The sequence below is a fragment of the Streptosporangium nondiastaticum genome, from assembly GCF_003011965.1.
In the GTDB taxonomy this organism is placed as follows: domain Bacteria; phylum Actinomycetota; class Actinomycetes; order Streptomycetales; family Streptomycetaceae; genus Streptomyces; species Streptomyces nondiastaticus.
Genome location: NZ_PXWG01000034.1, coordinates 1 through 57,129, shown reverse-complemented (window position 1 = coordinate 57,129; position 57,129 = coordinate 1). Strand labels below are relative to the sequence as shown.

At 71.5% G+C, this 57,129-nt stretch carries 51 protein-coding genes and 1 riboswitch (1 of these 52 only partly in view); of the genes, 38 read left to right on the top strand and 13 right to left on the bottom strand.

Features of this window, described 5'->3' with window-relative positions:
- From rpsB to B7P34_RS15565, 9 genes are all read left to right on the top strand, one after another.
- Positions 1-378: the end of a 30S ribosomal protein S2 gene (gene rpsB / locus B7P34_RS15605; RefSeq protein WP_106676927.1), read on the top strand. 474 nt of this gene lie to the left of the window's left edge; the window shows 378 of its 852 coding nt (coding positions 475-852); its start codon lies off the left edge, out of view; its stop codon occupies positions 376-378.
- A 100-nt stretch (positions 379-478) separates the two neighbouring features.
- Complete coding sequence (tsf, locus tag B7P34_RS15600) at positions 479-1,315, top strand: translation elongation factor Ts (protein ID WP_106676925.1); 837 nt, start codon at positions 479-481, stop codon at positions 1,313-1,315.
- A 162-nt stretch (positions 1,316-1,477) separates the two neighbouring features.
- The gene (gene pyrH, locus B7P34_RS15595; protein ID WP_106676923.1) at positions 1,478-2,257 is read left to right on the top strand and encodes a UMP kinase; all 780 of its coding nucleotides are present in this window, start codon (positions 1,478-1,480) and stop codon (positions 2,255-2,257) included.
- Between the two features lie 167 nt (positions 2,258-2,424).
- The gene (frr, locus tag B7P34_RS15590; protein ID WP_030369660.1) at positions 2,425-2,982 is read left to right on the top strand and encodes a ribosome recycling factor; all 558 of its coding nucleotides are present in this window, start codon (positions 2,425-2,427) and stop codon (positions 2,980-2,982) included.
- A 128-nt stretch (positions 2,983-3,110) separates the two neighbouring features.
- Positions 3,111-4,085, top strand: coding sequence for a phosphatidate cytidylyltransferase (locus B7P34_RS15585; RefSeq protein ID WP_223267886.1), 975 nt, complete (start codon positions 3,111-3,113; stop codon positions 4,083-4,085).
- A gap of 166 nt (positions 4,086-4,251) precedes the next feature.
- Positions 4,252-5,361, top strand: a complete 1,110-nt coding sequence (gene rlmN, locus B7P34_RS15580) for a 23S rRNA (adenine(2503)-C(2))-methyltransferase RlmN (protein WP_030369662.1) — start codon at positions 4,252-4,254, stop codon at positions 5,359-5,361.
- A gap of 66 nt (positions 5,362-5,427) precedes the next feature.
- A riboswitch (TPP riboswitch) is annotated at positions 5,428-5,535 on the top strand.
- Positions 5,531-6,631, top strand: coding sequence for a thiamine ABC transporter substrate-binding protein (locus B7P34_RS15575; RefSeq protein WP_106676919.1), 1,101 nt, complete (start codon positions 5,531-5,533; stop codon positions 6,629-6,631). Its footprint overlaps the riboswitch before it by 5 nt.
- Positions 6,632-6,708: 77 nt before the next feature.
- Complete coding sequence (locus B7P34_RS15570) at positions 6,709-8,322, top strand: ABC transporter permease (RefSeq protein WP_223267885.1); 1,614 nt, start codon at positions 6,709-6,711, stop codon at positions 8,320-8,322.
- Entirely contained in the window at positions 8,322-9,365 is a 1,044-nt protein-coding gene (locus tag B7P34_RS15565) for an ABC transporter ATP-binding protein (RefSeq protein WP_106676915.1), read from the top strand. Before B7P34_RS15570 ends, B7P34_RS15565 begins: the two co-directional genes overlap by 1 nt.
- A gap of 67 nt (positions 9,366-9,432) precedes the next feature.
- Here B7P34_RS15565 and B7P34_RS15560 read toward each other — a convergent pair whose 3' ends face one another.
- The 5 genes from B7P34_RS15560 to B7P34_RS15540 all read right to left on the bottom strand — a co-directional run bounded on the left by B7P34_RS15560 (position 9,433) and on the right by B7P34_RS15540 (position 14,835).
- The gene (locus B7P34_RS15560; RefSeq protein ID WP_223267884.1) at positions 9,433-10,284 is read right to left on the bottom strand and encodes a hypothetical protein; all 852 of its coding nucleotides are present in this window, start codon (positions 10,282-10,284) and stop codon (positions 9,433-9,435) included.
- A 215-nt stretch (positions 10,285-10,499) separates the two neighbouring features.
- Complete coding sequence (locus B7P34_RS15555; RefSeq protein ID WP_106676910.1) at positions 10,500-11,777, bottom strand: hypothetical protein; 1,278 nt, start codon at positions 11,775-11,777, stop codon at positions 10,500-10,502.
- Positions 11,759-12,496, bottom strand: coding sequence for an ABC transporter ATP-binding protein (locus tag B7P34_RS15550; protein WP_106676908.1), 738 nt, complete (start codon positions 12,494-12,496; stop codon positions 11,759-11,761). The genes B7P34_RS15555 and B7P34_RS15550 overlap by 19 nt, the downstream gene beginning before the upstream one ends.
- 486 nt (positions 12,497-12,982) lie before the next feature.
- Entirely contained in the window at positions 12,983-14,362 is a 1,380-nt protein-coding gene (locus B7P34_RS15545; protein WP_106676906.1) for an aspartate aminotransferase family protein, read from the bottom strand.
- Positions 14,347-14,835: an Lrp/AsnC family transcriptional regulator gene (locus tag B7P34_RS15540; RefSeq protein ID WP_030369670.1), complete on the bottom strand. Its 489-nt coding sequence runs from the start codon at positions 14,833-14,835 to the stop codon at positions 14,347-14,349. Before B7P34_RS15540 ends, B7P34_RS15545 begins: the two co-directional genes overlap by 16 nt.
- 179 nt (positions 14,836-15,014) lie before the next feature.
- Here B7P34_RS15540 and B7P34_RS15535 point away from each other — a divergent pair, with 179 nt between their 5' ends.
- Together B7P34_RS15535 and B7P34_RS15530 are read left to right on the top strand one after the other, a co-directional pair.
- On the top strand, positions 15,015-16,466 hold the full coding sequence (locus tag B7P34_RS15535; RefSeq protein ID WP_106676903.1) for a gamma-aminobutyraldehyde dehydrogenase: 1,452 nt from the start codon (positions 15,015-15,017) through the stop codon (positions 16,464-16,466).
- Positions 16,467-16,824: 358 nt separating this feature from the next.
- Complete coding sequence (locus B7P34_RS15530; protein ID WP_189382806.1) at positions 16,825-18,012, top strand: polyamine ABC transporter substrate-binding protein; 1,188 nt, start codon at positions 16,825-16,827, stop codon at positions 18,010-18,012.
- A gap of 58 nt (positions 18,013-18,070) precedes the next feature.
- Here B7P34_RS15530 and B7P34_RS15525 read toward each other — a convergent pair whose 3' ends face one another.
- Both B7P34_RS15525 and B7P34_RS15520 read right to left on the bottom strand, forming a co-directional pair.
- Positions 18,071-18,784, bottom strand: a complete 714-nt coding sequence (locus B7P34_RS15525; protein WP_106676901.1) for a glycerophosphodiester phosphodiesterase — start codon at positions 18,782-18,784, stop codon at positions 18,071-18,073.
- A 36-nt stretch (positions 18,785-18,820) separates the two neighbouring features.
- The gene (locus tag B7P34_RS15520) at positions 18,821-19,843 is read right to left on the bottom strand and encodes an adenosine deaminase (RefSeq protein ID WP_106676935.1); all 1,023 of its coding nucleotides are present in this window, start codon (positions 19,841-19,843) and stop codon (positions 18,821-18,823) included.
- A 395-nt stretch (positions 19,844-20,238) separates the two neighbouring features.
- Here B7P34_RS15520 and B7P34_RS15515 point away from each other — a divergent pair, with 395 nt between their 5' ends.
- The gene (locus B7P34_RS15515) at positions 20,239-20,802 is read left to right on the top strand and encodes a DUF4190 domain-containing protein (protein ID WP_106676899.1); all 564 of its coding nucleotides are present in this window, start codon (positions 20,239-20,241) and stop codon (positions 20,800-20,802) included.
- Here the strand turns inward: B7P34_RS15515 and B7P34_RS15510 are convergent.
- A complete protein-coding gene (locus tag B7P34_RS15510) occupies positions 20,754-21,362 on the bottom strand; it encodes an NADAR family protein (protein ID WP_106676933.1) in 609 nt (202 codons plus the stop codon). The two genes, B7P34_RS15515 and B7P34_RS15510, sit on opposite strands and share 49 nt — an antisense overlap.
- A gap of 139 nt (positions 21,363-21,501) precedes the next feature.
- Between B7P34_RS15510 and B7P34_RS15505 the strand changes: the two genes are divergently transcribed.
- From B7P34_RS15505 to B7P34_RS15470, 9 genes are all read left to right on the top strand, one after another.
- Complete coding sequence (locus tag B7P34_RS15505) at positions 21,502-21,993, top strand: DUF4190 domain-containing protein (RefSeq protein WP_106676897.1); 492 nt, start codon at positions 21,502-21,504, stop codon at positions 21,991-21,993.
- Positions 21,994-22,141: 148 nt separating this feature from the next.
- A complete protein-coding gene (locus B7P34_RS15500) occupies positions 22,142-23,665 on the top strand; it encodes a gamma-aminobutyraldehyde dehydrogenase (protein WP_106676895.1) in 1,524 nt (507 codons plus the stop codon).
- 487 nt (positions 23,666-24,152) lie between these two features.
- Positions 24,153-24,458, top strand: coding sequence for a hypothetical protein (locus tag B7P34_RS15495; protein WP_106676893.1), 306 nt, complete (start codon positions 24,153-24,155; stop codon positions 24,456-24,458).
- Positions 24,459-24,478: 20 nt separating this feature from the next.
- Complete coding sequence (locus tag B7P34_RS37485; protein WP_189382804.1) at positions 24,479-24,622, top strand: hypothetical protein; 144 nt, start codon at positions 24,479-24,481, stop codon at positions 24,620-24,622.
- 109 nt (positions 24,623-24,731) lie between these two features.
- Positions 24,732-25,895: an ABC transporter ATP-binding protein gene (locus B7P34_RS15490; RefSeq protein ID WP_106676891.1), complete on the top strand. Its 1,164-nt coding sequence runs from the start codon at positions 24,732-24,734 to the stop codon at positions 25,893-25,895.
- Complete coding sequence (locus B7P34_RS15485; protein WP_106676889.1) at positions 25,895-26,815, top strand: ABC transporter permease; 921 nt, start codon at positions 25,895-25,897, stop codon at positions 26,813-26,815. Before B7P34_RS15490 ends, B7P34_RS15485 begins: the two co-directional genes overlap by 1 nt.
- Positions 26,815-27,645 (top strand): ABC transporter permease, encoded by an 831-nt coding sequence (locus B7P34_RS15480; protein WP_106676887.1) that lies wholly within the window; start codon positions 26,815-26,817, stop codon positions 27,643-27,645. The genes B7P34_RS15485 and B7P34_RS15480 overlap by 1 nt, the downstream gene beginning before the upstream one ends.
- Positions 27,646-27,649: 4 nt before the next feature.
- Entirely contained in the window at positions 27,650-29,062 is a 1,413-nt protein-coding gene (locus tag B7P34_RS15475) for an NAD(P)/FAD-dependent oxidoreductase (protein WP_223267882.1), read from the top strand.
- A gap of 288 nt (positions 29,063-29,350) precedes the next feature.
- Positions 29,351-29,812, top strand: coding sequence for a hypothetical protein (locus tag B7P34_RS15470; protein ID WP_106676883.1), 462 nt, complete (start codon positions 29,351-29,353; stop codon positions 29,810-29,812).
- Here the strand turns inward: B7P34_RS15470 and B7P34_RS15465 are convergent.
- Together B7P34_RS15465 and gabT are read right to left on the bottom strand one after the other, a co-directional pair.
- On the bottom strand, positions 29,739-30,554 hold the full coding sequence (locus B7P34_RS15465; RefSeq protein ID WP_189382802.1) for a phosphatase PAP2 family protein: 816 nt from the start codon (positions 30,552-30,554) through the stop codon (positions 29,739-29,741). The genes B7P34_RS15470 and B7P34_RS15465 overlap by 74 nt on opposite strands.
- A 333-nt stretch (positions 30,555-30,887) precedes the next feature.
- Positions 30,888-32,237 (bottom strand): 4-aminobutyrate--2-oxoglutarate transaminase, encoded by a 1,350-nt coding sequence (gene gabT, locus B7P34_RS15460; RefSeq protein ID WP_106676879.1) that lies wholly within the window; start codon positions 32,235-32,237, stop codon positions 30,888-30,890.
- A gap of 459 nt (positions 32,238-32,696) precedes the next feature.
- Here gabT and B7P34_RS15455 point away from each other — a divergent pair, with 459 nt between their 5' ends.
- The 13 genes from B7P34_RS15455 to B7P34_RS15395 all read left to right on the top strand — a co-directional run bounded on the left by B7P34_RS15455 (position 32,697) and on the right by B7P34_RS15395 (position 51,902).
- A complete protein-coding gene (locus B7P34_RS15455; protein ID WP_223267881.1) occupies positions 32,697-34,775 on the top strand; it encodes a hypothetical protein in 2,079 nt (692 codons plus the stop codon).
- Between the two features lie 99 nt (positions 34,776-34,874).
- Complete coding sequence (locus tag B7P34_RS15450) at positions 34,875-36,530, top strand: PucR family transcriptional regulator (RefSeq protein ID WP_106676875.1); 1,656 nt, start codon at positions 34,875-34,877, stop codon at positions 36,528-36,530.
- Positions 36,531-36,931: 401 nt separating this feature from the next.
- Entirely contained in the window at positions 36,932-38,377 is a 1,446-nt protein-coding gene (locus tag B7P34_RS15445; RefSeq protein ID WP_030369689.1) for an aldehyde dehydrogenase family protein, read from the top strand.
- A 207-nt stretch (positions 38,378-38,584) separates the two neighbouring features.
- The gene (locus B7P34_RS15440) at positions 38,585-39,544 is read left to right on the top strand and encodes an NADP-dependent oxidoreductase (protein WP_223267880.1); all 960 of its coding nucleotides are present in this window, start codon (positions 38,585-38,587) and stop codon (positions 39,542-39,544) included.
- Positions 39,545-40,029: 485 nt separating this feature from the next.
- Positions 40,030-41,292: a sensor histidine kinase gene (locus B7P34_RS15435; RefSeq protein WP_106676873.1), complete on the top strand. Its 1,263-nt coding sequence runs from the start codon at positions 40,030-40,032 to the stop codon at positions 41,290-41,292.
- Positions 41,258-41,983: a response regulator gene (locus B7P34_RS15430; protein ID WP_106676871.1), complete on the top strand. Its 726-nt coding sequence runs from the start codon at positions 41,258-41,260 to the stop codon at positions 41,981-41,983. The genes B7P34_RS15435 and B7P34_RS15430 overlap by 35 nt, the downstream gene beginning before the upstream one ends.
- A gap of 277 nt (positions 41,984-42,260) precedes the next feature.
- Positions 42,261-44,195 carry an acyl-CoA dehydrogenase family protein gene (locus tag B7P34_RS15425; protein WP_106676869.1) on the top strand — a complete coding sequence of 645 codons (1,935 nt, stop codon included), beginning with the start codon at positions 42,261-42,263 and terminating at the stop codon, positions 44,193-44,195.
- Between the two features lie 305 nt (positions 44,196-44,500).
- Positions 44,501-45,706: a 1-deoxy-D-xylulose-5-phosphate reductoisomerase gene (gene dxr, locus B7P34_RS15420; RefSeq protein WP_223267888.1), complete on the top strand. Its 1,206-nt coding sequence runs from the start codon at positions 44,501-44,503 to the stop codon at positions 45,704-45,706.
- Positions 45,703-47,004, top strand: a complete 1,302-nt coding sequence (locus tag B7P34_RS15415; RefSeq protein WP_106676867.1) for a M50 family metallopeptidase — start codon at positions 45,703-45,705, stop codon at positions 47,002-47,004. The genes dxr and B7P34_RS15415 overlap by 4 nt, the downstream gene beginning before the upstream one ends.
- Positions 47,005-47,178: 174 nt before the next feature.
- On the top strand, positions 47,179-48,336 hold the full coding sequence (gene ispG, locus B7P34_RS15410) for a flavodoxin-dependent (E)-4-hydroxy-3-methylbut-2-enyl-diphosphate synthase (protein WP_106676865.1): 1,158 nt from the start codon (positions 47,179-47,181) through the stop codon (positions 48,334-48,336).
- Between the two features lie 237 nt (positions 48,337-48,573).
- The gene (locus B7P34_RS15405) at positions 48,574-49,419 is read left to right on the top strand and encodes a GNAT family N-acetyltransferase (RefSeq protein ID WP_106676863.1); all 846 of its coding nucleotides are present in this window, start codon (positions 48,574-48,576) and stop codon (positions 49,417-49,419) included.
- Positions 49,420-49,464: 45 nt separating this feature from the next.
- Positions 49,465-49,998: a GNAT family N-acetyltransferase gene (locus B7P34_RS15400; RefSeq protein WP_106676861.1), complete on the top strand. Its 534-nt coding sequence runs from the start codon at positions 49,465-49,467 to the stop codon at positions 49,996-49,998.
- A 206-nt stretch (positions 49,999-50,204) separates the two neighbouring features.
- Positions 50,205-51,902: a proline--tRNA ligase gene (locus tag B7P34_RS15395; protein WP_106676859.1), complete on the top strand. Its 1,698-nt coding sequence runs from the start codon at positions 50,205-50,207 to the stop codon at positions 51,900-51,902.
- 328 nt (positions 51,903-52,230) lie between these two features.
- Here the strand turns inward: B7P34_RS15395 and B7P34_RS15390 are convergent, their stop codons facing one another.
- Genes B7P34_RS15390 through B7P34_RS15380 form a run of 3 tightly spaced genes read right to left on the bottom strand, consistent with a single transcriptional unit; the run spans position 52,231 to position 54,388 of the window.
- Positions 52,231-53,160, bottom strand: coding sequence for an aminoglycoside phosphotransferase family protein (locus B7P34_RS15390; RefSeq protein ID WP_106676857.1), 930 nt, complete (start codon positions 53,158-53,160; stop codon positions 52,231-52,233).
- 29 nt (positions 53,161-53,189) lie between these two features.
- Positions 53,190-53,687, bottom strand: a complete 498-nt coding sequence (locus tag B7P34_RS15385) for a ferritin-like domain-containing protein (RefSeq protein WP_106676854.1) — start codon at positions 53,685-53,687, stop codon at positions 53,190-53,192.
- Positions 53,684-54,388, bottom strand: coding sequence for a hypothetical protein (locus tag B7P34_RS15380; RefSeq protein WP_106676852.1), 705 nt, complete (start codon positions 54,386-54,388; stop codon positions 53,684-53,686). The genes B7P34_RS15385 and B7P34_RS15380 overlap by 4 nt, the downstream gene beginning before the upstream one ends.
- 169 nt (positions 54,389-54,557) lie before the next feature.
- Between B7P34_RS15380 and rimP the strand changes: the two genes are divergently transcribed.
- The 4 genes from rimP to B7P34_RS15360 all read left to right on the top strand — a co-directional run.
- On the top strand, positions 54,558-55,103 hold the full coding sequence (gene rimP / locus B7P34_RS15375) for a ribosome maturation factor RimP (RefSeq protein WP_106676850.1): 546 nt from the start codon (positions 54,558-54,560) through the stop codon (positions 55,101-55,103).
- Between the two features lie 14 nt (positions 55,104-55,117).
- Complete coding sequence (nusA, locus tag B7P34_RS15370; RefSeq protein ID WP_223267887.1) at positions 55,118-56,107, top strand: transcription termination factor NusA; 990 nt, start codon at positions 55,118-55,120, stop codon at positions 56,105-56,107.
- A gap of 163 nt (positions 56,108-56,270) precedes the next feature.
- Positions 56,271-56,507 carry a YlxR family protein gene (locus tag B7P34_RS15365; protein ID WP_286157479.1) on the top strand — a complete coding sequence of 79 codons (237 nt, stop codon included), beginning with the start codon at positions 56,271-56,273 and terminating at the stop codon, positions 56,505-56,507.
- A gap of 183 nt (positions 56,508-56,690) precedes the next feature.
- The coding region (locus B7P34_RS15360; protein WP_189382800.1) for a translation initiation factor IF-2 N-terminal domain-containing protein at positions 56,691-57,129 on the top strand (439 nt) is incomplete at its 3' end.

Sequence of the window (57,129 nt, the reverse complement as noted above, 5' to 3'; positions counted from 1 at the left end):
CCGAGCGCCGTCTGGATCGTCGACACCAAGAAGGAGCACATCGCCGTCGGTGAGGCGCGCAAGCTCCGCATCCCGGTCGTCGCGATCCTCGACACCAACTGCGACCCCGACGAGGTCGACTACAAGATCCCGGGCAACGACGACGCGATCCGCTCCGTCACGCTGCTCACCCGTGTGATCGCCGACGCCGTCGCCGAGGGCCTCATCGCCCGCTCCGGTGCCGCCACCGGTGACGCGAAGGCCGACAAGGCCGCCGGCGAGCCCCTCGCCGAGTGGGAGCGCGACCTGCTCGAGGGCGAGAAGAAGGCCGACGCCGAGGCCGAGAAGCCGGCCGAGGCCGCTGCCGAGGCTCCGGCCGCGGACGCCGAGCAGGCCTGACAACTCAGTCGGTAGATCATGACGGGGGACGGCGCGCAGAGCGCCGCCCCCGTCGTGCACCCGTAGTCACCCAACGACTTTCGAGAGAGATTCACAGACCATGGCGAACTTCACCGCCGCTGACGTCAAGAAGCTCCGTGAGCTCACCGGCGCCGGCATGATGGACTGCAAGAAGGCGCTGGACGAGGCCGAGGGCAACCTCGAGAAGGCCGTCGAGATCGTGCGCGTCAAGGGCCTGAAGGGCGTGGCCAAGCGCGAGAGCCGCACCACCGAGAACGGTGCCGTCGTCTCCGTCGTCGCCGACGACAACACCTCCGGTGTCATCGTCGAGCTGAAGTGCGAGACCGACTTCGTCGCCAAGGGCGAGAAGTTCGTGGCCGTCGCCGAGGCCCTCGCCGCCCACGTCGCCAAGAGCGCCCCGGCCGACGTCGAGGCCCTCATGGCTTCCGAGATCGAGGCCGGCAAGACCGTCCAGGCCTTCGTGGACGAGGCCAACGCCACCCTCGGCGAGAAGATCGTCGTCGACCGCTTCGCGCGCTTCGACAACGGCTTCGTTTCCGTGTACATGCACCGCACCGCCGCGGACCTGCCCCCGCAGGTCGGCGTCCTGGTCGAGCTGGACAAGGAGAACGCCGAGGTCGCCAAGGACGTCGCGCAGCACATCGCCGCCTTCGCGCCGAAGTTCCTCAGCCGCGAGGACATCCCGGCCGAGATGGTCGAGAACGAGCGCCGCGTCGCCGAGGCCACCGCTCGCGAGGAGGGCAAGCCCGAGGCCGCCCTGCCGAAGATCGTCGAGGGTCGCGTCACCGGCTTCTACAAGGAGAACGTCCTGCTGGACCAGGCGTTCGCCAAGGACAACAAGAAGTCCGTCCAGAAGATCCTGGACGAGGCCGGTGTCACGCTGAAGCGCTTCGCGCGCATCCGCGTCGGCGCCTGAGCCGTCAGCAGGGCAGCGATTGACCTGCGACCCGCTAGGGTCGTACGCAGCCGATCCCTCACCGGTCGGCCGCTGATGTGACGAGGAGGCCATTGCCGCACAGGGAACCGAAAGGACCCATCCGGCAATGGCCTTCTTCGTATGTGCACGAGGAGAGCTCCAATGAATCAGGGTGCGGACGCCCGGCAGGCCGCCGATGACACCAGTGCTGACCACGGCCCACGCCGCCGGTTCCTGCTCAAACTGTCCGGCGAGGCGTTCGCCGGCGGGGGCGGCCTCGGCGTCGACCCCGATGTCGTGCACGCCATCGCCCGTGAGATCGCGGCCGTGGTCCGCGAGGGCTACGAGATCGCCGTCGTCATCGGCGGCGGCAACTTCTTCCGTGGCGCCGAGCTGCAGCAGCGCGGCATGGACCGGGCCCGCTCGGACTACATGGGCATGCTCGGCACTGTGATGAACTCGCTGGCCCTCCAGGACTTCCTGGTCAAGGAGGGCATCGAGACCCGCGTTCAGACCGGCATCACCATGGGGCAGGTCGCGGAGCCGTTCATCCCGCTGCGCGCCGTGCGCCACCTGGAGAAGGGGCGCGTCGTGATCTTCGGCGCGGGCATGGGCATGCCCTACTTCTCCACCGACACCACTGCCGCCCAGCGCGCCCTGGAGATCCACGCCGAGGCGATCCTGATGGGCAAGAACGGCGTCGACGGCGTCTACGACTCCGACCCGAAGAAGAACCCCGACGCGGTCAAGTTCGACGCCCTCGAGTACAGCGAGGTGCTCGCACGGGGCCTGAAGGTCGCCGACGCCACCGCCATCAGCCTGTGCATGGACAACAAGCTGCCGATCCTGGTCTTCGAGCTGCTCGCCGAGGGCAACATCGGGCGTGCGGTCAAGGGTGAGAAGATCGGCACGCTCGTGAGCGACCAGAGCACGCGGGACTGACCACCCGCACGGCCGTCCGTAGTGGCCAGACCCGATACGGACGGCAACTCCGTGCCGAGGGAAGACCTCGGCACGGGGATGGACAACTGCCTGCCGGTCGGACACCGTGCAGGAGAAGACGCGCGCAGGGGCGAGGCTCTGCTTACTGATAACACCAGGAGCAAGTGGTGATCGAAGAGATCCTCCTCGAGGCCGAGGAGAAGATGGAGAAGGCCGTTGTGGTCGCCAAGGAGGACTTCGCGGCGATCCGCACCGGGCGTGCGCACCCGGCGATGTTCAACAAGATCGTGGCGGACTACTACGGTGCGCTGACGCCGATCAACCAGCTGGCGTCCTTCTCGGTGCCGGAGCCGCGCATGGCGGTGGTGACGCCCTTCGACAAGAGCGCGCTCCGCAACATCGAGCAGGCGATCCGCGACTCCGACCTCGGCGTCAACCCGAGCAACGACGGCAACATCATCCGGGTGACCTTCCCGGAGCTCACGGAGCAGCGCCGCCGCGAGTTCGTCAAGGTCGCGAAGACCAAGGCCGAGGACGCCAAGGTCTCGATCCGCTCCGTCCGCCGCAAGGCCAAGGACGCCCTCGACAAGCTCGTCAAGGACAAGGAGTCCGGCGAGGACGAGGTGCGCCGCGCGGAGAAGGAGCTCGACGACACCACCGCGAAGTACGTGGCGCAGGTGGACGAGCTGCTCAAGCACAAGGAAGCCGAGCTCCTCGAGGTCTGATGAACGAGACATCCTGGGGGACCCCGCCGAGCGCCGGATACCGGGGGTCCACCGACCGGGGGCCGTCCTCTGCGGCCCCCTCGGCGGGTCCTGTGCACGAGGCGGGCGTGGCGGCGCAGACTCGGCCCATGCCCATCGTGCCCTCCTCAGGCGGAGACCAGGACGACCGTGACCAGGGGGCCGCCCATCTCCGCGGCCCCCTGTTCCGCGACGAACAGGAGCCCGACATCCGGCCCCAGGACCCTGCCCCGGTGCCTGCCTCGCCCGAGTCGCCGAAGGCAGGAAAGAAGAGCGCCGGCCGTGATCTGCGGGCGGCGATAGGGGTCGGCGTCGGCCTCGGCGCGGTGATTCTCGCCTCCCTGTTCATCTACAAGCCCGTCTTCCTCGGCGTGATCGTGATCGCCGTGGTGGTCGGGCTGTGGGAGCTGACCTCACGCCTCGCGGAGCGCAAGTCGATCCGCGCCCCGCTGGTGCCCCTCGCGGTCGGCGGGGCCGCAATGGTCATCGCCGGCTATGCCAGCGGTGCCGAGGGCGCGTGGGTGGCCGTGGCCTTCACCGCCCTGGCGGTCCTCGTGTGGCGCATGACGGAGTCGCCCGACGACTACCTGAAGGACGTCACGGCGGGCATCTTCGCGGCCTTCTACGTGCCGTTCCTGGCCACGTTCGTAGCCCTCATGCTGGCGGCCGGAGACGGCGCGTGGCGGGTGCTCACGTTCCTGATCCTGACCGTGGTCAGCGACACGGGGGCGTACGCGGTGGGCTGGAAGTTCGGCAAGCGCAAGCTGGCCCCGCGCATCAGCCCCGGCAAGACGCGCGAGGGGCTGCTCGGGGCGATCGCCTTCGCGATGGTCGCCGGCGCGCTGTGCATGCAGTTCCTGATCGACGACGGAGTGTGGTGGGAGGGGCTGCTCCTCGGCCTCGCCGTCGCGGTCAGCGCCACGCTGGGCGACCTCGGCGAGTCCATGATCAAGAGGGATCTCGGCATCAAGGACATGGGCTCCCTGCTGCCGGGGCACGGCGGCATCATGGACCGGCTGGACTCGCTCCTGCCGACCGCGCCGGTCGTCTGGCTCCTCCTGGTCGTCTTCGTCGGCTCGGCCTGAGGCGGGCCAGGTACCCTGGAAGGGCTCGTCGCTGTGCGGCGGGCCCTTTTCCGGCCCCGCACACTGCGGGGGTGCCCCTGTGAGATCTCCGGGTTCCGGCATCGTCCTGCCGCTGGCTCCGCGATTGCGGAGGTCATCCGCCGTCGTCAATGAGGAGTCTTTGCTCATGGCCCCCGCGCCTGGAGAACTGACGTTCGTCGCCCCCCGCGGGGCCAAGCTGCCGCCGCGCCACCTCGCGGACCTCTCGCCCGCCGAGCGGCGCGAGGCCGTCTCCGCGATCGGCGAGAAGCCGTTCCGCGCCAAGCAGCTCTCGCAGCACTACTTCGCCCGGTACGCGCACGACCCCGCGACGTGGACGGACATCCCGGCGGCGGCGCGCGAGAAGCTCGCCACCGAGCTGCTGCCGGAGCTCATGAGCGTCGTGCGCCACATCTCCTGCGACGACGACACCACCCGCAAGACCCTCTGGCGCCTGCACGACGGCAAGCTGGTCGAGTCCGTGCTGATGCGCTACCCCGACCGGGTCACCATGTGCATCAGCTCCCAGGCCGGCTGCGGCATGAACTGCCCGTTCTGCGCCACGGGCCAGGCCGGGCTGGACCGGAACCTGTCGACGGCCGAGATCGTCCACCAGATCGTGGACGGCATGCGGGCCCTGCGCGACGGCGAGGTCCCCGGCGGCCCCGCGCGGCTGTCCAACATCGTCTTCATGGGCATGGGCGAGCCGCTGGCCAACTACAAGCGGGTCGTCGGCGCCATCCGCCGCCTCACGGACCCCGAGCCGGACGGCCTGGGGCTCTCTCAGCGCGGCATCACCGTCTCCACCGTCGGCTTGGTCCCCGCGATGCTGCGCTTCGCCGACGAGGGCTTCAAGTGCCGTCTGGCCGTCTCCCTGCACGCGCCGGACGACGAGCTGCGCGACACCCTGGTCCCGGTCAACACCCGCTGGAAGGTCCGCGAGGTCCTTGACGCGGCGTGGGAGTACGCGGAGAAGTCCGGCCGCCGGATCTCCATCGAGTACGCCCTGATCCGCGACATCAACGACCAGGCATGGCGCGGCGACCTCCTCGGGCGGCTCCTCAAGGGCAAGCGTGTCCACGTCAACCTCATCCCGCTCAACCCCACCCCGGGGTCCAAGTGGACGGCCTCCCGGCCCGAGGACGAGCGCGCCTTCGTCGCGGCGATCGCCGCGCACGGCGTGCCCGTGACCGTCCGGGACACCCGCGGCCAGGAGATCGACGGCGCCTGCGGACAGCTGGCCGCTACCGAGCGCTGATCCGGCGTCGTAGGTCGGACGCCGATCCGTGGCGAGGGCACTGATACGGTGCCCTCGCACAAATGAACAATCCGACAGGGGAGCGCCCACGGGGCGCTGAGAGTGCGGCACGGCCCGCAGACCCTCGGACCTGATCCGGGTCATACCGGCGTAGGGAGTCAGCTCAACCATGAACACCAACCTGCGGCGTGCCATCGGCACGGCGGCCATCGCCGCGCTCGCCTTCCCGGCCCTGGCCGCGTGCGGCGGCTCGGACGACTCCGCCGGCTCGGGCGCGTCCGACGGCAAGGACAAGACCGTCACCCTGGTCTCGCACAACTCCTTCGCCGCGTCCGACGAGGTGCTCAAGCAGTTCACCCGGCAGACCGGCTACAAGATCAACGTCCTCAAGGGCGGCGACGCCGGCCAGGCCGTGAACCAGGCCATCCTGTCCAAGAGCCACCCCCAGGGCGACGTCTTCTTCGGCGTCGACAACACCCTCCTCTCCCGGGCGCTCGACAACGGCATCTTCGCCCCGTACGAGGCCAAGGGCCTGGAGCGGGTCCCGCGAAAGCTCCAGGCCGACGCCGGCGAGCACCGGGTCACCCCCGTCGACACCGGCGACATCTGCGTCAACTACGACCGCGCCTACTTCGCCGACCACAAGCTGGCCCCGCCGCAGACCCTCGACGACCTCGTCAAGCCCGAGTACAAGAACCTGCTCGTCACCGAGAACGTCGCCACCTCGTCCCCCGGCCTCGCCTTCCAGCTGGCCACGGCCGCCAAGTACGGCGACGACGGCTGGCAGGACTACTGGAAGAAGCTCAAGTCCAACGGCGTGGAAGTCGTGGACGGCTGGGAGCAGGCCTACAACGAGCGCTTCTCCGGCTCCGCGGGCGGGAAGAAGGCCAAGGGCGACAAGCCCCTCGTCGTCTCCTACGCCTCCAGCCCGCCGGCCGAGGTGATGGGCGTGAAGCCGCAGCCCGCCGAGGCGCCGACCGGCGTGGCCACAGGCACCTGCTTCCAGCAGACCGAGTTCGCCGGGCTGCTGAAGGGCGCGAAGAACCCCGAGGGCGGCAAGGCCCTGATCGACTTCCTCCTGAGCCGTACGTTCCAGGAGGACATGCCGCTGCAGATGTTCGTCAAGCCCGCCAACCAGGACGCCAAGCTGCCCGAGCTGTTCACCAAGTACGGCGCGCAGGTGAACGAGCCCGGCACGCTCGCCCCCGAGAAGATCGCCAAGAACCGCGACCAGTGGGTCAAGGCATGGTCCTCGCTCGTCCTGAAGTAGAACCGGGGGCCGCCGCACGAGGCCCCGCACGAGGCGCGGGCGGGGCCGGCCGGCGGACGGCGGTGCGGCTCGGCCTCATGGCCCTGCCGCTCGCCTTCTTCGGCGTCTTCTTCGCCTACCCCGTCGCCGCGATCGTCTCCCGGGGCCTGAAGGACGGCGGGCAGTGGCAGTTCGCCCGCGTCGGCGAGGTCCTGACCGACCCGGCCATCGGCCACGTGCTGTGGTTCACCACCTGGCAGGCGGCCGCCTCCACCGCGCTGACCCTCGCCCTGGCCCTGCCCGGGGCGTACGCCTTCGCGCGCTTCGACTTCCCCGGCAAGCGCATGCTGCGCGCCGTGGTCACCGTGCCGTTCGTCCTGCCGACCGTCGTTGTCGGCTCGGCCTTCCTGGCGCTGCTCGGGCGCGGGGGACTGCTGGACGAATGGTGGGGGGTGCGCCTGGACACCACGGTCTGGGCGATCCTGATCGCCCACGTGTTCTTCAACTACGCCGTGGTCGTCCGCACCGTAGGCGGCCTTTGGGCCCAGCTCGACCCCCGGCAGGAGGAAGCGGCGCGGGTCCTGGGCGCGGGGCGCTTCACGGCCTGGCGGCGGGTCACGCTGCCCGCCCTGGCGCCCGCGGTGGCCGCCGCCGCCCTCATGGTCTTCCTCTTCACCTTCACCTCCTTCGGCGTCGTGCAGATCCTCGGCGGACCGCGCTACGCCACCCTGGAAGTGGAGATCTACCAGCAGACCGCGCAGATGCTCGACCTGCCGACGGCGGCAGTCCTCACCCTCGTGCAGTTCGTGGCCGTGGCCGCCCTGCTGGCCGTGCACTCCTGGACGGTGCGCCGGCGTGAGGCGACCCTGCGGCTGGTCGACCCGGCGCGCACCGCGCGGCGCCCACGGGGCGCCGGGCAGTGGGCGTTCCTGGCGTCCGTCCTGGCGGTCGTCGCCGTGCTCATCCTCGCGCCGCTCGTGGTCCTCGTGCTGCGCTCCTTCGAAGGCCCGGACGGATACGGGCTGGCCTTCTACCGCGCACTGGCCTCTGCGGACGGCAACGCCGGCACGTTCGTCGTCGCCCCGCTGGAGGCGATCGGCAATTCCCTCGCGTACGGGCTCGCCGCGACGGTCATCGCGGTCGTCGTCGGGGGGCTGGCGGCCGCGGCGCTGACGCGGCGCGAGGGGCGCCTCGTGCGGGGCTTCGACGCCCTGCTCATGCTGCCGCTCGGCACGTCCGCCGTGACCGTCGGCTTCGGCTTCCTCATCAGCCTCGACGAGCCGCCGCTGGACCTGCGGGCGTCCTGGGTCCTGGTGCCGCTCGCGCAGGCCCTCGTGGGCGTCCCGTTCGTCGTCCGCACCGTACTGCCGGTCCTGCGCGCCGTGGACGCACGGCTGCGTGAGGCCGCCGCCGTGCTGGGAGCCTCACCGCTGCGGGCGTGGCGGGAGGTGGATCTGCCGCTGGTGGGCAAGGCCCTCGGGGTCGCGGCCGGCTTCGCGTTCGCCGTGTCCCTGGGCGAGTTCGGGGCGACCGTCTTTATCGCCCGCCCCGACAGCCCCACGCTGCCGGTCGCGGTCGCCAGGCTGCTGGGCCGCCCCGGGGAGCTCACCTACGGGCAGGCGATGGCCCTGAGCACGATCCTGATGCTGGTGTGCGCCGCAGCGCTGCTGGTGCTGGAACGCGTCCGCACCGACCGTACGGGGGAGTTCTGATGGCCCTGCTGCACTTGGAGAAGATAGGCGTCCGCTTCGGTGAGCGCGCGGCGCTCGACGCGGTGGACCTGGAGGTCGCCGAGCAGGAGATCGTCTGCGTGCTGGGCCCCAGCGGCAGCGGCAAGTCCACGCTGCTGCGGGTGGTGGCCGGCCTTCAGCACACGGACTCCGGCCGGGTGCTCCTCGCGGGCCGGGACCAGAGCGGCGTCCCCACGCACCGGCGGGGAGTGGGCCTCATGTTCCAGGACCACCAGCTCTTCCCGCAGCGGGACGTGGCGGGCAACGTCGCGTTCGGGCTGCGCATGCGCGGTACGGGGCGCGCCGAGACGGCGCGGAAGGTCGCCGACCTGCTGGACCTGGTGGGCCTGCCCGGTGCACAGCGGCGCTCGGTCGCGGCGCTGTCCGGCGGCGAGCAGCAGAGGGTCGCCCTCGCACGGGCCCTCGCGCCCCAGCCCCGGCTGCTGATGCTCGACGAACCCCTCGGCCAGCTGGACCGCAGCCTGCGCGAGCGCCTGGTGGTGGAGCTGCGCGATCTTTTCGGTCGGCTGGGCACCACGGTGCTGGCCGTCACCCACGACCAAGGGGAGGCGTTCGCGCTCGCCGACCGGGTGGTCGTCATGCGCGACGGCCGCATCGCCCAGGCCGGCACGCCGCTGGAGGTGTGGCAGCGGCCGGCGTCCGAATTCGTGGCCCGTTTCCTGGGCTTCGACAACGTGGTCGAGGCGACGGTCAGCGGCGATCGAGCGGACACCGCATGGGGCGGGATTCCCGTCCCCTCAGGCTCGCGGCCAGGCGCCTGCAGGCTGCTCGTACGGCCCGCAGGCGTACGGCTGGTGCCTGAGGCGGAGGGCCTGCCGTGCACGGTCACCGGACGGACGTTCCGGGGCGATCACGTGGTGGTGATGCTGCGCCCCGCGGACGGCCCCGCGCTGGAGGCGGCATGCGGGCTGCACGGGGCCCCCGAGGCCGGCGACCGCGTAGGCGTCGCATTCGACGTGGCGGACGTCGTCGTGCTGGACGGCGCGGCCGCGGGGCATGGCTGAGCGACGGCACGAGGCCGGATACGTCAGGGCCCCGGCTGCCGGGCGGCGGCCGGGGCCCTGACGGCGGTCAGCGGACCGCCGAAGGCTGGAGCTCTTGTGGTTCGGGCTCGGCCACGGGTGTATCCGGTTCGCCGAACCAGGCGACTGCGACAGCGCCCGCGACCGCCAGGACGAAGCCGAGGACGGCGACCCAGGCGAAGCCGGGGCGGGAATTGTCGCCGAGCAGGAGGACGCCGATGATGCCCGGAAGGATGGTCTCGCCGACCACCAGTGCCGCCGTGGCGCCGTTGACCGAGCCGATCTGCAGGGCCACGGTGTGCAGGTACATGCCGACTGCACCGGATATCAGGATCGCGTAGAGCGCCGGGTCGGCGATCAGCGTCGGAAGGTCGAACGGGTCGATCCCGTCCAGGATCCGGACGCCCACGCCGATCGCACCGAAGCCGAGACCGGACAGCAGACCGGCCAGGATCGCGGCGCGTGCACCCAGCAGTCGGACGGCCACGGTGCCGCCGCCCATCAGCACGACCGAAATGATCAGCAGCCACCAGTGCGTGGACATCGGGGTGTCGCCGCCCCCCTCGTGGCCCGCGGCCGTCGCCAGCAGTACGAGCGCCGAGCAGACGACACCGATGGACGCCCACTCGGGCCTGGTCAGCCGGATGCCCAGGAGCTTGATGCTCAGCAGCGCGGTCACGACGAGGTTGGCGCTGATGACCGTCTGGGAGAGGAAGAGCGGCAGCATGCGGGCGGCGAGCGCGCCGAGCCCGAAGCCGAGGAAGTCGAGGACGGTGCCGACCATGAACTCCCACGTCACCGCGGCCTTCGCGGTGGAGGACAGGCTCGGTCCACCGTGCTGGGTGGTACCCGTCGAAGAGGCCTTCGCGGCCTCCCGGCGGGCCGATTTCCGCGAGCCCACGGCTTGCAGGACCGAACCTGTGCCATAACAGGCCGAGGCCGCGACAGCCGTCACAAGGCCGATGATCACCAATAGCTCCGTTCGCCGGATATCCGTCGTGCTCCTCAGCAGACGCGCAATCAGGCGACGAAGTTGCCTTGAGTCAAGAACTGGTCAAGAACTGTTGTGTTGCAGACGCTTGGCGGGCCCGGAGCGCGGGCCCGCCCCGGGCGCCTTCAGCGTGACATCGGCAGTGCCACGAGCTCCGCGATCGCCCACGTGAGCGGCGTCAGGACGGCCAGCAGCACGCAGGTGCGCAGGACGGCCGCCCCACGGAGCATCGACGCGGGGATGCCGAGGCGCTGCAGGGCCGCCGTGGTGCCGGTCCGGTTCTGCCGGCTGTCCAGGGCCGCAGTGATGGCCGTAGCCGTGACACAGGCCATCACGAGCGCCGCACCGAGGCCGGTGAGAGGGCCGAAGGGACGGGGCCCGGAGGAGTCCCACGCGGCGCCGTAGAGCTCGGCGGCGGCCAGGGCGCCCGAGGCGACGGCACAGAGCACGCCGAGCGGCCGGCCGATCCGGGTGGCGGCGTCCTGCAGTATCCGCCCGGCCAGCAGCCGTACCGCCCCGGGGCGCCCGGCCGCCAGGAGCACCCCGCACCAGTGCGTCAGCCCGGGGCCGGCCAGCACGAGCCCCAGGGAGGCCAGGAGCCAGCCCCCCAGCACGCCGGGAGAGGTGCCGTCAGCGCCTCCGGGCAGCGAGATCAGCTTGTTGGGATCGGGCGCCGGGCCGTGGCCCACGTACGCCTCCAGGGCGAGCCCCACCGCGATGATCGCGATGCCCCAGGGGAGGCCCGCGTAGGCGGGCTTGGGCACGGGGGCGGCAGGCAGGGCCGGAGAAGCGTCGGCAGGGGCCTCGGCCGGCTCCGCGTCCTCCGTACCCTCCGCGCCCTCCACGGGCTCCGTGACGGCCTGATCGGCGGCCTGCTGCCTTATGGCCGCCGCCTCACGCCTCGGGTGCAGCGCAATGATGCAGGCGCCTGCGGCGAGCGCCGGCAGGAGGCCGAGCAGGGTCAGCGTCGCGCCCCACGGCAGGTGCACCTGCCCGTCCAGCAGCCGGCTCGCCGAACCGCTCAGAGGGCCGCCGAGGTCACCACGGAGCTCCATGTACAGCAGAAGAGCGAACCCGCTGCCGAGCGTGCACGAGATCGCGGTGGACGCCGCCGCGAGCAGCGTGAGCTGCACGGGGCCGAGGCCCGCGGCGTCCAGCCCGTCACGGGGGCGTGTGGCCGGGTCGCTGCGGGCCACCGCAAGCGCGAACTGGACCACTGCCGCAAGCGGCACCGCGCACCACACCAGCCGGACGAGCGACTGGCCCGTCGACTGCGGATGGGCCACCGCGTAACCCAGGGTGCACAGCAGCAGGAAGCCCACACCCGCCGCGGCTGCCGCCACCAGCAGTCTGCGCAGCAGGACGAGCGGGTGCGCGCCGCGCGCTAGGCGGAGACTGAGCACGCCGCCCTGCCCTCTCCATCAGGCGCGTCCAGCACCGGAAGCGCGGTGCCCCGGCGGCCGTCGACCAGGGAGACCGTACGGTCGGCCAAGGTGGCGATCTCGTCGTCCAGCGTGGCGATGACGACCGTGATGTGGTGCGAGCGCGCTGCCGTGGTCAGCGTGCGCAGGACCTGCGCACGGTCGGCGTTGTGGAGCGGAGCCGTCGGCTCGTCGGCGAACAGCACGGTGGGCTCGCTCGCCAGCGCCCGTGCGATGGCGATCCGCTGGCGCTGCGCCTGGAGCAGGGCGGCCGGCCGCTTGCGGTGGCAGTCGCCGACGTCGAGGCGCTCCAGCCACTCACCGGCCGTGCGCTTGGCCGCCCGGTGGCTGACACCGCGCATCAGGAGCGGCAGCGCCGTGTTCTCCCAGGCCGTCAGCTCCGGCACGAGGTGGGGCTTGCTGTCGATCCAGCCGAACCGCTCCCGCCGCAGCCGTTCCCGGGCGGCACGCGAGAGGGTGTGCACGGGAGCGCTGTTGAACCACACCTCGCCGGGGTCGGGAAGGATCTGCCCGGACAGGCATTTGAGGAGCGTGGTCTTGCCTGAGCCGCGTGGCCCGGTGATGGCGAGAATCTCTCCCTCGCGTACGCCGATGGAGACCCCCGCGAGCGCGGGGGAACCGCTGTGGGCGTAGTGCAGGCCGCGTGCCCAGAGCACGTCGTTGTCCGGCGGGGCCACCATATCGAGCACCTCGGGTCGCTGTAGGGTCCGTTCCCCTGTCCGGGGGAACGAACCGGAGGCCATTGGGTCACTGGCACCGTACGGAACCGGGATCCTAGCCTTTGCCCAGGCTCGGCGCTGGACGGCCCACTTTCCTCCGGTCGGCCTCATACCCCGGGGGTCGCATATGAGTCGGAGCGCAAATGCGACGGAACCCTGCGACCGGATGTGCGGTGGGGCGTGGTGCGCGTGCGACGGGCGTGCGTCCCGCGTGCGACGAGTGTGCGGCGTGTGCGCCCTGGAACGGGATGCGCATGAGGCCCCCGCATGGGGCCCGGTGTGCCCGGCATGAGGCGGCGCCGCACGGTAACTGTGCCTCATGCTCGCCTGCAGCGAAGCCGTGGCCCACGCGCGCATGACCTGTGGGGGGTCGCGCGGGGCCACGGCGGGAGGGGTGAGCCGCGGGCGGCGCCGGCGGCTCACCTTGGTCCGTCAGATCCTGGTCCGTCAGATCTTGGTCCAGGCCTCCGTGAGCACGCCGCGGACGATCTGCTCGATCTCGTCGAAGGTCGACTGGTCGGAGATCAGCGGCGGGGCGACCTGGATGACGGGGTCGCCGCGGTCGTCGGCGCGGCAGTACAGGCCGTTCTCGAACAGCTTCTTGGACACGAAGCCGTAGAGCAGCCGTTCGCACTCCTCCGGCGTGAAGGACTCCTTGGTGGCCTTGTCCTTCACCAGCTCGATGCCGTAGAAGAAGCCGTTGCCGCGCACGTCGCCGACGATGGGCAGGTCGTGCAGCTTCGACAGGGTCGCGTGGAAGGCCGCCTCGTTGTCGAGCACGTGCTGGTTGAGGCCCTCGCGCTCGAAGATGTCGAGGTTGGTGAGCGCGACCGCTGCCGATACGGGATGGCCGCCGAAGGTGTAGCCGTGCAGGAAGGTGTTGCTGCCCTTGAAGAACGGCTCGGCGATGCGGTCGGAGACGACGGCGGCGCCGATGGGGGAGTAGCCGGACGTCATGCCCTTGGCGCACGTGATGATGTCCGGAACGTAGCCGAACTTGTCGCAAGCGAACATCGTGCCGAGGCGGCCGAAGGCGCAGATGACCTCGTCCGAGACGAGCAGCACGTTGTACGTATCACAGATCTCGCGCACCCTCTGGAAGTAGCCGGGCGGAGGCGGGAAGCACCCACCGGCGTTCTGCACCGGTTCGAGGAAGACGGCCGCGACCGTGTCGGGGCCCTCGAAGAGGATCTGCTGCTCGATCTGGTCGGCCGCCCAGCGGCCGAACGCCTCGGGGTCGTCACCGTGGATCGGGGCCCGGTAGATGTTGGTGTTGGGCACCTTGTACGCACCAGGGACGAGCGGCTCGAACGGAGCCTTGAGCGCCGGCAGGCCGGTGATGGCCAGTGCCCCCTGGGGCGTGCCGTGGTAGGCGACGGCCCGGGATATCACCTTGTACTTCGTGGGGTTGCCGGTGAGCTTGTGGTACTGCTTCGCGAGCTTCCACGCGGTCTCCACAGCCTCGCCGCCGCCGGTGGTGAAGAAGGCCTTGTTGAGGTCGCCCGGCGCGTGGTGGGCGAGGCGCTCGGCGAGCTCGATCGCCTTGGGGTGCGCATAGCTCCACACCGGGAAGAACGCCAGCTCCTGCGCCTGCTTGGCGGCCGCCTCGGCCAGCTCGGCCCGCCCGTGGCCCGCCTGGACCACGAACAGCCCCGCGAGGCCGTCCAGGTAGCGCTTGCCCTTGTCGTCGAAGATGTAGGTGCCCTCGCCGCGCACGATGGTCGGCACGGGGGCGTTCTCGTACGACGACATGCGCGTGAAGTGCATCCACAGGTGGTCGTACGCAGTCTGGGAGAGGTCCTTGCTCACGGCTATCGGGTTCCCCATGTGTAGGTCTGCTTGCGGAGCTTGAGGTAGACGAAGCTCTCGGTGGAGCGCACGCCCGGCAGGGTGCGGATGCGCTTGTTGATCGTTTCGAGGAGATGGTCGTCGTCCTCGCAGACGATCTCGATGAGGAGGTCGAAGGAGCCTGCGGTCACGACGACGTACTCGACCTCGTCCATCGCGGTCAGGGCGTCGGCGACCGGATCGAGGTCGCCCTCCACGTTGATGCCGACCATCGCCTGGCGCCGGAAGCCCACGGTGAGCGGGTCGGTGACGGCGACGATCTGCATCACGCCCTGGTCGAGCAGCTTCTGGACGCGCTGCCGAACGGCTGCCTCGGACAGCCCCACGGCCTTGCCGATCGCCGCGTAGGGACGGCGGCCGTCTTCCTGGAGCTGCTCGATGATCGCCAGGGAGACGGCGTCGATGGGCGGCGTGCCGTGCACGTTCTTCGGGTCAGGACTACGAGTGGCCACACGTCCACTGTGCATGCGTCTCGTCTGTGTGGCAACCCTAGAGCGATGAAATTCGTTGTCGGCGGTCGGAGGAATAACTGATTCCGTCGTTCATGGGTGTGAGGTATGTCGAAAACGCGGGCTCACTGACTAGGCTGACGGTCTCACCCAGTGGACATCTGACAGGAGGGGTGGCAGCCATGACCACCGAGCTGCGTCGTCTTCGCAATTTCATCGACGGAGAGTTCCGCGACGCCGCCGACGGACGGACCACCGAGGTGGTCAATCCGGCCACGGGCGAGGCCTACGCCACCGCTCCGCTGTCCGGTGCCGCGGACGTCGACGCGGCCATGGCCGCGGCTGAGGCGGCCTTCCCCGCGTGGCGCGACCTGGTGCCGGGCGAGCGCCAGAAGGTCCTGCTCAAGATCGCCGACGCCATCGAGGCGCGCGCCGAGGAGCTCATCGCCGCCGAGTCCGAGAACACCGGCAAGCCGCTGGCCCTCACGCGCAGCGAAGAGGTCCCCCCGATGGTGGACCAGATCCGCTTCTTCGCGGGCGCCGCACGCATGCTGGAGGGCCGCTCCGCGGGCGAGTACATGGAGGGCCTGACCTCCATCATCCGGCGCGAGCCGATCGGCGTCTGCGCGCAGGTGGCCCCGTGGAACTACCCGATGATGATGGCCGTGTGGAAGTTCGCCCCGGCCCTCGCCGCGGGCAACACCGTCGTCCTCAAGCCCTCCGACACCACGCCCGCCTCCACGGTGCTCATCGCCGAGATCATCGGTGGCGTGCTGGAGGAGCTCGGCCACCCCAAGGGCGTCTTCAACGTCATTTGCGGCGACCGGGAGACCGGCCGCCTCATGGTCGAGCACCCGGTGCCGGCCATGGCCTCGATCACCGGCTCCGTGCGGGCCGGCATGCAGGTCGCGGAGTCCGCCTCCAAGGACCTCAAGCGCGTCCACCTGGAGCTCGGCGGCAAGGCCCCCGTCGTCGTCTTCGACGACGCCGACATCGCCAAGGCCGTCGAGGACATCGCCGTCGCCGGCTACTTCAACGCCGGCCAGGACTGTACGGCCGCGACCCGCGTCCTCGTCCACGAGTCGATCCACGACGAGTTCGTCACCGCGCTCTCGAAGGCGGCCGCCGACACCAAGACGGGGCAGCCGGACGACGAGGACGTGCTCTACGGGCCCCTCAACAACGCCAACCAGCTCAAGCAGGTCGCCGGCTTCATCGAGCGGCTGCCCGGCCACGCCAAGGTCGAGACCGGCGGGCACCGGGTCGGCGAGAAGGGCTACTTCTTCGCCCCGACCGTCGTCTCCGGCCTCAAGCAGGACGACGAGATCGTCCAGCACGAGGTCTTCGGCCCCGTGATCACCGTCCAGTCCTTCGCGGACGAGGACCAGGCCGTCGCGTACGCCAACGGCGTCGAGTACGCGCTGGCCTCCTCGGTGTGGACGAAGGACCACGGCCGCGCCATGCGGATGTCCAAGAAGCTCGACTTCGGCTGCGTGTGGATCAACACGCACATCCCGCTGGTCGCCGAGATGCCCCACGGAGGCTTCAAGAAGTCCGGCTACGGCAAGGACCTCTCGGCCTACGGCTTCGAGGACTACACGCGCGTCAAGCACGTCATGACGTCGCTGGACTGACGAGCGCGGGCCGGCTGCCGCCTCATGCGAGGGGCGGGGCCCGCCTCATGCGGCAGAACGCCGGCCCCATGCGATAGAAGGCCGGCCCCATGCGGCGGCCGGGCCCACCAGGCCCCACGCTGCTCGGCCGCGGCCCCATGCCGTACGAACCGCGGCGCCCCAGGCCCGCCGGCCCGGGGCGCCCCATGCCGCCGCAGTGGCCCGTACCGGACGCTCGTTCCGGTGCGGGCCGTCGCGCGTCCGGCGCCGGTATCATCGACGGCCGGCCGTTCCCGGCCGTCAGGGTGTCGGGAAGTGCGGTCGCCTCCCGGACAGGCCGTACATTGTCCGCGAAGATCCGACCCACCATGCTGCCGGAATGCGAGAGAAGCCAGTGAAGCCCCTGTCCCGCCGGACCCTGCTGCGCGCGCTGGGCGCCGGTGCCGGGGCCGTCGCACTCGCCGGCTGCGGCGTGCCCGCCGCCTACGTGGAGCCGGCCGACAGGGCCGCCGCGGACCGGTCCAGCAGCGACAAGCGCCTCACGTTCGCCAACTGGCCGCTCTACATCGACGTGGACGAGAAGGACCCGCAGAAGCGCCCCACGCTCGACGCCTTCGAGAAGCAGAGCGGCATATCGGTGAAGTACACCGAGGAGATCAACGACAACGACGAGTTCTTCGGCAAGGTCAGCCCCGCCCTGATGAACCACCAGGAGACCGGGAGGGACCTCATCGTCGTCAGCGACTGGATGGCGTCCCGCTACGTGCGCCTGGGCTGGGTCCAGGCGATGGACCGCTCCCGCCAGCCGAACGTCGACCGCCACCTCGACCCGCTGCTGCGCAAGCCCTCCTTCGACCCCGGCCGGCTGCACACCGTCCCTTGGCAGTCCGGCATCACGGGCATCGCGTACAACCGCAAGAAGCTCGGCCGGGAGATCCGCCACACCTCTGACCTGTGGAAGGACGACCTGCGCGGCCGTGTCACGCTGCTCGCCGGCCTGGACGAGGCGTACTCGCTGCTCATGCAGGGCAACGGCGCCGACGTCACCCGCTGGACCGCCGACGACTTCCACACCATGACCGACCAGCTGCGCGGCCTCGTGCGCAAGCGGCACATCCGCCGCTTCACGGGCAACGACTACATCAAGGACCTCTCGTCCGGCGACGTCCTGGCCTGTCAGGCGTACTCCGGCGATATCATCCAGCTCCAGGCCGACAACCCCGACATCGAGTTCGTCGTCCCGGAGGAGGGCGCCGAGCTGTGGGCGGAGAGCCTCATGGTGCCCAACCTCGCCCGCCACAAGCACAACGCCGAGGCGCTCGTCGACTACTACTACCGGCCGGAGGTCGCCGCACAGCTCGCCGCTGCGGTCAACTACGTCTGCCCCGTGCCGGCTGCGCGTGACGTCCTTGCCTCGTCCTCGGACAAGGAACAGGCGGAGCTTGCTGAGAACCCGCTCATCTTCCCCAGCGACGACATGCGCAAACGCCTGGCGACGGCGCGCGACATGACCGCGCGGGAGCGGCCGGGCTTCACCAAGGAGTGGAACGAGATCGTCGGGCTCTAGCCCGCCTCGTGCGGCAGCTCCCGCCGCCCGCCCCGTGTGCCGGGCCCCGCCGCACCGCTCAGCCCCGGAGCAGCGACCGCAGCGTGCCCACCCGGTTCGTGGTGATCGCGTCGACGCCCGACGCCAGCAACCGCCGCATCGTGAACCGGGTGTCCGCCGTCCATGCCGAGACCAGCAGCCCGTCCGAGTGGTTGCGGGCCACGAGCTCGGGGCTCACCAGACCGAAGCGGTAGTTCAGCCAGCGTGGCGCGACCGCGGTGAGCAGCGCACGGCGCGGCGGCATCAGCGTCGTCCACGTCAGAGCGGTCTCCGCGTCCGCGTCCGCGCGGCGCACCGCCAGCATCGACGCCGCTCCACCGCAGTAGTACACGCGCCCGGTGGCCCCGCTCTCATGCACTTCGGCGACCGCCGCCTCGGCAGCCGATGCGTCCGGCAGGTCGATGAAAAGCCGCGGCCCCGAGTACCCCGCGCCGAGGTGTAGGGCCTCACGCAGGGTGGGCACCCCGCCGCCGGTCAGCTCCCGCAGTTCGTCCGCCGAGAGCGAGTCCAGGACCCGCGTGAGGCCCCACAGGCGCTCCAGCGTCGCGTCGTGCAGCAGCACGGGCACGCCGTCGCGCGTGAGGCGGACATCGACCTCCACCGCCCCCGCGCCGGCCTCCAGCGCCGAACGGATCGAGGGGAGGGTGTTCTCCCGGAACCGGTACGGATCGCCGCGGTGGGCGACCGCGGTCGTGCTGCGGGCACCCACGGCGGGGGATTTCGGGCTGGACATGCTGCTCATTGTCGCTGCGGCGCGCGCCTGCGGGCGTCAGCCCCGCCAGGCGGCGGTGTACGCGTCGATCTCGGCCCGGAGCGCCGCCTTGCCCGCCGCGTCCATGAACGAGGCCTCCACGGCGTTCTTGGCAAGATCGGCGACGCCCGCCGCGTCGAGCTCCAGGAGGCGGGCGGCGACGCCGTACTCGCGGTTGAGGTCGGTGCCGAACATGGGCGGGTCGTCGCTGTTGACCGTCACCAGTACGCCCGCGGCCACCATCTCCTTGATGGGGTGCTGCTCCAGGTCGGTCACGGCGCGGGTGGCGAGGTTGGACGTCGGGCAGACCTCCAGCGGGATGCGGTGCTCGGCCAGGTGAGCCAGCAGGTCCGGATCCTGCGGGGCACTGGTGCCGTGACCGATACGCTCGGCGCGCAGGTCGACCAGGGCGTCCCAGATGGTCTGCGGGCCCGTCGTCTCACCGGCATGGGGCACGCTGTGCAGCCCCGCGGCGATGGCCCGGTCGAAGAACGGCTTGAACTGCGGCCTCGGCACCCCGATCTCCGGCCCGCCCAGCCCGAAGGAGACGAGCCCCTCGGGCTTCAGCTCACAAGCGATCCGCGCGGTCTCCTCCGCGGCCTCCAGCCCCGCCTCGCCCGGGATGTCGAAGCACCAGCGCAGCATGACCCCCAGCTCCGTCTCGGCCGCCTTGCGGGCGTCCTCGATTGCCTCCACGAAGGCCGCGTCGGGAATGCCGCGCCGGGTCGAGCTGTAGGGGGTGACGGTCAGTTCGGCGTAGCGGATGTTCTGCCGCGCCATGTCGCGCGCGACCTCGTACGTCAGCAGTCGCACGTCCTCCGCGTCGCGGATCAGGTCGACCACCGACAGGTAAACCTCGATGAAGTGGGCGAAGTCGCGGAAGGTGAAGAAGTCGGCCAGCGCCTCGGGGTCGGTCGGCACGGGCGAGTCCGGGTGGCGGGCGGCCAGTTCGGAGACGATGCGGGGAGACGCCGACCCGACGTGGTGCACATGGAGCTCCGCCTTCGGGAGCCCGGCGATGAACGAGTCGAGTACGGACATGCGTGCCTCCATGGCGCGGTCGGCTGGAGCCGGTCGACGGGTGCCGTTCATCGTATGCGGGACGTGCGCGACCGTTGTGCTCAGGCCTTAGCATGACGGAGTATCGACTGGGGAGGACTATGTCCGACAAGGCCACCGGGGCCGACGAGCAGCCGGAGCCGCGGGACGCCGATCCCTGGGCTCCGCCGCAGCGGCGGATACCCCTCGACAAGCCCGGTGCGCAGCCGGTACCCGGGCCGTATGCCGGTGACGTCCCGGCGCCTCATGCTGCCGGATCACTGCGGCCCCATGCAGTGCCCGCGCCTCATGCCGCCGCCCCGCCTCATGCGGCCCCGCCGGTGCCCCATGCGGCCCCGCTGCCACCCCCCGCTCCGGCCCCGGACACCGTCCCGCCCGTGCCTCTGGCGCCGACCGGCCCCGGCACCCCCAGCGCGTACCAGGGAAACCCGTACGACCAGACGCTCTACGGACCGCCCGGCCACCGCGCCGCAGCGCCCGGTCCTGTCGGCTACGGCATGCAGGCGCCGCCGTACGGTCAGAGTCCTTACGGCCCCGGTGTGTATCAGCCGGGCTCGTACGGCTATCCGGCCGCACCGTTCTACGTGCCGCCCGTGCCCAGCAACGGCATGGGGCTGGCGGCGCTCGTGCTCGGCATCGTCGGCACCGTGCTCGCCCCCACGGTCGTCCTGGGCGTGGTGCTCGGCGTCCTGGCGATCGTCTTCGGGGCGGTGGGGCGCGTCAAGGCGCGCAAGGGAGAAGCCACGAACCCCGGGCAGGCGCTCGCCGGCCTGGTGCTCGGGGGCGTGGGGCTGGTCGCCACCGCCCTGATGGTCATCGTGTACATCAACATCGATGTCGACGACAACGACGGTCCGGCACCCGAGGACGACCCCGGGGCGACCTACGGCGCCTACTTGTCGGCGCCGGTGCTGATAGTGGACCGCTCGGCCAGCAGCTGACGCGCCTCCATCAGCGCGAAGCCCAGGAGGTTGTCGCCCCGCCAGCGGGCCGGATCCCCGGCCCGCTCGTCGTCCGCGGCGAGCCCGATGCCCCAGACCCGGTCGAGCGGGCTGGCCTCCACCAGAACCCGGCGCCCGGTGCCCAGCAGGTAGGCGCTCAGCGCGGCGTCCTGCGCGAACTTGTGCACGCTGCCCTCCACCACCAGCCCGAAGCGGTGGCGCCGCCACGTCTCCTCGTCGAAGCCGCGCACCTTACGCCCCGCATCCTTCGCCTGCTTCGGGTGCGAGGCCGCAATCGCTTCGGCTTCCGCCTCCGCGTCACCGAAGAGCCGCGCCTTCCCGGCCATCATCCAGTGTTCGGCGGTCGCGTAGACGGTGCCGTCCACCGTGAACGGCGAAGGCCACCACTGGCTGAAGCAGCTCGCCCCTATGCGCCCGTCACGCTGCGGCTGATGACCCCAGAAACAGACGTACTTGAAGCGCTCCCCACGGGAGGCAGCCGCCGTCAGCTCAGCCACCGAACGCGGACCGTCCGCCTGCCGCCCCGTATGCCGCTCCATGCACTCGTGTTCCTGCTGGTCCCCGTTGATCTTCATGCCCGCCATTCTGCAACCTCCGCGGGCACCTGAACTCGGCTGACCGTGCCCGACCGTTCCCCATAGCATTGCCGGACGCAGTTCAACGGAGGGGACATTTTTCATGTCTGACTACAACCAGAATCCTTACGGGGCTCCCCAGCAGCCCCCGGTGCCGCCCCAGCAGCCCGGCTACGGCTACCCGAACCAGCCGGTGCAGAGCAGCTACCCCGGCCAGAGCAGCTATCCCGCACAGGCACCGAGCGCTTACCCGGCGCAGAGCGGCTACCCCTCCGCACCGCCCGTCCAGGGCTACCCCGCGGGCGGCTACGCGGGCCCCGTGCAGCCCAGCAACGGCATGGGCACCGCCGGCCTCGTCTGCGGCATCATCGGCGCGGTGTGCAGCCTCCTGGTCTTCCTCTGGTTCTTCGGGCTGATCCTGGGCGTCCTCGGCATCATCTTCGGCGCCGTCGGCCGCTCCAAGGTCACGAAGGGCGAGGCGACCAACCGGAGCGCCGCGACCACCGGCATCGTCCTCGGCATCGTGGCCCTGGTGCTCCCGGTGCTGTGGTTCGCCTTCTTCGCGAGTCTGCTCGGCCTCGGCGCCGGAATGTAGTCGGACCTCAAGCCCTGCACCGATTCCGTCGCGGGAGCTCGTAACTGCGACGGAATCCCTTGTTGGTTGTCCTCTCCTCTGCCAAGATCGGCCCCGATGCCCCTGTGTCGTGCAGCGTGCAGGGACGCAGCCGGCGGAGGAGTGTGCGATGGGTGCGGCGGAGCAGCGGTTCGATGCGGCAGGGCGGTTCGCCGGCGGTGCGCAGTACATCGGGGGGCGGCTGCGCCCGGGCACCTCGGGCCGGACGCACGCGGTCGTGGACCCCGCCACGGGCGAAGAGGTGCTCCGGTACGAGCTGGCCGGCCCGCAGGACGTGGACGCCGCCGTCGCGGCCGCCGAAGCCGCCTTCCCTGCATGGGGCGGGGCGACACCCGGAGAGCGCTCCGACGCCCTGCACCGCTTCTCGGACGCCCTCGCCGGCCGGGCGGAGGAGCTCGCCCATGCCGAGTCCGCGCAGTGCGGCAAGCCGATCTGCCTCACCACCGAGTTCGACGTGCCGGGGACGGTGGACAACACCGCCTTCTTCGCGGGTGCGGCGCGCCACCTGGAGGGCCGTTCCGCCGGCGAATACAGCAGCGACCACACTTCCTACGTACGCCGCGAGCCCATCGGCGTCGTGGGCTCCGTCGCACCATGGAACTACCCCCTGCAGATGGCCGCCTGGAAGGTCCTCCCCGCCGTCGCCGCAGGCAACACCGTCGTGCTCAAGCCCGCCGAGCTGACGCCCTTGACGTCGTTGATGTTCGCCGAGGCGGCCACCGAGGCCGGTATCCCCGACGGCGTCGTGAACGTCGTCAGCGGAGCCGGCGCGGACGCGGGGGAGCGCCTCGTGGGCCATCCAGCCGTCGCCATGACGTCGTTCACCGGCTCCACGGCGGTCGGCCGGCGGGTCGCTGAGATCGCGACCAGGACGGTCAAGCGGCTCCACCTCGAACTCGGCGGCAAGGCCCCATTCGTCGTCTTCGACGACGCAAACCTTGAAGCCGCGGTGCACGGGGCGGTCGCCGGAGCCCTCATCAACAGCGGCCAGGACTGCACCGCGGCCACCCGTGCCTATGTCCAGCGCCCCCTGTACGAGGCGTTCGTCTCAGGGGTCGCCGACCTGATGGCGTCCGTCCGGCTCGGCGACCCCTTCGACCCCGCCACGGACCTCGGTCCCCTCGTCTCGCACGCCCAGCGCGACCGCGTCGCGGGATTCGTCGAGAGAGCGCGCACGTATGCCTCTGTGGTCACCGGCGGCGCCGCGCCCGCGGGAGAACTGGCCAAGGGCGCGTACTACCTCCCCACGCTCATCACGGGCGCTTCCCAGGGCAGCGAGATCGTGCAGGACGAGGTGTTCGGCCCCGTGCTCGTCGTGCTGCCCTTCGACAGCGACGACGAGGGCATCGCCCTCGCCAACGACACGCCGTACGGGCTGGCAGCGTCCGCATGGAGCCGCGACGTCTACCGCACGGGGCGGGCCGCCCGGGAGCTCAAGGCGGGCTGCGTATGGGTCAACGACCACATCCCGATCGTCAGCGAGATGCCCCACGGCGGGTACCGGGCGTCGGGCTACGGAAAGGACATGTCCGCCTATTCATTCGATGAATACACCCAGATCAAACACGTCATGTCCGACAACACTGCCATCGCCCGAAAGCCATGGCACCGGACCGTGTTCTCACTGGGCTGACGTCCCGGTGCTTGTCCCCGTCGGCAGAATTCCATCTGGCTGAGTCCCGGTCGGCCGAATTCCGGCCGGTCTGTCCGGGCCCGGACAGCGGACACCGGATTCCGGCCGGACGAAAGCAGGCCGGCCTGCTGTCCTCGTGGACCTTCCGTAATAGATCCCGGCCCAGTGTGCGCGGCTGCCGGTGTCCCTCCTCGGTCGCGGCCCTTATGGGCAAGGCAGAGTCGAGCGCCGCGCCAGTCGTCACTGTTTCCCGTTAACCCGGAATTCCCTGCCGCGGGACGCTGGTGCGCTTGTTGCTGCCCGCTCGCTTTCTCGTGTGCGGCTCCCGGCGGAGTCGCCGAATCGGCATGGCGTGATCGCGTGGTCATCGCGAACCCCGGAAATGCTGCGTAATTAAAAGGAAACAGCGGAATCCCTTGTTCGGTGGCTTTCGGTCTGCCAGGATCCTCGTTCAAAGTCCGTCGCAGCCACGGAAAGGGCACCCTGCATGGAGCGCTACCAGCAACGCACCGTGGTGAACCGCCGTTTCCTCCGCAACGACGACACGGGCGGCCTCGGCAAGGGCGACACCGCCGCCTGCTTCGCCCGGGTGGGAGATCTCGTCCGGCTCCAAGCCGACAACGCCGGCATCCAGTACGCGATGCCGGACGCGAGCCCCACATTTTCCAGCGACAATCTTCTGGTCCCCCGCAACGCCTGCCACCAGAGGAACGCCGAGCGCCTCATCGACCACTACCACCAGCCGAAGGTCGCCGCACGGCTCGCCGCCGCCATCAGCTACGCCGGCCCGTAGCCGGGCCGCGGGACGAGCTCGTGAAGACCGACAAGGAGCCGGCCGGCAACAGCCCCGTCGTCCCCAGCGGGGCGATGACGGCGAGTGCCCATGCCTTCCGCTCCCTGACCACTGCCGAGGACGGGGCGTTCGAGGCCGCATTCTCCGAGCTCACCGGCGTCTGAACGCCGAAACGGGCCACCGGCGCGGCGCCCGGCCCCGGACATATGAGAACGTACGCGGCTGTACGTGCCGTACGCGCTCACGCCCTCGAGACCCCTGGACCGAAGAACCATGACAGCAACCGCCCCGACCGACAGCAGCAGCGGCACGGACGTCCGCCTCACCGCCATCAGCAAGAGCTACGGCGCCTTCACCGCCGTCCACCCGCTCGACCTGTCCGTCCCCGCAGGCTCCTTCTTCGCCCTGCTCGGAGCCTCGGGCTGCGGCAAGACCACCACTCTGCGCATGATCGCCGGCCTGGAGCAGCCCACCGCCGGCACCGTGGAACTCGCGGGCAAGGACGTCACCGCCCTCCCCCCGCACAAGCGCCCCGTCAACACCGTCTTCCAGAGCTACGCGCTCTTCCCGCACCTCGACATCTACGAGAACGTCGCCTTCGGCCTGCGCCGCCGCGGCATCAAGTCCGTCAAGAAGCAGGTCGGCGACATGCTCGACCTCGTCCAGCTCGGCGACTTCGCCCGCCGCAAGCCCCACCAGCTCTCCGGCGGCCAGCAGCAGCGCGTCGCCGTCGCCCGCGCCCTGATCAACCACCCCCAGGTGCTCCTCCTCGACGAGCCCCTCGGCGCCCTCGACCTCAAGCTGCGCCGCCAGATGCAGCTCGAGCTCAAGCGCATCCAGACCGAGGTCGGCATCACCTTCATCCACGTCACCCACGACCAGGAGGAGGCCATGACGATGGCCGACACGGTCGCGGTCATGAACGCCGGGCGGGTCGAACAGCTCGGCGCCCCCGCCGAGCTCTACGAGACCCCCCGCACCACCTTCGTCGCCAACTTCCTCGGCACCTCGAACCTCATCACCGCCGACGTCCTCGACTCCTCCGGCGAGACCCTCGTCCTGCGCGCCGCGGATACCAAACTCGCCCTGCCCCGTGCGCGATGTACCACCGTCCCCCGTGCGGGCGGGAAGCTCCTCGTCGGGATACGGCCGGAGAAGATCACCCTCACGCACGCCGACGACGCCGGCACCATCCCCGAGGGGCGCAACCGCGTCCACGGCCGCATCACCGCCTCCAGCTTCATCGGCGTCTCCACCCAGTACCTCGTCGACAGCCCGGTGGCCACGGGGCTCTCCGTCTACGAGCAGAACATCGAGCGCGACAGCCGCCTCATGCCGGGCGCCGACGTCGTCCTGCACTGGAACCCCGGACACAGCTTCGGCCTGGACGCCGCGCAGAGCATCGAGGCCGGCACGGACGCGGGGGAGGGCACCTGATGGCACTCGTCACTGACAAGCCCCCCGCGCCCCGTGCAACCTCCCGCACGGCCGCACGAGGCGGGAAGCCCACCCCGTACTGGCTCCTGCTCCCCGGCATCCTCTGGCTGCTCGTCTTCTTCGCCGCCCCGCTCGTCTACCAGGCGTCCACCTCCGTACAGACCGGCTCCCTCGAAGAGGGCTTCCAGGTCACCTGGCACTTCGCCACGTACTGGGACGCGCTGACCGAGTACTACCCCCAGTTCCTGCGCTCCGTGGCCTACGCCGCGACCGCCACCGCGCTCTGCCTCGCGCTGGGCTACCCGCTGGCCTACCTCATCGCCTTCAAGGCCGGCCGCTGGCGCAACGTCCTGATGATCCTCGTCATCGCGCCGTTCTTCACCAGCTTCCTGATCCGCACCCTCGCCTGGAAGACGATCCTCTCCGACGGCGGCCCGGTCGTCTCCGCGCTCGCGAGCCTGCACGTCCTCGACGTCACCAACGCCCTCGGCGTCACCGAAGGGCACCGCGTCCTCGCCACGCCCCTCGCCGTCGTCTGCGGCCTGACCTACAACTTCCTGCCCTTCATGATCCTGCCGCTGTACACCTCGCTGGAGCGCATCGACGCACGGCTGCACGAGGCGGCCGGCGACCTCTACGCGCGTCCGCTGACGACCTTCCGCAAGGTGACCTTCCCGCTGTCCATGCCCGGAGTCGTCGCCGGCACGCTGCTCACCTTCATCCCCGCCACGGGCGACTACATCAACGCCGAGCTGCTCGGCTCCACCGACCAGAAGATGATCGGCAACGTCATCCAGTCCCAGTTCCTGCGCGTCCTGGACTACCCGACCGCCGCCGCCCTGTCCTTCATCCTCATGGCCGCCATCCTCGCCATGGTCACCGTCTACATCCGCAAGTCCGGGACGGAGGACCTGGTCTGATGACAGCTACGCCCGCCCGCCCGGCCCTCCTCTCCAGCCGCCCCGTGCGGTGGCTCCGCCGCAACCTCGTCGTGCTCGCGGGGCTGGCCACACTGGCCTACCTCGTGCTGCCCAACGTGGTCGTCACCGTCTTCTCGTTCAACAAGCCCAACGGCCGCTTCAACTACGAGTGGCAGCGCTTCTCCACCGACGCCTGGACCGACCCGTGCGGCGTCGCCGACCTGTGCGGCTCCCTCTCGCTCAGCCTGCAGATCGCCGTCTGGGCGACTGTGGGCGCCACCGTCCTGGGCACGGCGCTCGCCTTCGCGCTCGCCCGCTACCGCTTCCGCGCCCGGTCCTCCGTCAGCACCCTGATCTTCCTGCCGATGGCCATGCCCGAGGTCGTGATGGCCGCCTCGCTGGCCACCCTCTTCCTCAACATGGGCGTCACCTTCGGCTTCTGGACGATCCTGATCGCCCACATCACCTTCTGCCTGAGCTTCGTGGTGACGGCTGTCAAGGCCCGGGTGATGTCCATGGACCCCCGGCTCGAACAGGCCGCCCAGGACCTCTACGCCACCCCGCTGCAGACCTTCCTGAGAGTCACCCTCCCGATCGCGGCCCCGGGCATCGTGGCGGGCGCCCTGCTCTCCTTCGCCCTGTCCTTCGACGACTTCATCATCACCAACTTCAACGCCGGCTCGACTGTGACCTTCCCCATGTTCGTCTGGGGATCCGCACAACGGGGCACACCCGTTCAAATCAATGTCATCGGAACGGCGATGTTCGCCATCGCCGTGCTGTGCGTCCTTGCTGGTCAGCTGATCGGCGGGCGCCGAAAAAGGAGCTGAGAACATGGCCGCTCGTGCCATGAACCCTGTCCAAGCACTCTCCGACGCCGCTCACCGGCCCTACTGGCTCGACGACCCCTCCCGGCCGGAGGCGTTCCCCGCGCTCGTCGGCGACGAACACTGCGACCTGCTCGTCGTCGGCGGCGGATACTCCGGACTGTGGACCGCGCTCCGCGCCAAGGAGCGCGATCCCGGCCGGGACGTCGTCCTCATCGAGGCCCAGGAGACCGGCTGGGCGGCCTCAGGCCGCAACGGCGGCTTCTGCTCCGCCTCCCTGACCCACGGCTGGGCCAACGGCGCCTCACGCTGGCCTGACGAGCTCGCCACCCTCCACGAGCTCGGCCTCAAGAACCTCGACGACATCGAGGCCACCCTCGCCCGTTACGGCATCGACTGCGACTTCGAACGCACCGGTGAGATCGACATCGCCACCGCCCCGCACCAGGTGCACGAGCTCCAGGAGGCCGCCGAGGAACTCGAGGCCCTCGGCATCACGGGCTACGAGTACCTCGACCGGGACGCCCTGCGTGCCGAGGTCCACTCCCCGACCTTCCTGGCCGGGCTCTGGGACCGTGACGGGGTCGCGATGCTGCACCCCGCCCGGCTCGCATGGGGCCTCAAACGAGCCTGCACGGAGCTCGGGGTGCGCATCTACGAGCACACGCCCGGCACCGAGCTGTCCTCCCGCACCGCCGGTCTCGCCGTCCGCACCCCGTACGGGCGCGTCTTCGCCCGCCACGCCGCCCTGGGCACCAACGCCTTCCCCTCACTGGTCAAGCGCGTCCGCCCCTACATCGCGCCCGTATATGACTACGCCCTGATGACGGAGCCGCTGAACGCCGAGCAGCTCGCGGCCGTCGGGTGGAAGGGCCGGCAGGGGCTCGGGGACGCTGCCAACCACTTCCACTACTTCCGCATCACGCCCGACCACCGCATCCTGTGGGGCGGCTACGACATCGTGTACCACTACGGCGGCGGCGTCCGGTCGGAGTACGACCACCACCCGGCCACGTACCAGAAGCTCGCCGAGCACTTCTTCCGCTGCTTCCCGCAGCTCGAGGACGTGCGCTTCACCCACAGCTGGGGCGGTGCCATCGACACCTGCTCGCGCTTCTCGGCCTTCTTCGGCACGGCCCACGGGGGCAAGGTCGCCTATGCCCTCGGCTACACGGGGCTGGGCGTCGGCGCCACCCGCTTCGGTGCCGACGTCATGCTCGACCTGCTCTCGGGGGAGCGCACGGAGCGCACCGAGCTGGAGATGGTGCGCAGCAAGCCGCTCCCGTTCCCGCCCGAACCGGTGCGCTCCATGGGCATCGGCATCACCCAGTGGTCGATGACGAAGGCCGACGAGAACGGCGGTCGCCGCAACCTCTGGCTCAAGGCGATGGACAAGGTCGGCCTGGGCTTCGACAGCTGAGGTAGGCCGGGGCGGCCCGGCGGGGCATGGGGCGGGTTCGTACGCAGGCGCCGGCACGCCGGCCTCATGCGGCGGGGCAGCCGGCCTCATGCGGTGCCCCGTGCCGCGGCCCCATGCACGCCCCGCCCGGCGCCCTGTGTACGACTGCCAGGCGCACCGGGGCACGCCGTCTTGCGGACAGTGAACCCTTCACCTCTGCCCGGCCCGGAAACCCGCGTAATGATCCGCACTCCGGGGCCTCTCCATCCGTGAACGCAGAACGAGCGGACACGGAACGGAGGCACTGCCATGAGTGACGACGCGGGGAGGCCGAGCGCGGTGGAGTGGCTGGCGACGGCGGCACCCGATCCGGGGACCTGCCGGTGGGAGTGGGAGCGCAACCCCCTCGGGGTGACGCTGCTGCCCGCCGGCAGGCTCTGGGACGTCCTCATCCTCCCCAGCGAACTGGGGCGCCCCACGCTGGAGATCCTGTCCCGCTGCACGCGGCAGGTGGGCCCTGTCCTGGCGGACTTCGGAGGCTGCCGCATGGGCTTCTTCGTGCCGCCGGGCACCGCTGCCGGGTGGATTGCCACGGGGGTGCGCGCCGTCGGGACCGGCAGCTGGGTCGTCGTGCCTCACCCGGTGCGTGCCGCCTCAGGCGTCCGGTGGGTCGTCCCGCCCGACGGTACGGGCACGCTCACTGATCCTGTGCTGCTGGAGCTGTCGATGCACGAGGCGGCCGTGACCCTCGCCCGGGAACGGGACGCGTGAGGACCTGTGCCAGCCCCCACAGCAGTACGCCGGACAGGCACCAGGCGCCCACCACGTCGAGCGGCCAGTGGTAGCCGCACCGCACCAGGCCGGCTGCCACGCCCACGTTCAGGACGACGTAGGCAACCGCTGCCCACGCGCGCGTGCGCGCGTGGCGGTTGCCGGACTTCAGGCGGGAGGAGTGCGCATGAGGCGGGGTGCTGCCGAGACAAGAGTCGGCATGAGGCGCGCTACGGGCACACGCCGCATGAGGCGGCGGGGAGGCGGAGGCATGAGGCCGCGCCCGTGACGTGGCGGCGAGAGGCTGCATGAGCAGCAGGAGGGCAGCCCCGTACGCGACGGCGGCAGTGGCCGTGTGGCCTGAAGGGAAGAAGCCGTCGTGCATGCCGGACGCCGCCATGGCTGGTGGCCCCGTGCGGCCTATCGATGCCTTCACAGGCACGATCACGGCCGGAACAGCCGCCATGGTGAGGGCCGACCACACAGGCGGCAGCCACAGCCTGGTCAGCTTTTGCCGGCGGCGCAGCACCACAGAAACGGCCATGGCGGCGATCAGGACGGGCACCGCGACCGACGCGTTGCCGAGATCGGCGAGGAACTGCGCGGCACCGCCCGGGGCGGACGAAGCCGAGACCGTACGGCCGAGGTCCTCGTCGAGTGCCCGCAAAGGGCCCCGGGCCGCAACCTGCCAGGTGATCAGGGCGAAGAGCAGTACGCACAGCGTCGGGAAGATGCCGCGCATGAGGCGGCGGCGCAATGCCGGCGGCCCCGGAACAGGGGGGGAGGTTCCGAGGCCGCCGTGAGGACCGGGGTGCCGCGCGCCCCGGGGGGTATGGGGCGGGCGGCCATCCGATCGGTGAGGATGTCCGGAGCGCAGGGCTCCAGTGGTGTGCGCGAAGGCACGGCCGGGTCGGCACTGGGGACGTACCGGCTCGGCTCCGTCCGCAGTCCCCTGCGGACGAGGTGTTTCTCTCATCTGCAGAAACCGTACGGCAGGCCGGGCGGCCCGGACAGCCGGATCACCCGTCCACCACCCGCTCCGCACAGGTTCTTCACCCTCGTCCCCCTGCCGTGGCTACAGGCGGGCGAAGGCGGCCTCGATGATGTCCAGGCCCTCGTTGAGCAGGTCCTCGCCGATGACCAGAGGCGGCAGGAAGCGCAGCACGTTGCCGTAGGTGCCGCACGTGAGGACGATCAGGCCCTCCGCGTGGCAGGCCTTGGCGAGGGCGCCGGCGGCCTCCGGGTTGACGTCCTTGGTGCCCGACTTCACCAGCTCGATCGCGATCATCGCGCCGCGGCCGCGGATGTCGCCGATGATGTCGAACTTCTCCTGCATGGCGGAGAGGCGGCCCTTCATGACCTCCTCGATGCGCTTGGCCTTCGCGTTGAGGTCCAGCTCGCGCATGGTCTCGATCGAGCCGAGCGCCGCCGCGCAGGCCACCGGGTTGCCGCCGTAGGTGCCGCCCAGGCCGCCCGCGTGCGCCGCGTCCATGATCTCCGCGCGGCCGGTCACGGCGGCGAGCGGCAGACCGCCCGCGATGCCCTTGGCCGTGGTGATCAGGTCGGGGACGATGCCCTCGTCCTCGCACGCGAACCACTGCCCCGTGCGGCAGAAACCGGACTGGATCTCGTCCGCGACGAAGACGATGCCGTTGTCCTTCGCGAACTGCGCGATGCGCGGCAGGAAGCCCTTGGCGGGCTCGATGAAGCCGCCCTCGCCCAGCACCGGCTCGATGATGATCGCGGCGATGTTGTCGGCGCCGACCTGCTTGGTCATGGCGTCGATGGCCTGGGCCGCGGCCTCCTCGGCGCAGTTCTCCGGGCCGGTGGGCCAGCGGTAGCCGTACGCCACCGGCACACGGTAGACCTCGGGGGCGAACGGGCCGAAGCCGTGCTTGTACGGCATGTTCTTGGCGGTGAGCGCCATCGTCAGGTTCGTACGGCCGTGGTAGCCGTGGTCGAAGACGACGACGGCCTGGCGCTTGGTGTACGCGCGGGCGATCTTCACCGCGTTCTCGACGGCCTCGGCGCCCGAGTTGAACAGCGCGGACTTCTTGGCGTGGTCACCCGGCGTCAGCTCGGCGAGCTGCTCGCAGACCTCCACGTAGCCCTCGTAGGGCGTCACCATGAAACAGGTGTGGGTGAAGTCGGCGAGCTGCGCGGACGCACGGCGCACCACGGCCTCGGCGGAGCTGCCGACCGAGGTCACGGCGATGCCGGAGCCGAAGTCGATCAGGGAGTTGCCGTCCACGTCCTCGAGCACGCCGCCGCCGGCGCGCTTGGTGAACACCGGCAGCGTCACGCCGACGCCGCCCGCGACAGCGGCGTTCTTCCGGGCCAGCAGCTCCTGCGACTTCGGGCCGGGGATCGCGGTGACGATGCGGCGCTCCTGGGGGAGGGCCGGGCCTCCGGTCAGTTCGGTCATGAGGGGCTCCAGGGGGGAGAGAACGGGCTTCAGACGGGCTTTTAGTCGCAGGCTAGGTGCGGTGGCGGGGGTCGGGCATGCTCCGTTCGGGAGAAGTGGGCGCGTCGCGTTGTCCGTACCGGACATGGCGGGATGCGTCAGGCCCGACCGCGCGTGTCCCGGTGATCACGAGGATGACATGGCCCGGGGCGCTGAACTCGCCACGGCGGGCCACTAGATTGAGCTGCGGCGCGCACTCACACGACAAGCAGGAAGCCGGCCGGCGGGGGGCGAGGGGCAGCGATGGAGCACGAGGGCACGTACGACGCACCGGGTGCACGAGGCGGCCCGCCCGGGGCGGCGGAGGCGCCTGCCCAGGCAGCCGGAGCCCCGCCCCGGCCGCACCGGCACGCCGGCGTGCCGGTGCCGCCGCCCATGCCTCATGCCGCACCCCCCATGCCGCACGGGGCACCTCCCCCCGTGCCCGTGGAGGCCCCGCCCCGGCCCCGTACCGTGCCGCAGCAGCCCGGGAGAGCGCCCGGGGCGGCCTCGCACGACCGGTCCCCGTTCCTCACCTGGCTCCGCGCGTCCCGCGTCGCCGCCGGGCCCGGCATCTGGGCGTACGGCTACCGCCCCAAGCCGCCCGAGGAGCCGGACCGCCTCCCAGGGCGGCAGCTCCTCAGCGGGGCGGTCATCGCCGTCCTGTGCGGCTGGCTGCTGGGTTCGCTGCTCTGGAACGGCTACCTCGGCTCGTACTGGCTCTGGCCGCTCACCGTCCTGACGCCCGACTCCTGGCACCGGGGCATGGCGGCGGTGTGGACTGTCTACATCTACTACGCCATCTGCCTCGGCGCGCTCATCTACGTCTTCGGCCGCCTGGGGCGCTGGCCCCAGGTCTGGCGGCGGTACGTCGCCCCGCTGCTCGCGCGGCTGTGGGACGACGGCGGCGTCATCCCCGCCGCCGTGGGAGGCGGCCCCCGCCAGGACCCCGCCGACTGGCCTCAGCTCCGCGCCGCGGGCGCGCACGAGGCCGCCGACCGGCTCGCCGCGGAGGCCCGCGCCGGGCTGATGAACGACGTCGACCACTCCCGCATCGAACGCGCCTGGCAGTCCGTACGCGTGCAGCCCGGACGGCTCGCCTCCTTCACCGAAACCGTTCTGCGGCACGGAGCGGCCGCCTGCGCCCACCCCTCCGGTGCGCGCGACCTGCCCGTCCGCGCCGCCCGCCACGACCTCGTCACCCGGCAGGTGCGCATCGGCGCCGCCGTGGACGACGAACGCAATCCCTACGTGCACCGCGGCGCCGGATACGCCCTCGACCCCAGCCTGCTCGGCACGTCCCTGCTCGCCGTCGGCCCGCCCGGCAGTGGCAAGACCGACCGTCTGGTCCGCCCCGTGCTGGAGTCGCAGTGCCTGCAAGCCCTCGCCGGACGGACGGCCGTCGTCGCGGTCGGCGCGGCGGGAGCGGGGCTGGCGCCCGACGAGGCGTTCGACGTCGTGGTGCGGATCGGCCGGCAGGACTCCGCGTACGACCTCGACCTGTACGGCGGCACCGACGACCCCGACGAGGCCGCCGCCGTCCTCGCCGAAGGGCTCGTGGGTGACCTCACCGCCACGCTGCCGGGCGAGGGCGGGCGCCGGGCCGCAACAGTGCTGGCCCAGATCCTCGGCCCCTACCGCGCCGCCCACGGCCGATTCCCGTCCGTCCCCGAACTGAGGGAGCTCCTGGACGGCTCACCGGCCGCGGTGGGTGCCCTGCGAGCCTCCCTCGTGGAGGCGGGGCACGAGGCCCTCGTCCGGGAGATCGACGCGCGGGAACGCCAGGCGCACCGTCCCGGCGACGCCGGCCCCATGCTCGCCGACCGCCTCGCGCTCCTCGACCGCCCCGCCTTCGCCCGCTTCTTCGACACCACCGACGCCTCCCGCACCTTCTCCCTGCGCGCCCTGGAACACCCCCTGCGCGTCCGGATCGACCTGCCCGAACGAGGGCACGCCGAGGCGTCGCGGATGCTGGCCCGGCTCGTCCTCGCGCAGTTCACGGAGTGCGCGGTCGCCCGGGGGGACCGCTCCCTCTTCGCCTGCCTCGTACTCGACGACGCCACCCACGCCGCCACTCCCGAGGCGGTACGGGGCCTGGGGCGGCTCCGTTCCGCGAACGCCGGGGTACTGCTCACCCTCCGCACGCTCGACGACGTACCCGAGTCCCTGCGCAGTGCGCTGCTGGGCGCTGTCGGCTGCCGCATGGCCTTCTCCGGGGTGACGACGTGGGACGGGGCGCGCTTCGCGGAGGTGTGGGGCAAGGAGTGGGTGGAGACCCGTGACGTCACCGACCGTCAGGTCATCGCCCACGAGCCGCTGACCCGTGTCACCCATGTGGTGCGCAGGCTGGTCACGGGGCGGGCGGTCACGGCCCAGTCCGTGACGGTCCGCAAGGTGGAGCGGGAGCGCTGGTCGGCCTCCGAACTGGCGCACGGTGTGCCCGCGGGACACGCCGTGCTGTCCGTGACCTCCGTACGGGGAAGCAGCGCGCCTCCGGTACTGATCGATCTGCAGCGGTGAAGCGGTCCTGTTCCCCGCGATTGCTCCACTGAGGCAGAATCGGTCCCAGTAGTTCATACGCGGCGGCACTGTTGTCGCGACACCCCCTCCGAAGGTGCCATGCCCCCCACGCTCGCTTCACTCGTCCACCACTCCGCGCTGAAACTCACCGTGCTCGCGGGGGAGGGCCGGCTGGACAGGCCGGTCCGCTGGGCGCACGTCAGCGAGCTGGCCGACCCGGTTCCGTGGATGGACGGCGGCGAGCTGCTCCTGATCACCGCGTTGAAGATCGACGCGGAGGATCCGGAGGCCATGCAGCGGTACGTCCGCCGCCTCGTGCGGGCCGGCGTCGTGGGTCTGGGCTTCGCGGTCGGCGTCAACTACGAGACGGTGCCCCGTGCCCTGGTCGACGCCGCCGCTGCGGAGGGCCTGCCGCTGCTGGAGGTGCCTCGGCGCACTCCCTTCATCGCCATCACCAAGGCCGTGTCCGCGGCCATCGCGGCCGACCAGTACCGGGCGGTGACCGCCGGTTTCGAGGCCCAGCGCGAGCTCACCCGGGCCGCCCTCGGGCCGGACGGCCCGGCCGCCCTCGTCGCCAGGCTGGCCGCGCACCTCGACGGCTGGGCAGCGCTGTACGACGCCTCGGGCGGGCTCGTCGCAGCGGCGCCCGATTGGGCCGTGCGCCGTGCCGCGCGCCTCGGAGCGGACGTGGAACGGCTGCGGGAGCGCCCCGCGCCCGCGACCGCCGTCCTGGGCACGGACCCCGCCGAGGAGGGAGCCGACCGGGTCGAACTGCAGTCCCTCGGCTCCGGGCGGCGCGCACGCGGAGTCCTCGCCGTCGGGACGGGCGCGCCCCTGGGCACCGCCGAACGCTACGCCGTGCATTCCGCCATCGCCCTGCTCACCCTCACCACCGAGCGCTCCCGGGCTCTGCAGGAGGCGGAGCAGCGGCTGGGAGCGGCGCTGCTGCGCATGCTGCTGGCCGGCGAACCCGATCACGCACGGGCCGTGGCCGGCGATCTGTACGGCAGCCTTCTGGACGCGCCGTTCCGAGTGATCGTCGCCGAGGCGGTGGAGACGGCGGCCGACGTTGACGCCGCGGCACCCGAGGAGGAGACCGAAGCCTCTGTGGACCCGCTCGCGGTCCTCGCGGACACGCTGGAGACGGCGGCGGGCCGGGTGGCGGAGCCGCTGCTGGTCGTCCCGGACGGCGGGCGGCTCGTCGTCCTCGCCCCCGACGGCGGAGCGGTGGCGGATGCATGCGGGGAGCACGCGCGCGCCATAGAGACCCGGCGCGGGACGAAGACCCGCCCGCGGGACCGCAGCACCGCGGCACCCGCCTGCGACCTCGTCATCGGCCTCTCCGCTCCCGCGGGGCCCATCGCCTCGGCGGCGGCCTTCCGCCAGGCGGAGCAGGCCCTGTCCGTCGCGCGCCGCCGCGGCAGGGTCCTCGTCGAGCACGAGGAGGTCGCCGCCGGCTCCGTCCTGCCGCTCCTTGCGGACGACGCCGTACGGGCCTTTGCGGACGGCATGCTGCGGGCCCTGTACGAACACGACGCCACGGGCCGCGGCGACCTCGTGGCCTCCCTGCGGGCCTGGCTCTCCCGCCATGGTCAGTGGGACGCGGCCGCGGCGGACCTCGGCGTCCACCGTCACACCCTCCGCTACCGCATGCGCAGGGTGGAAGAGATCCTGGGCCGCTCACTCGACGACCCGGACGTCCGCATGGAGCTGTGGCTGGCCTTGAAGGCGACGACGGCCTCAGGTCAGGAGTGACGACGGCCTCAGGTCAGGAGTGAGGGCGGCCTGAGGCCGGGAGTCGGCGACGGCCGGGCCCGGAGACCGGCGGGCGGCCTCATGCGGGGGATGGGAACCGCCTCAGGCGACGGCCGGACCTGGAGTGCAGCGGTGGCCTCAGGCAGCGGGCGGGCCACCTTCAGACCCCCGGGCCTCAGGCCCCCAGGCCCCGCCTCCTGGACGGAATGCCGGCAGCTGGAAGCCGGCGGGCCGGCAAGGCGGCCCCGGGGCAGGCGCGAGGGTGACCCTGATGCGCCCGCCACCCCGCCATTGCGGTGCCCCCTCCCGCGGTACTGCTCCACCACGGACAATCGGCGCCCGGCCGCCCCGCACCTACGGTGGGGGAGCAATATCCACACCACTTGGGAAGGGCCGGGATTGTGACTGCTCCCCACGCGTTCTGGCTGGCCGGCCGCGAGGCCACCGGCGAGGAGACCTTCGACGTCACGAACTCCTGGGACGGCCGTCTCGTCGGCACCGTGAGCGTGCCCACCGAGGCACAGGTCGAGGAGGCCGTTGCCGCCGCGCACGCCGTTCGAGAGGAGTTCGCGGCGACGCCCGCCCACGTGCGGACCGCCGCCCTCGACCACGTCGCGAAGCGGCTCACCGAGCGCGCCGAGGAGATAGCCCAGCTCATCTCCGCCGAGAACGGCAAGCCCATCAAGTGGGCCCGCGGCGAGGTCGGCCGCGCCGTCTCGGTCTTCCGCTGGGCCGCCGAGGAGGCCCGCCGCTTCAACGCCGGCGACGCGCAGCGTCTGGACACCGACGCCGGCGGCACCGGCCGCCTGGCGCTCACACGCCGCTTCCCGCGCGGCACCGTGCTGGGCATCGCGCCGTTCAACTTCCCGCTGAACCTGAGCGCCCACAAGGTCGCCCCGGCGATCGCAGTCGGCGCGCCGATCATCCTCAAGCCCGCCCCGGCGACCCCGATCTCCTCCCTCGTGCTGGGCGAGATCCTGGCCGAGACGGACCTGCCGGCGGGCTCCTGGAGCGTGCTGCCGGTCCCGAACGACCGCATGCCCGCCCTCGTCCAGGACGAGCGGCTGCCGGTCATCTCCTTCACCGGCTCCGGCCCGGTGGGCTGGTCGATCCTCGACTCGGCCCCGCGCAAGCACGTCACCCTCGAACTCGGCGGCAACGGTGCGGCGGTCGTCCTCGCCGACTGGTCCTCCGAGGAGGACCTCGACTGGGCCGCGCAGCGCATCGCGACGTTCTCCAACTACCAGGGCGGCCAGTCCTGCATCTCGGTGCAGCGGGTCATCGCGGACGCCTCGCTGTACGAGCGCCTCGTGCCCAAGGTCGTCGCCGCCGTCGAGGCCCAGGTCACCGGTGACCCGTCGGACGCCGCGACGGACGTCGGCCCGCTGGTCAGCGAGGACGCCGCCAAGAGGGTCGAGTCCTGGGTGAACGAGGCTGTGGAGAACGGCGCCACTCTCCTCGCGGGCGGCAAGCGCGACGGTGCCACCTACGCCCCGACCGTGCTCGCGGACGTCCCTGCGGACGTGACCATCGCCTGCGAGGAGGTCTTCGGCCCGGTCCTGACGATCACCAAGGCAGAGGGCGAGGAGGCCGCCTTCGCCGCGGTCAACGACTCCCCGTACGGCCTGCAGGCCGGCGTCTTCACGCACGACCTGCAGACGGCGTTCCGGGCGCACCGCGCGCTGGAGACCGGCGGCGTCATCATCGGCGACGTCCCCTCGTACCGCGCCGACCAGATGCCCTACGGCGGCGCCAAGCAGTCCGGCGTGGGCCGTGAGGGCGTGCGCTACGCGATGGACGACTACACGTACGAGCGGGTGCTCGTGCTGACGGGCCTGGCGCTCTGACAAAGAGCCCGCCTGCAGGCGGCAGAGTTCACCGGACGGCCGGGACGCGCATGAAGCGCGCCCCGGCCGTCGGCGTTCCCGGCCACGGCTCCCCACCTCTGGCCCGATCCTGGCGAACCATGGCAGTCAGGCCACTCGTTGCCGTACACGATCTCCGCGAATCTTGGGGACATCGAACCGAACGGCACGACTGCAAGGAGCACCACCATGGCCGCCACCCCCACCCGCATGCACGCCATCCGCCAGGAGACCGCAGGCGGCCCCGAGGTGCTGCAGCTGGTCGAGACCGACCGCCCCGTGCCGGGCCCCACCGAGATCCTGGTGCGGGTACGGGCCGCAGGGGTCAACCCGGCCGACTGGAAGACCCGAGCACGTGGCTACTACTACTCGGGCCAGGTCCCGCCCTTCGGTCTCGGCTTCGACGTCTCGGGCGTGGTCGATGCGGTCGGCGACGGCGTGACCCTGTACGCCCCGGGTGACGAGGTCTACGGCATGCCGCGCTTCCCGCACCCGGCGGGCGCTTACGCCGAGTACGTCGCCGCGCCCTCCCGGCACTTCGCCCCCAAGCCCCGGGGCCTCGACCACGTGCAGGCCGCAGCCCTGCCCCTCGCGGCCCTCACCGCCTGGCAGGCCGTCGTCGACACCGCCCGGGTCACGGAGGGTCAGCGTGTCCTCATCCATGCGGCAGCGGGCGGCGTCGGCCACCTGGCCGTGCAGATCGCCAAGGCCCGGGGCGCGTACGTCATCGGCACGGCCGGCGCCGCCAAGCACGACTTCCTGCGCAGCCTCGGCGCCGACGAACTCATCGACTACCGCGAGCAGGACTTCGCCGAGGAGCTGGAAGACCTCGACGTCGTCGTGGAGTCCATCAGCGGTGACTACCCGGCCCGCTCCCTGCGCACCCTGCGCCCCGGCGGCACCCTCGTCTCGCTGCTCCCCCTGCAGGAGCCGATCATGGCCGAGGCCCGCGAACGCGGCATCCGCGCCGTGCGCATGATGGTCGAGCCCGACCTCGCCGGCCTGCAGGGCATCAGCGAGCTCGTCGAGTCCGGACGGCTCCGCACGGAGATCGCCGCCGTCCTGCCCCTCGCCGAGGCGGCCAAGGCGCACGAGCTGGGGGAGACGGGCCGCACCTCCGGGAAGATCGTGCTGACCGTCGGCGACTGACCGCTGCATGTCCGTCGGCATTTCCTGCCTCATGCGGCGAGCAACGGGGCCTCATGCGGCGCCGCCTCATGCGCCTGTACGGCGCGCCAGGCGGCCCCATGCCGGCTCCGAGCCGTCCCGTGCCGGGGCCTCAGGGCCGTCGCCCCATGCGGCGCCATGAGGCGCCTCGGTGCCGCCGCCTCATGCCGTCATCCAGCCGTCCCGCATCCACACAGTGCGCCCCGCAGCCCCGTGCCGGAGCACGGAGCACGGAGCGCACTGCGTTCCCCGTGGTTCCCCCGTCCCGTCGGCCCGTCCCCCGTGACCGATGCCGGGCCGACCTCACCGACGGTACGGACCGCGTGCGCGCCGGTCGTCCCGTAACGGGTGGAATTCCGCCCTCAACCCGCGCAGCAGCCGCTCGGCGGTCTCCAACCAGCGCGGTAGGCGGGACAGCCTCCGCCTGACCGATGCCGAGCCGTCCCCGGGATGGCTACGCTGCGGCGATGCGGACCGTGCGGGCGCTACGAGGGCAGGTTGCGGGCCGGCCGAGGGCGGCACTGGACGTGCCGCTGGCGGCGGGGCTCACCGCCGTAGCGCTGCTGCTCGCCGGTGAACGCCCGCCGGAAGGCTGGTCCTGGGACCGGCCCGACGCCCTCGGCTACACGCTGATCTGCGTCATCAACCTCCTGCTCGCCGCCCGCCGCAGCGCCCCCGTGGCGGTCTTCACCAGTGCCGCGGCCCTGTGGCTGTGGTACATCGCCGCGGGGTTCTGGCCGGTCGTCAACAGCGCGGCTCTGATGCTGGCGCTCTACACGGTCGCGTCCATGCGCCGCACGGTCCAGGCCGCGGCCTGCGGAGCCGCCTTCGCCGCCGTGTGGGTGGCGGGGGCGCTGCTCTCCGGCAGCAACGCCCCGACGACGGCCATCGCCCAGGCGCTCGTCGTGCCGTTCATCATGTGGAAGTTCGGCGACAACGCCCGCAAGCTGGGCGCCCGCAACCGCACCCTCTCCGAGCTGACCGAGCAGCTGCGGCGCGAGCGCGAGGAGAACGCCCGCCGTGCCGTCGCCGAGGAGCGCGTCCGCATCGCCCGCGAACTGCACGACGTGGTCGCCCACCACATGTCGGTGATCTCCGTTCAGGCAGGGCTCGCCCAATACGTCTTCACGGCCGATCCCGGCACCGCCCATGGGGCGCTCGGCACTATCTCGGCCGCCAGCGGCGAGGCACTGGAGGAACTGCGCCGGCTCTTGGCCGTGCTGCGCGTCGGCCCCGAGGGCACTGGGGAGAGCGTCGGCGAGGAAGGCCCTTACCAGCCCACGCCCGGGCTGGACCGGCTCCAGGACATGGCGGCGCGCGTAAGGGCGGCAGGCGTGGAAGTGGAGCTGCAGATCGTGGGGGAGCGGCGCCCGCTCGCCCAGGGACCGGACCTGTGCGCGTACCGCGTCGTCCAGGAGGCACTGACCAACGTCATCAAGCACGCCCGCCCCGCGCGGGCCACGGTCCGCATCGCGTTCCTGCCGCACCAGCTGTCGGTCCGGGTCACCGACGACGGGCGGGGAAACGTTCCGGCCATCCCGGTTCCGTCGGGCGGGCACGGGTTGATCGGCATGCGCGAGCGCGCCAGGATCTACGGGGGAACCCTGGCGGCAGGACCGCGGGACGAGGGCGGGTTCGAGGTCCGGCTCACCCTTCCCTTGCAGCCGGCGGCGCGCGGGAGAGGGACGGCAGGGGATGACGGGGAAGGCGGGCGGGGCGCAGGCGCCTGAGGCGGGCGGCACGGGGGACATACGCGTCCTCGTCGTGGACGACCAGGTCCTCATCCGCGCCGGTGTCGCCGCACTGCTGCGCGCTGCCCCCGGCATGGAGGTCGTCGCCGAGGCGTCCGGCGGCGAGGAGGCCGTGGCGCTCGCCGCCGAGCACCGGCCCGACGTGATCCTCATGGACATCCGGATGCCCGACCTCAGCGGCATCACCGCCACGGAACGGATCCTGTGCGACGCACCGCCCCCCGCGCCCCGTGTCCTGGTGCTGACCACCTTCGACCTCGACGAGTACGTGTACGCGGCCCTGCGCGCCGGCGCTGCCGGCTTCCTGCTCAAGGACGCGGGGCCGCAGCGGCTCCTGGCCGCCGTCACGGCGGTCGCCGGGGGTGACACGCTCTTCGCCCCCAGCGTCACCCGCCGCCTCGTCGAGGCCTTCACCCGGCGGGCGGAAGCGAGCCCCTCCGCCCCGCCCGGAACGGCCCTCGACGCGCTCACCAGCCGCGAGCTCGAGGTGCTGCGGCACACCGCACGAGGCCTGTCCAACGCGGAGATCGCCGCCGAACTCGTGATCAGCGAGGCCACCGTCAAGACGCACCTCAACCGTGCCATGGCGAAGCTCGGCCTGTGCAGCCGCGCGCAAGCGGTCGTCGTCGCCTACGAGAACGGCCTCGTGGTCCCCGGCACGGGAAACTGAGCGGCTCCGGGCCCCCGCCCGAGCCCCGCCTCACGCCTACGCTGTGCGGGTCACATGGGCTCATGCCGCCGCGGTCCAGTACCCCGCACACCGGCCCCATGCCCCGCCTCATGCGGCGAAGGCCCCACGTGCCTGTGGCAAGGCTCCGTGCCCCGCCCGCCCGGACCGGATCGTTGCGCGAGGTCTGGTAGATGCCGGGAGGATCGGGTACATACGGTCCAGTAGTACCGGTCGGTAGCCGACCGGGACGGCCCCGACTGAAGCGGCGAGGTGCCTCATGACCGCACCATCCGTACGACCGGTCTCCGAGCGCGAAGCACGCCAGGTCGCCGAAGCGGCCCGGGAGCAGGACTGGAAGAAGCCCAGTTTCGCCAAGGAACTCTTCCTCGGCCGGTTCCGCCTCGATCTGATCCACCCGCACCCGACCCCGGCCCTGGAGGACGTACGGCGCGGCGAGGAGTTCCTCGCCAAGCTCCGCGACTTCTGCGAGACCCGCATCGACCCCGCCCGCATCGAGCGGGAGGCGAGGATCCCGGACGAGACGGTGAACGGGCTCAAGGAGCTCGGCGCCCTCGGCATGAAGATCGACACCAAGTACGGGGGCCTGGGACTCACCTCGGTCTACTACAACAAGGCCCTCGCCGTCGTCGGCTCCGTCAGCCCCGCCGTCGGCGCGCTGCTCTCCGCCCACCAGTCCATCGGCGTCCCGCAGCCGCTCAAGCTCTTCGGCACGCAGCAGCAGAAGGAGACGTTCCTGCCGCGCTGCGCCCGTACCGACATCTCGGCCTTCCTGCTCACCGAGCCCGACGTCGGCTCCGACCCCGCGCGCCTCGCGACCTCCGCGGTCCCCGACGGCGACGACTACATCCTCGACGGGGTCAAGCTCTGGACCACCAACGGCGTCGTCGCCGACCTGCTGGTCGTCATGGCGCGGGTGCCCAAGAGCGAGGGCCACAAGGGCGGCATCACGGCCTTCGTGGTGGAGGCCACGGCCGAAGGCGTCACCGTCGAACAGCGCAACGCCTTCATGGGCCTGCGCGGCATCGAGAACGGCGTCACGCGCTTCCACCAGGTGCGCGTCCCCGCCGCCAACCGCATCGGCCCCGAGGGCTCCGGCCTCAAGATCGCCCTGACGACGCTCAACACCGGCCGGCTGTCCATCCCCGCCATGTGCGTCGCCGGCGGCAAGTGGGCGCTGAAGATCGCCCGCGAGTGGTCCACGGCACGCGAGCAGTGGGGCAAGCCCATCGCCCGGCACGAGGCGGTCGGCTCGAAGATCTCCTTCATCGCCGCGACGACCTTCGCCCTGGAGGCCGTCCTCGACCTGTCGGGCCAGATGGCCGACGAGGACCGCAACGACATCCGCATCGAGGCCGCCCTCGCGAAGCTGTACGCCAGCGAGATGGCCTGGCTGATGACCGACGAGCTCGTGCAGATCCGCGGCGGACGGGGCTACGAGAGCGCCGCCTCGCTCGCCGCACGGGGCGAGCGCGCGGTGCCCGCCGAGCAGATGCTGCGCGACGCCCGCATCAACCGCATCTTCGAGGGCTCCACGGAGATCATGCACCTGCTGATCGCCCGTGAGGCCGTGGACGCCCACCTCTCCGTCGCGGGCGACCTCATCGACCCCGAGAAGTCCCTGGGCGACAAGGCCCGCGCAGGCGCCCGCGCAGGGGGCTTCTACGCCCGCTGGCTGCCCAAGCTGGTCACCGGGCCCGGGCAGCTCCCGCGTACCTACGCCGAGTTCCACCCCTCCGGTCACCGCGACCTCGCCACCCACCTGCGCTACGTGGAGCGGTCGTCGCGCAAACTCGCGCGCTCCACCTTCTACGCCATGTCGCGCTGGCAGGGGCGCATGGAGACCAAGCAGGGCTTCCTGGGCCGCATCGTCGACATCGGCGCGGAGCTCTTCGCGATGAGCGCGGCATGCGTCCGCGCGGAGCGGCTGCGTGCCGAGGGCGAGCACGGGGCGGAAGCGTACGAGCTCGCCGACGCCTTCTGCCGTCAGGCCCGGATCCGCGTCGAGGAGCTCTTCGGGCGGCTGTGGACCAACACCGACGATCTCGACCGCAAGGTCGTCTCCGGCGTGATGTCCGGGGCGTACGAGTGGCTCGAGGCCGGCATCCTCGACCCCAGCGGCGACGGCCCCTGGATCGCGGACGCCACCCCCGGCCCCGCCAAGACGGACAACGTCCACCGCCCCATCCGCTGAGTCCCGCCGCCTCATGCGGGCGCTTCGGCGCCCCATGCGGCGCCGCTCCGCCTCATGCGGGTGTTCCGTGCCTCACGCGATGCTCCTCCGCCTCATGCGGCACCCTCACCGCCTCATGCGGCAGCTTCACCGCCCCGTGCGGGCGTGTCCCGCCCCATGCGGATGTCACCCCACGGAGGGCGGACAGGGGCTCCCTGTCCGCCCTCCGCGCGGAAGAGGCAACAATGGAGCCCATGACGGACTCCCTCGCTGACCCGCATCTGCGCTACTCCGCCCCCACCGCCGCGGGCGGACCGCGCGAGATCGTGATCCTCGGTTCGACCGGCTCGATCGGCACCCAGGCCATCGACCTCGTGCTCCGCAACCCCGACCGGTTCCGGGTGACCGGCCTGTCGGCCGCCGGCGGCCGCGTGGGGCTCCTCGCCGAGCAGGCGCGGCAGCTGAAGGTGCGCACCGTCGCCGTTGCCCGTACCGACACCGTGCCCGCGCTGCGCGAGGCGCTGGCGGCGCAGTACGGGGCGGAGCCGCAGCCCGAGATCCTCGCGGGGCCCGAGGCGGCCGCCGAGCTGGCCCGCAGCGAGTGCCACACCGTCCTGAACGGCATCACCGGTTCGATCGGCCTGGCGCCGACCCTGGCAGCTCTGGAGGCCGGCCGGACGCTCGCGCTGGCCAACAAGGAGTCGCTCATCGTCGGCGGTCCCCTGGTCAAGGCCCTCGCCAAGCCCGGGCAGATCATCCCCGTGGACTCCGAGCACGCCGCGCTCTTCCAGGCGCTGCTGGGCGGCACGCGCGCCGAGGTCCGCAAGCTGGTCGTCACGGCCTCGGGCGGGCCCTTCAGGGGCCGTACGAAGGCCGAGCTGGCCTCCGTGACCCCCCGGGACGCGCTCGCTCACCCCACCTGGTCCATGGGGCCGGTGATCACGATCAACTCCGCCACCCTCGTCAACAAGGGCCTCGAGGTCATCGAGGCACACCTGCTGTACGACATCCCGTTCGACCGCATCGAGGTCGTCGTCCACCCGCAGTCCTACGTCCACTCGATGGTGGAGTTCACCGACGGCTCCACGCTGGCCCAGGCGACCCCGCCCGACATGCGCGGCCCGATCGCCATCGGTCTCGGCTGGCCGGAGCGGATCCCGGACGCGGCCCCCGCCTTCGACTGGTCCACGGCCTCCACCTGGGAGTTCTTCCCCCTCGACGACGAGGCCTTCCCGTCCGTCGCGCTCGCCCGGCACGTCGGCGGGCTGGGCGGCACGGCGCCCGCCGTCTTCAACGCCGCCAACGAGGAGTGCGTCGACTCCTTCCTCGCCGGCGGGCTGCCGTTCAACGGGATTGTCGATACGGTCGCGGAGGTGGTGGCGGAACACGGCACGCCCACCACGGGAACCCGTCTCACCGTCGCGGACGTCTTGGAAGCGGAGGCCTGGGCACGCGCCCGGGCCCGTGAACTGGCAGCGCGGACGGCCCCGGCGGCCCGTACCGCGAAGGCGACCTCGGAGGCCCGCGCATGACGACACTGATGACGGTCCTCGGGATAGTCGTCTTCGTGGTGGGCCTGCTGTTCTCGATCGCCTGGCATGAGCTCGGCCACCTGTCGACCGCGAAGCTCTTCGGCATCCGCGTGCCGCAGTACATGGTCGGTTTCGGGCCGACGATCTTCTCGCGGAAGAAGGGCGAGACCGAGTACGGCATCAAGGCCGTCCCGCTCGGCGGCTACATCCGCATGATCGGCATGTTCCCGCCGGGCGCGGACGGGCGGATCGCCGCCCGCTCCACCTCGCCGTGGCGCGGCATGATCGAGGACGCCCGCTCGGCCGCCTTCGAGGAGCTCCAGCCCGGCGACGAGACGCGGCTGTTCTACACGCGCAAGCCCTGGAAGCGCGTCATCGTGATGTTCGCCGGCCCGTTCATGAACCTCGTCCTGGCCGTCGCGATCTTCCTCGGCGTGATGATGTCCTTCGGGATCAGCACGCAGACGACGACCGTCTCGACCGTCTCCGAGTGCGTCGTCGCCGCCAGCGCCCCGACCGACAAGTGCGGCAAGGGCAACCCGGACTCCCCGGCCAAGGCCGCCGGCCTCAAGCCGCGCGACAAGATCGTGGCCTTCAACGGGCACCGTACGGACGACTGGGCCACGCTCCAGAAGGAGATCCGCAGGACCACCGGCCCGGCCACCGTCACGGTCGAGCGCGACGGCGTCCGCAAGACCCTGAGCGCGAACCTGATCTCCAACCAGGTCCAGAAGTACGACAGCAAGGGCGCGCCCATCAAGGGGCAGTACGTGACGGCCGGGTTCCTCGGCTTCGCGCCCGCCACGGGCGTGGTGCCGCAGACCTTCGGCCAGTCCGTCGACCGTATGGGCGACATGGTGCAGTCCGGCGTCGAGTCGCTGATCGCTCTTCCCAGCAAGATCCCCGACCTGTGGAACGCCGCGTTCGACGGCGGCGAGCGCAAGGCCGACTCCCCCATGGGCGTCGTCGGGGCGGCACGGGTCGGCGGCGAGGTGTTCAACCTCGACATCCCGCCGTCGCAGCAGATCGCAACCATGCTGTTCCTGGTCGCGGGCTTCAACCTCTCGCTGTTCCTGTTCAACATGCTGCCCCTGCTGCCGCTGGACGGCGGGCACATCGCCGGGGCGCTGTGGGAGTCCGTGCGGCGCGCCTTCGCCAAGGTGTTCCGCCGCCCCGACCCGGGACCGTTCGACGTCGCGAAGCTGATGCCGGTCGCCTATGTGGTGGCGGGAATCTTCATCTGCTTCACTCTTCTCGTCCTCATCGCGGACGTGGTGAACCCGGTGCGGCTCACCTAGCGCGAAGTGAGGACAAACGCCCGTTTGTGGCGACCGGCCGGAGTTTGTGGCCGGTCGCCCGCGTTTGAGGGGCCTCCGCGGTGGGATGTGCTTCCAACGGACCGGGTGCCGTAATCTCGAAGCGGAGCCCGCCGATCTCGGGACCTTGATTCACACCTTGGGGTTGCTCGCCACATGACTGCGATTTCGCTTGGAATGCCCTCCGTTCCGATCAAGCTCGCCGACCGCAGGGTCAGCCGCAAGATCCAGGTCGGCTCCGTGGCCGTCGGAGGCGACGCACCGGTCTCGGTGCAGTCGATGACCACGACCAGGACGTCGGACATCGGTGCGACGCTCCAGCAGATCGCTGAGCTGACGGCGTCCGGCTGTCAGATCGTGCGTGTGGCCTGCCCCACGCAGGATGATGCGGATGCGCTGCCGGTGATCGCGAAGAAGTCGCAGATCCCGGTGATCGCGGACATCCACTTCCAGCCGAAGTACGTCTTCGCCGCCATCGATGCCGGGTGTGCGGCGGTTCGGGTGAACCCGGGCAACATCAAGCAGTTCGACGACAAGGTCAAGGAGATCGCGAAGGCGGCCTCGGATGCGGGCACTCCCATCCGGATCGGTGTGAACGCGGGGTCGCTGGACCGGCGTCTGCTGCAGAAGTACGGGAAGGCGACGCCTGAGGCGCTGGTGGAGTCGGCGCTGTGGGAGGCCTCGCTCTTCGAGGAGCACGGTTTCCGGGACATCAAGATCTCGGTCAAGCACAACGACCCGGTGGTGATGGTCAACGCCTATCGTCAGCTGGCGGCGCAGTGCGATTACCCGCTGCACCTGGGTGTGACCGAGGCGGGTCCCGCGTTCCAGGGCACGATCAAGTCGGCGGTGGCGTTCGGTGCGCTGTTGTCGGAGGGTATCGGTGACACGATCCGGGTCTCGCTGTCGGCGCCGCCGGCGGAGGAGATCAAGGTCGGCATGCAGATCCTGGAGTCGCTGGGGCTGCGTCAGCGCCGGCTGGAGATCGTCTCGTGTCCGTCGTGCGGTCGTGCGCAGGTGGATGTGTACAAGCTCGCGGACCAGGTCAGTGCCGGTCTGGAGGGCATGGAGGTGCCGCTGCGCGTTGCGGTGATGGGCTGTGTGGTGAACGGTCCGGGCGAGGCGCGAGAGGCCGATCTGGGGGTGGCCTCGGGCAATGGCAAGGGCCAGATCTTCGTCAAGGGTGAGGTCATCAAGACCGTGCCCGAGTCGAAGATCGTGGAGACCCTCATCGAGGAAGCCCTGAAGATCGCCGAGCAGATGCAGAAGGACGGCGTCGAGTCCGGCGAGCCCAAGATCAGCATCGCCGGCTGACCGCTGCTTCCGCGCCTCGTGCACCCGTGCATGAGGCCGCCCCGTGCGCCCATGCACGAGCCGCCTCATGCGCCCGCGCATGAGGCAGTGCCCCGCCTCCGTCCAGTACGGGGCGGGGCGCCGCTGTTTCCCGCCCCGTGCGGGCCGCGAAGGGGGTACGCCCCGAGGCCTGGAGGTACAGTTCCAAGACCTGTTTCCCATGGCCTCGGGCCCCGTGACGGTGAGGCAAAACCACACGTGCTGACGACGACCACCACCAAGGTCCTGGAGCCCGGCGACATCGAGGCCGCCCTCGCCGTCCTCGGCCGCGACCCCGTCGCCAACGCCTTCGTCGCCGCCCGCGTCCAGGTCGCGGGCCTCGACCCCTGGCGGCTCGGCGGCGAGATGTGGGGCTGGTACGCCGGCGGACGTCTCGAATCCCTCTGCTACGCCGGCGCCAACCTCGTCCCCATCTGCGCGGGCCCCGAGGCCGTACGGGCCTTCGCCGACCGCGCACGCCGCGCGGGGCGCCGCTGCTCGTCCATCGTGGGCCCCGCGGAGGCCACCGCAGCGCTGTGGTCGCTCCTCGAGCCCCACTGGGGCCCCGCGCGGGAGGTCCGCGCCCACCAGCCCCTCATGGTCGCCCGCTCCATGCCCGCCGACATCGAGCCCGACCCCCTCGTCCGCCGCATCCGCAAGGACGAGATGGAAGTGATCATGCCGGCCTGCGTGGCCATGTTCACCGAAGAGGTCGGCGTCTCGCCGCTCGCCGGCGACGGCGGCCTCCTCTACCAGGCCCGGGTCGCCGAGCTCGTCGGATCCGGGCGGTCCTTCGCCCGCATCGAGGACGGCCGCGTCGTCTTCAAGGCGGAGATCGGCGCCGCCACGCCCCAGGCCTGCCAGATCCAGGGCGTCTGGGTCGCCCCCGAGCACCGCGGGCGCGGCCTGTCCGTCACCGGTATGGCGGCCGTCCTGCGCTACGCCCTCGCCGAGGTGTCGCCGGTCGTCAGCCTCTACGTGAACGACTACAACACCGCCGCCCGGGCCGCCTACCGGCGTGTGGGCTTCGAGGAGACCGGCGCGTTCATGAGCGTGCTGTTCTGAGCCGCCCGGCCCCGTGCGCGGGGTACGGACGGGTAGCCTCCCCGCATGGATGACATCGTGGTCGGGCCGCTCGACCTCGCCGCGCGGGTCGACGACGCACTGGCCGTGCAGGCACTGGCCTTCGGGCTCAGCGAGGAAGAGATCGCCGTACGGCGCCACATCGTGCTGCGCCACCTCGCCTCCCGAGGCTCCCGCGCCCTCGGGGCGACGACCGGCACCGGTCGGCTCGTCGGCTTCGTCTACGGCATGCCCAACGACCGCGGCCACTGGTGGTCGGGGGTCGTCGAACCGTATCTGCGCGCCACCGGCACCGACGGCTGGCTCGACGACTCCTTCGTCATCACCGAACTGCACGTCCACCCCGACTTCCAGAAGCGGGGCATCGGGCGGTCCCTCATCACCACGATCACCGACAGTGCCGCGGAGCCCCGCTCGATCCTCTCGGCCATCGACACCGAATCCCCCGCCCGCGCCCTCTACCGCAAGCTCGGGTACCGCGACCTGGCACGCCCCGTGCACTTCCCCAGCGCGCCCAGCCCGTACGTGGTGATGGGGGCGCCGCTGCCCCTGCTGGGGTGAGGGCGTAGACGGAAGGGGAAGGGAAGCGCTGCTCCGATCGCGGGCGCCCCACGGTCCGGCGGGCCCGCCTCATGCCACTCTGTTGGGATGTCCAACGATTGCGCATGAGGCGGCCGGTGCCACCGTCACCGAGAACTCGTTTCAGGGGTGCCCTCGGCTCCCGCTAGGCTCCTGACAATTCCCTACGCCCTGCCAGGAGACCGACCATGGCCCATGTCCAGCGCATGTCCACGACGCTGCTGAAGACGCTGCGCGACGACCCTGCCGACGCGGAGACCGCCAGCCACAAGCTGCTGGTCCGCGCCGGCTACGTCCGCCGCTCGTCCGCCGGTGTCTGGACCTGGCTGCCGCTCGGCAAGAAGGTGCTGGACAACGTCTCGCGCGTGGTGCGGGAGGAGATGGACGCCATCGGGGGCCAGGAGGTCCTGCTGCCGGCGCTGCTGCCCAAGGAGCCCTACGAGGCGAGCGGGCGCTGGGAGGAGTACGGCGACCTCCTCTTCCGCCTCAAGGACCGCAAGGGTGCCGAGTACCTGCTGGGCCCCACGCACGAAGAGATCTTCACCCTCACCGTCAAGGACCAGTGCACGTCCTACAAGGACCTGCCCGTGATCCTCTACCAGATCCAGACCAAGTACCGGGACGAGGCGCGTCCCCGCTCCGGCGTGCTGCGCGGGCGCGAGTTCCAGATGAAGGACTCCTACTCGTTCGACACCACCGACGAGGGGCTCGCCGAGTCCTACCGCCTGCACCGTGAGGCGTACACCCGCATCTTCGAGCGCCTCGGCCTCGACTACCGCGTCGTCTCGGCCGTCTCGGGCGCCATGGGCGGCTCGGCGTCCGAGGAGTTCCTGGCACCCGCCGCGGCGGGCGAGGACACCTTCGTGGACTGCCCCCAGTGCGACTACGCCGCCAACACGGAAGCCGTGACCGTCAAGGTGAGCCCCGTGGACCCCGCCGGCCACGGCCCCGTCGAGGAGCTCGACACCCCGGACACGCCCACCATCGAGACGCTCGCGGCCCACCTCGGCGTACCGGCCTCCTCGACCCTGAAGAACCTCCTCGTGAAGGTCGACGGCGAGATCACCGCCGTCGGCGTGCCCGGCGACCGCGAGGTCGACCTCGGCAAGCTGGGGGAGCACCTGGCGCCCGCCGTCGTCGAACTGGTCACGGCCGAGGACTTCGAGGGCCGGCCCGAGCTCGTACGGGGCTACGTCGGCCCGCAGGGCCTCGGGCTGCGCTACATCGCCGACCCGCGCGTGGCGCCCGGCACGGCCTGGATCACCGGCGCCAACAAGTCCGGCAAGCACGCCCGCAACGTGGTGTGCGGCCGGGACTTCGAGGTCGACCAGTACCTCGACGTCGTCGTGGTCGAGCCGGGCGACCCCTGCCCCTCCTGCGGGGCGGGCCTGGAGATCGGGCGGGCGATCGAGATCGGCCACATCTTCCAGCTGGGCCGCAAGTACGCCGACGCGTTCGGCCTCGACGTCCTCGGGCAGCAGGGCAAGCCGGTCCGCGTGACCATGGGCTCGTACGGCATCGGTGTCTCGCGTGCCGTGGCGGCCCTCGCGGAGCAGACGCACGACGAGGCCGGCCTGTGCTGGCCCCGCGAGGTCGCGCCCGCCGACGTCCACGTCGTCGCGGCCGGCAAGGCCGTGCAGACCGAACTCGCCCTGGAGCTCGCGGACAAGCTGGGCTCGGCGGGCGTACGGGTCCTCGTCGACGACCGCGCCGGTGTCTCACCGGGCGTGAAGTTCACCGACGCCGAGCTGATCGGCGTCCCGACCATCCTGGTGGTCGGCCGCGGCGCGCCCCAGGGAATCGTGGAGCTGAAGGACCGCCGCACCGGCACCCGTGAGGAACTGCCGGTCGCCGAGGCGATCGAGCGCCTCAGCGCCCTCCGCTGACGTTCCGTCGGAGACGGTCGGGGCCCCGTGCCCCGACCGCATGGGGCGGGCCTGCGGGCCCGCATGAGGCCGCCATGGTGATGGCGCGCGTGGCCGTCCCGCCTGCATGAGGCCCCCCGCATGAGGCGGCGTTCCGCATGGGGCTCCTGCGCATGAGGCGGCGTTCCACGCGGGGCTCCTGCGCATGAGGCGCAGGTTTGGGGCCACGCGGCATGGCCCAAGCGCCTCACCCGGCGCCGCCTCATGCAGGGGGCCTCATGCCTGCCTTCCCGCTCCCGCCCCGTGCCCTCTCACCCGGGCCCGCGCGCGTGCCCTGGCCCTTGCCCCCTCAGAGCATCCCTGCGAACTCCAGGAGGAGTTCGCCCCGTGCGCGGGTACCGCCGGAGAGCTCCCGCATGCCTGCTTCGGCGGCGCGGAAGAGGGCCCAGCCCCGCAACCGGTTGCTGTCGACGTCCAAGGCGTCGGCCAGCTTGGCCACGCGCCGGCGGGCGATCGCCGCGGCGCCGGGGGAGGCCATCAGGGTGTCGACGCGGTCCAGGGCGAGCCACGCGAGGTCGTAGGCGCGCTCGCCCACCAGCGGCCTGGGGCCGACGGACAGCCAAGGGGCCCTGTCGCCCGCCAGGACCTTGCCCTGCTGGTAGTTGCCGTGCAGCAGGGACGGCGCCTCGCCGGAGTCGGCCGCCAGTGCGTCCCGCAGTTCCAGGGCCTCGTCGACGACGGCTCGCGCTTCGGAGGCCCACGCCTCCTCGGACAGCTTCCGCAGCGCGCCCGCCAGCCGTGCCGTGTGGTCGGCCACCGTCGTGAAGGGATGGTCCTCCGCGGGCCGCACCCACAGCCGCTGCAGCGTTGCGGTCGCCTCCAGGACCGCCTTCTGCTCCGCGAGGGACCGCAGACTCACACCAGGCCGCAGCCGCTCCAAGAGGAGCGCGCCCGCCTCCTGCTCGGCGCGCAGCATCCGGACCGCCCCCAGGCCGTTCCAGTGCGCGAGCGCCGCCTGCTCCAGTGCAGCGGCCCCACCCGGCTTCTCCAGCTTGAGCACGACACCCGTGCCGTCCGCCCGGTGCGCAAGGACGACGACGCTGCTCCGCCCGCCCGGCTGGTGCACCCGTTCGGGCGTCAGCTCCCAGCGCTCCGCGAAGTCGCGCACCCGTTCCGGCAGCGACGCGAGCCACTGGTGGGCGGCCTCGTCCACCGGCTCGGAGCCCAGGGCCCGCACCAGCCGCTCCGGTGCTGCGAAGCGGTCGTCGGCGTTGCTCATCCCTGTGCTGTCCTTTTCGTCTTTGCTGGTCAGGTGTGGTCCGGTGAACTGCTCGGCTGCTCCGGAGCGCTCCGCTCCGGGAGCCCAGGGAAGGCTACGCCGCCGCCGCGCCAGCGCACGGCGCGCACTGCCGCCTCCCGCAGCGCACCCGCGGCCTCACCCCGTAGGGCACCGCCCGCGGCACCCACGAGATCGGCGTACACGGCCGCGACGCGTGCCTCCAGCTCCGCCGCCAGCCGTACGGCGGCGTCCGCGTCGGTGACGGCGAACGGCAGCGCGTATCCGGCGGCCGCGGCTTCCGGCACGCCGCCCAGGTCCCGCACGGCGCGGCTCATCGCATCCCGCCGCGCGCGGTGCGCGTCGTACGCCTCACGCGCCTCCGCCGCCCGCTCCTGCGCCACACGCGCGCCGACGACCCCGTAGCCGTACACGGCGGCGTGCTCGGCCCCGAGCGCGGCCTGTGCGGTTTGCAACGCCCTTCGCGCGGCGGGGTCCTTCGGCGCGCGGGAGCTCGCCGTCTCCGTCATGAGTCACTCCCCAGCAGGTACGCGTGGGCCGCGCCGGCGGCGGCCACGGAGGCGAGCAGCCGGGCGAGTTCGGGCGAGGCGGAGGCAAGGTCCTTGGTGCGGCTGTCCGCCGTGCGACGCTCGGCGTCGGCCAGCGCCGCCAGCGCGGCCTTCTCGTCGCCCGGCACGCCGTCCGCACGGGGCGGCGACGAAGAACCGGCCGGCGAAGAAGAAACAGCGGGCGAAGGGCCGGAGGGAGACGGAGAGGCCGAGGAAGACGAAGGTTCAGAAGGTTCGATAGAGCCGGACGAGGCCGGCTCCGCCGCCTCATGCGACTCCGCGGAGCCCGCCTCATGCCCCGCCTCGCTCGCCGCCCCACGCGGCGTGCCCGACGCCCCATGCGCCGCCCCATGCGCCGCACCGAACGCCTCCGCATGGCGCGCCACCTCCCCGCGCAGCGGGCGCAACCGCTCCGCGAGCCCCCCGTGCACCGCGATCGTGGCGTCGTAGCGCGCGAGCAGCGCCAGCGAGGCGTGCTCCGCAGCGGCCCGCAGATGCTCGTCGCCCGAGCGGCCCGAGGCGTCGGAGGACGCCCCCGTGCCGCCGGAACAGCCGGTCAGCAGCCCCCCGCCGGCGGCGCCCAGTACAACGGCCGCGCCCCCCACCAGTACCCTGCGTCGGTGCGGGCCGGCCGGGCCCCGCGTCGTCGTCGTGAACGCCACGTTCCTCTTTCCGCCGGTCGGGTCATGATCACCGCACGTGAGCGTACCGGCGCGCCACCCGAAGGCCACGGACGAGGCACCGAATCGTCAGTCGGCTGCCGGAACAGATAGGCTTTGACCTGACACGCGACTTTCCCACAACAGCACACGCGGCCGAGGAGTCACCCGGATGAGCACCACCCAGAGCGAGCGGCTGCGCGAGCTGCTGGCCCCTCTCGTGAGCGCGCGGGAGCTGGATCTGGAAGAGATCGAGGTGACCACGGCGGGCAAGCGGCGTGTGCTGCGCATCGTGGTGGACTCCGATGCGGGCGTCGAGCTGGACGAGTGCGCGGAAGTCAGCCGCGCCGTCTCCGAGAAGCTCGACGAGACGGACGCCATGGGCGGCGCCCCGTACGTTCTGGAAGTCACCTCTCCCGGCGCCGACCGCCCCCTGACCGAGCACCGTCATTACGTGCGTGCCACCGGTCGTCTGATCAAGGCGCAGCTCGCCGAGGGCGGCGAGCTCGTGGCCCGCATCATCGCGGTGGACGACGAGGGGCTGGACCTGGAGGTCCCCGGGGTGAAGGGCCGCAAGCCCACCTCGCGGCGACTGGCCTTCGGCGAGATCGCCAAGGCCCGCGTGGAGATCGAGTTCAACCGCAAGGCCGCGGAGAAGACCGCAGACGCGGCGGCACAGGCCGCCGACGAAACCGACGAGAGCCAAGAGGAGGCGTAGCCGTGGACATCGACATGAGTGCCCTGCGGGGTCTGGTGCGAGAGAAGGAGATCTCCTTCGACCTGCTGGTCGAGGCGATCGAGTCGGCCCTCCTCATCGCCTACCACCGCACCGAGGGAAGCCGCCGCCGCGCCCGCGTGGAGCTGGACCGCTCGACCGGTCACGTGACGGTGTGGGCCAAGGAGGACCCGCAGGACTTGGAGCAGGGCGAGGAGCCCCGCGAGTTCGACGACACGCCTTCCGGCTTCGGCCGGATCGCCGCGACCACCGCCAAGCAGGTCATCCTCCAGCGTCTGCGCGACGCCGAGGACGAGATCACTTTCGGTGAGTTCGCGGGCCGTGAGGGCGATGTCGTCGCGGGCATCGTCCAGCAGGGCAAGGACCCGAAGAACGTCCTGGTGGACATCGGCAAGCTGGAGGCCATTCTGCCGGTGCAGGAGCAGGTCCCCGGCGAGGAGTACAAGCACGGCACGCGCCTGCGCACGTACGTCGTACGGGTGGCGAAGGGCGTGCGCGGCCCGTCCGTCACGCTCTCGCGCACCCACCCGAATCTAGTCAAGAAGCTGTTCGCCCTCGAGGTGCCGGAGATCGCCGACGGCTCCGTGGAGATCGCCGCCATCGCCCGTGAGGCGGGCCACCGCACCAAGATCGCGGTCCGCTCCACGCGCTCCGGCCTCAACGCCAAGGGCGCCTGCATCGGCCCCATGGGCGGCCGGGTCCGCAACGTCATGGCGGAGCTGCACGGCGAGAAGATCGACATCGTCGACTGGTCGGACGACCCCGCCGAGCTGGTGGCCCACGCCCTGTCCCCCGCGCGGGTGAGCAAGGTCGAGATCGTGGATCTCGCCGCTCGCTCCGCCCGGGTGACCGTGCCCGACTACCAGCTCTCCTTGGCGATCGGCAAGGAGGGGCAGAACGCCCGCCTGGCCGCGCGCCTCACCGGGTGGCGCATCGACATCCGCCCGGACACCGAGCAGCCCGACCGGGAATCCGGCCGAGCCTGATCACGTTCACCATGCCGGGGTCCGCGTTCGCGCGGGCCCCGGCATCGTGGCCGAAACGCATACGTGCCCGATCACTGCCCCCCAGGGGTGGGGCGGGCGCGGGGAGGTAGACTGAAGAGTGTCTGGCCGGACGCATGCCCGCGCATGCCCTGAGCGAACCTGTGTGGGATGCCGGGAGCGAGCGGCCAAGGGCGATCTGCTGCGGATCGTGATGATCGAGGGCGCCTGCGTCCCCGACCTTCGCGGTACGCTGCCCGGCCGGGGTGCCTCCGTGCACCCCACACTGGTCTGTCTCGACCTGGCGGTCCGCCGCCGGGCGTTTCCCAGGGCCTTCAAAAGCCCGGGGCCGCTCGACACGGCGGAGCTGCGCCGGTGCATCGAACAGATCGAACAGCAGTAGATCGGCCCCGCACTGCGCGGGGATGGCCCCACTGTAAGAAGCACGGCACGGGTAACCGTGCGGTCAGGTACCTCGCGAGTTGGAAGTAGGTCGAGATTGCGATGAGCACTCGATGAGTACGCGATGAGTACGCCCATGAAGTAGCGACGGTCCGGTGGACACCCCGGACCTAGAAGGAGCGAAGTGGCTAAGGTCCGGGTATACGAACTCGCCAAGGAGTTCGGAGTGGAGAGCAAGGTCGTCATGGCCAAGCTCCAAGAACTTGGTGAATTCGTCCGTTCGGCGTCCTCGACGATCGAGGCGCCGGTTGTCCGCAAGTTGACTGACGCACTGCAGGGACCCGGCGGCGCCGGCAAGCCCGGTGCGAAGCCCGCGGCGCCGCGCAAGTCCGCGGCCCCCAAGCCGGGTGCCCCCACTCCGGGTGCGCCCCGTCCCGCCGCCCCCAAGCCGGCGGCGGAGGCAGCTGCCCCCAAGCCGTCCCCGGCCGCGCCGGCCCCCGGTCCGCGCCCGGGTCCGAAGCCTGCCCCGGCGGCTCCGGCCAAGCCGGCCCCGGTCACCCCGGTGCCCGCCGCGGAGTTCTCCGCGCCGCCGGCCCAGGGTTCCTCCGCGCCGCGTCCCGGCA

Bases quoted from the DNA above. Each gene is read 5' to 3' on its own strand.
- tsf (WP_106676925.1), top strand. From the start codon at position 479: ATGGCGAACTTCACCGCCGCTGACGTCAAGAAGCTCCGTGAGCTCACC.
- pyrH (WP_106676923.1), top strand. From the start codon at position 1,478: ATGAATCAGGGTGCGGACGCCCGGCAGGCCGCCGATGACACCAGTGCT.
- B7P34_RS15585 (WP_223267886.1), top strand. From the start codon at position 3,111: ATGCCCATCGTGCCCTCCTCAGGCGGAGACCAGGACGACCGTGACCAG.
- rlmN (WP_030369662.1), top strand. From the start codon at position 4,252: ATGGCCCCCGCGCCTGGAGAACTGACGTTCGTCGCCCCCCGCGGGGCC.
- B7P34_RS15575 (WP_106676919.1), top strand. From the start codon at position 5,531: ATGAACACCAACCTGCGGCGTGCCATCGGCACGGCGGCCATCGCCGCG.
- B7P34_RS15570 (WP_223267885.1), top strand. From the start codon at position 6,709: ATGGCCCTGCCGCTCGCCTTCTTCGGCGTCTTCTTCGCCTACCCCGTC.
- B7P34_RS15565 (WP_106676915.1), top strand. From the start codon at position 8,322: ATGGCCCTGCTGCACTTGGAGAAGATAGGCGTCCGCTTCGGTGAGCGC.
- B7P34_RS15550 (WP_106676908.1), bottom strand. From the start codon at position 12,496: ATGGTGGCCCCGCCGGACAACGACGTGCTCTGGGCACGCGGCCTGCAC.
- B7P34_RS15545 (WP_106676906.1), bottom strand. From the start codon at position 14,362: ATGGGGAACCCGATAGCCGTGAGCAAGGACCTCTCCCAGACTGCGTAC.
- B7P34_RS15535 (WP_106676903.1), top strand. From the start codon at position 15,015: ATGACCACCGAGCTGCGTCGTCTTCGCAATTTCATCGACGGAGAGTTC.
- B7P34_RS15530 (WP_189382806.1), top strand. From the start codon at position 16,825: ATGCGAGAGAAGCCAGTGAAGCCCCTGTCCCGCCGGACCCTGCTGCGC.
- B7P34_RS15525 (WP_106676901.1), bottom strand. From the start codon at position 18,784: ATGTCCAGCCCGAAATCCCCCGCCGTGGGTGCCCGCAGCACGACCGCG.
- B7P34_RS15520 (WP_106676935.1), bottom strand. From the start codon at position 19,843: ATGTCCGTACTCGACTCGTTCATCGCCGGGCTCCCGAAGGCGGAGCTC.
- B7P34_RS15510 (WP_106676933.1), bottom strand. From the start codon at position 21,362: ATGGAGCGGCATACGGGGCGGCAGGCGGACGGTCCGCGTTCGGTGGCT.
- B7P34_RS15505 (WP_106676897.1), top strand. From the start codon at position 21,502: ATGTCTGACTACAACCAGAATCCTTACGGGGCTCCCCAGCAGCCCCCG.
- B7P34_RS15500 (WP_106676895.1), top strand. From the start codon at position 22,142: ATGGGTGCGGCGGAGCAGCGGTTCGATGCGGCAGGGCGGTTCGCCGGC.
- B7P34_RS15495 (WP_106676893.1), top strand. From the start codon at position 24,153: ATGGAGCGCTACCAGCAACGCACCGTGGTGAACCGCCGTTTCCTCCGC.
- B7P34_RS15490 (WP_106676891.1), top strand. From the start codon at position 24,732: ATGACAGCAACCGCCCCGACCGACAGCAGCAGCGGCACGGACGTCCGC.
- B7P34_RS15485 (WP_106676889.1), top strand. From the start codon at position 25,895: ATGGCACTCGTCACTGACAAGCCCCCCGCGCCCCGTGCAACCTCCCGC.
- B7P34_RS15480 (WP_106676887.1), top strand. From the start codon at position 26,815: ATGACAGCTACGCCCGCCCGCCCGGCCCTCCTCTCCAGCCGCCCCGTG.
- B7P34_RS15475 (WP_223267882.1), top strand. From the start codon at position 27,650: ATGGCCGCTCGTGCCATGAACCCTGTCCAAGCACTCTCCGACGCCGCT.
- B7P34_RS15470 (WP_106676883.1), top strand. From the start codon at position 29,351: ATGAGTGACGACGCGGGGAGGCCGAGCGCGGTGGAGTGGCTGGCGACG.
- B7P34_RS15465 (WP_189382802.1), bottom strand. From the start codon at position 30,554: ATGCGCGGCATCTTCCCGACGCTGTGCGTACTGCTCTTCGCCCTGATC.
- gabT (WP_106676879.1), bottom strand. From the start codon at position 32,237: ATGACCGAACTGACCGGAGGCCCGGCCCTCCCCCAGGAGCGCCGCATC.
- B7P34_RS15450 (WP_106676875.1), top strand. From the start codon at position 34,875: ATGCCCCCCACGCTCGCTTCACTCGTCCACCACTCCGCGCTGAAACTC.
- B7P34_RS15440 (WP_223267880.1), top strand. From the start codon at position 38,585: ATGGCCGCCACCCCCACCCGCATGCACGCCATCCGCCAGGAGACCGCA.
- B7P34_RS15435 (WP_106676873.1), top strand. From the start codon at position 40,030: ATGCGGACCGTGCGGGCGCTACGAGGGCAGGTTGCGGGCCGGCCGAGG.
- B7P34_RS15430 (WP_106676871.1), top strand. From the start codon at position 41,258: ATGACGGGGAAGGCGGGCGGGGCGCAGGCGCCTGAGGCGGGCGGCACG.
- B7P34_RS15425 (WP_106676869.1), top strand. From the start codon at position 42,261: ATGACCGCACCATCCGTACGACCGGTCTCCGAGCGCGAAGCACGCCAG.
- B7P34_RS15415 (WP_106676867.1), top strand. From the start codon at position 45,703: ATGACGACACTGATGACGGTCCTCGGGATAGTCGTCTTCGTGGTGGGC.
- ispG (WP_106676865.1), top strand. From the start codon at position 47,179: ATGACTGCGATTTCGCTTGGAATGCCCTCCGTTCCGATCAAGCTCGCC.
- B7P34_RS15400 (WP_106676861.1), top strand. From the start codon at position 49,465: ATGGATGACATCGTGGTCGGGCCGCTCGACCTCGCCGCGCGGGTCGAC.
- B7P34_RS15395 (WP_106676859.1), top strand. From the start codon at position 50,205: ATGGCCCATGTCCAGCGCATGTCCACGACGCTGCTGAAGACGCTGCGC.
- B7P34_RS15390 (WP_106676857.1), bottom strand. From the start codon at position 53,160: ATGAGCAACGCCGACGACCGCTTCGCAGCACCGGAGCGGCTGGTGCGG.
- B7P34_RS15385 (WP_106676854.1), bottom strand. From the start codon at position 53,687: ATGACGGAGACGGCGAGCTCCCGCGCGCCGAAGGACCCCGCCGCGCGA.
- rimP (WP_106676850.1), top strand. From the start codon at position 54,558: ATGAGCACCACCCAGAGCGAGCGGCTGCGCGAGCTGCTGGCCCCTCTC.
- nusA (WP_223267887.1), top strand. From the start codon at position 55,118: ATGAGTGCCCTGCGGGGTCTGGTGCGAGAGAAGGAGATCTCCTTCGAC.